General features: G+C 51.6%; 34 protein-coding genes and 1 tRNA gene. 25 read left to right on the plus strand and 10 right to left on the minus strand.

Features of this window, described 5'->3' with window-relative positions:
• Positions 1-894: 894 nt before the first annotated feature.
• The 7 genes from BN348_RS13495 (at position 895) to BN348_RS03475 (ending at position 12,120) form a co-directional block, all read left to right on the plus strand.
• On the plus strand, positions 895-1,371 hold the full coding sequence (locus BN348_RS13495; RefSeq protein WP_082020763.1) for a hypothetical protein: 477 nt from the start codon (positions 895-897) through the stop codon (positions 1,369-1,371).
• 173 nt (positions 1,372-1,544) lie between these two features.
• Complete coding sequence (locus tag BN348_RS03445) at positions 1,545-5,441, plus strand: vWA domain-containing protein (RefSeq protein WP_040196230.1); 3,897 nt, start codon at positions 1,545-1,547, stop codon at positions 5,439-5,441.
• 129 nt (positions 5,442-5,570) lie between these two features.
• Entirely contained in the window at positions 5,571-6,113 is a 543-nt protein-coding gene (locus BN348_RS03450; RefSeq protein WP_052446675.1) for a signal peptidase I, read from the plus strand.
• A gap of 3 nt (positions 6,114-6,116) precedes the next feature.
• Positions 6,117-6,926, plus strand: a complete 810-nt coding sequence (locus BN348_RS03455; protein ID WP_040196233.1) for a TasA family protein — start codon at positions 6,117-6,119, stop codon at positions 6,924-6,926.
• 59 nt (positions 6,927-6,985) lie between these two features.
• Positions 6,986-7,585, plus strand: a complete 600-nt coding sequence (locus BN348_RS12935) for a TasA family protein (protein ID WP_052446676.1) — start codon at positions 6,986-6,988, stop codon at positions 7,583-7,585.
• A gap of 146 nt (positions 7,586-7,731) precedes the next feature.
• Entirely contained in the window at positions 7,732-8,520 is a 789-nt protein-coding gene (locus BN348_RS03465) for an LPXTG cell wall anchor domain-containing protein (protein ID WP_040196234.1), read from the plus strand.
• Positions 8,521-9,459: 939 nt separating this feature from the next.
• Positions 9,460-12,120 (plus strand): cation-translocating P-type ATPase, encoded by a 2,661-nt coding sequence (locus BN348_RS03475; RefSeq protein ID WP_040196237.1) that lies wholly within the window; start codon positions 9,460-9,462, stop codon positions 12,118-12,120.
• 313 nt (positions 12,121-12,433) lie between these two features.
• Here BN348_RS03475 and BN348_RS03480 read toward each other — a convergent pair whose 3' ends face one another.
• The 6 genes from BN348_RS03480 to BN348_RS03510 are packed head-to-tail and all read right to left on the minus strand — an operon-like array spanning position 12,434 to position 18,656.
• Positions 12,434-12,949 (minus strand): hypothetical protein, encoded by a 516-nt coding sequence (locus tag BN348_RS03480; protein ID WP_156136399.1) that lies wholly within the window; start codon positions 12,947-12,949, stop codon positions 12,434-12,436.
• A complete protein-coding gene (locus BN348_RS03485) occupies positions 12,946-13,389 on the minus strand; it encodes a hypothetical protein (RefSeq protein ID WP_040196242.1) in 444 nt (147 codons plus the stop codon). The genes BN348_RS03480 and BN348_RS03485 overlap by 4 nt, the downstream gene beginning before the upstream one ends.
• Before the next feature lie 23 nt (positions 13,390-13,412).
• Positions 13,413-14,681: an ABC transporter permease gene (locus BN348_RS03490; protein WP_040196244.1), complete on the minus strand. Its 1,269-nt coding sequence runs from the start codon at positions 14,679-14,681 to the stop codon at positions 13,413-13,415.
• Between the two features lie 36 nt (positions 14,682-14,717).
• Complete coding sequence (locus tag BN348_RS03495; RefSeq protein ID WP_040196281.1) at positions 14,718-15,383, minus strand: ABC transporter ATP-binding protein; 666 nt, start codon at positions 15,381-15,383, stop codon at positions 14,718-14,720.
• Between the two features lie 4 nt (positions 15,384-15,387).
• The gene (locus tag BN348_RS12940) at positions 15,388-17,997 is read right to left on the minus strand and encodes an ATP-binding protein (RefSeq protein ID WP_052446677.1); all 2,610 of its coding nucleotides are present in this window, start codon (positions 17,995-17,997) and stop codon (positions 15,388-15,390) included.
• Positions 17,979-18,656 carry a response regulator transcription factor gene (locus BN348_RS03510; protein WP_040196247.1) on the minus strand — a complete coding sequence of 226 codons (678 nt, stop codon included), beginning with the start codon at positions 18,654-18,656 and terminating at the stop codon, positions 17,979-17,981. The genes BN348_RS12940 and BN348_RS03510 overlap by 19 nt, the downstream gene beginning before the upstream one ends.
• A gap of 764 nt (positions 18,657-19,420) precedes the next feature.
• Here BN348_RS03510 and BN348_RS03515 point away from each other — a divergent pair.
• The 7 genes from BN348_RS03515 to BN348_RS03535 all read left to right on the plus strand — a co-directional run bounded on the left by BN348_RS03515 (position 19,421) and on the right by BN348_RS03535 (position 30,134).
• On the plus strand, positions 19,421-25,756 hold the full coding sequence (locus BN348_RS03515; RefSeq protein WP_156136400.1) for an RHS repeat-associated core domain-containing protein: 6,336 nt from the start codon (positions 19,421-19,423) through the stop codon (positions 25,754-25,756).
• 14 nt (positions 25,757-25,770) lie between these two features.
• Positions 25,771-26,172, plus strand: a complete 402-nt coding sequence (locus BN348_RS03520; protein ID WP_040196251.1) for a hypothetical protein — start codon at positions 25,771-25,773, stop codon at positions 26,170-26,172.
• A 190-nt stretch (positions 26,173-26,362) separates the two neighbouring features.
• Positions 26,363-26,971 (plus strand): RHS repeat-associated core domain-containing protein, encoded by a 609-nt coding sequence (locus tag BN348_RS13825; RefSeq protein ID WP_156136401.1) that lies wholly within the window; start codon positions 26,363-26,365, stop codon positions 26,969-26,971.
• Positions 26,972-26,998: 27 nt separating this feature from the next.
• Positions 26,999-27,631 (plus strand): hypothetical protein, encoded by a 633-nt coding sequence (locus tag BN348_RS03525; RefSeq protein WP_040196253.1) that lies wholly within the window; start codon positions 26,999-27,001, stop codon positions 27,629-27,631.
• A gap of 45 nt (positions 27,632-27,676) precedes the next feature.
• Positions 27,677-28,222, plus strand: coding sequence for an RHS repeat-associated core domain-containing protein (locus BN348_RS13500; protein WP_242844296.1), 546 nt, complete (start codon positions 27,677-27,679; stop codon positions 28,220-28,222).
• 480 nt (positions 28,223-28,702) lie between these two features.
• Positions 28,703-29,335 carry a WD40 repeat domain-containing protein gene (locus tag BN348_RS03530; protein ID WP_156136402.1) on the plus strand — a complete coding sequence of 211 codons (633 nt, stop codon included), beginning with the start codon at positions 28,703-28,705 and terminating at the stop codon, positions 29,333-29,335.
• A gap of 310 nt (positions 29,336-29,645) precedes the next feature.
• Positions 29,646-30,134, plus strand: a complete 489-nt coding sequence (locus BN348_RS03535) for a hypothetical protein (protein ID WP_040196256.1) — start codon at positions 29,646-29,648, stop codon at positions 30,132-30,134.
• 133 nt (positions 30,135-30,267) lie between these two features.
• Here the strand turns inward: BN348_RS03535 and BN348_RS03540 are convergent.
• The 4 genes from BN348_RS03540 to BN348_RS03555 all read right to left on the minus strand — a co-directional run bounded on the left by BN348_RS03540 (position 30,268) and on the right by BN348_RS03555 (position 33,063).
• Positions 30,268-30,354, minus strand: a tRNA-Leu gene (locus tag BN348_RS03540).
• Between the two features lie 277 nt (positions 30,355-30,631).
• Positions 30,632-31,480 (minus strand): peptide chain release factor N(5)-glutamine methyltransferase, encoded by an 849-nt coding sequence (gene prmC / locus BN348_RS03545; RefSeq protein ID WP_040196286.1) that lies wholly within the window; start codon positions 31,478-31,480, stop codon positions 30,632-30,634.
• A 23-nt stretch (positions 31,481-31,503) separates the two neighbouring features.
• Complete coding sequence (locus tag BN348_RS03550) at positions 31,504-32,439, minus strand: DUF1385 domain-containing protein (protein WP_040196258.1); 936 nt, start codon at positions 32,437-32,439, stop codon at positions 31,504-31,506.
• A gap of 111 nt (positions 32,440-32,550) precedes the next feature.
• The gene (locus tag BN348_RS03555) at positions 32,551-33,063 is read right to left on the minus strand and encodes a nitroreductase family protein (protein WP_040196260.1); all 513 of its coding nucleotides are present in this window, start codon (positions 33,061-33,063) and stop codon (positions 32,551-32,553) included.
• Between the two features lie 212 nt (positions 33,064-33,275).
• Between BN348_RS03555 and BN348_RS03560 the strand changes: the two genes are divergently transcribed.
• From BN348_RS03560 to gloA2, 11 genes are all read left to right on the plus strand, one after another.
• Complete coding sequence (locus BN348_RS03560; RefSeq protein WP_040196262.1) at positions 33,276-33,482, plus strand: DUF1858 domain-containing protein; 207 nt, start codon at positions 33,276-33,278, stop codon at positions 33,480-33,482.
• A 216-nt stretch (positions 33,483-33,698) separates the two neighbouring features.
• The gene (locus tag BN348_RS12945) at positions 33,699-35,495 is read left to right on the plus strand and encodes a Nif3-like dinuclear metal center hexameric protein (protein ID WP_052446679.1); all 1,797 of its coding nucleotides are present in this window, start codon (positions 33,699-33,701) and stop codon (positions 35,493-35,495) included.
• An 11-nt stretch (positions 35,496-35,506) separates the two neighbouring features.
• Positions 35,507-37,267 (plus strand): Rqc2 family fibronectin-binding protein, encoded by a 1,761-nt coding sequence (locus tag BN348_RS03570; protein ID WP_040196264.1) that lies wholly within the window; start codon positions 35,507-35,509, stop codon positions 37,265-37,267.
• A 469-nt stretch (positions 37,268-37,736) separates the two neighbouring features.
• Complete coding sequence (locus BN348_RS03575) at positions 37,737-38,393, plus strand: HAD family hydrolase (RefSeq protein WP_040196266.1); 657 nt, start codon at positions 37,737-37,739, stop codon at positions 38,391-38,393.
• Between the two features lie 328 nt (positions 38,394-38,721).
• On the plus strand, positions 38,722-39,300 hold the full coding sequence (locus BN348_RS03580) for a manganese efflux pump MntP (protein WP_242844297.1): 579 nt from the start codon (positions 38,722-38,724) through the stop codon (positions 39,298-39,300).
• A gap of 39 nt (positions 39,301-39,339) precedes the next feature.
• Entirely contained in the window at positions 39,340-41,943 is a 2,604-nt protein-coding gene (locus BN348_RS03585) for a calcium-translocating P-type ATPase, PMCA-type (RefSeq protein ID WP_040196269.1), read from the plus strand.
• Between the two features lie 643 nt (positions 41,944-42,586).
• A complete protein-coding gene (speD, locus tag BN348_RS03590) occupies positions 42,587-43,459 on the plus strand; it encodes an adenosylmethionine decarboxylase (RefSeq protein ID WP_040196271.1) in 873 nt (290 codons plus the stop codon).
• Positions 43,452-44,918, plus strand: coding sequence for an aminotransferase class I/II-fold pyridoxal phosphate-dependent enzyme (locus BN348_RS03595; protein ID WP_040196272.1), 1,467 nt, complete (start codon positions 43,452-43,454; stop codon positions 44,916-44,918). The genes speD and BN348_RS03595 overlap by 8 nt, the downstream gene beginning before the upstream one ends.
• Before the next feature lie 6 nt (positions 44,919-44,924).
• Positions 44,925-45,773, plus strand: a complete 849-nt coding sequence (gene speE / locus BN348_RS03600; protein ID WP_040196275.1) for a polyamine aminopropyltransferase — start codon at positions 44,925-44,927, stop codon at positions 45,771-45,773.
• Positions 45,766-46,635 (plus strand): agmatinase, encoded by an 870-nt coding sequence (gene speB, locus BN348_RS03605; RefSeq protein WP_040196276.1) that lies wholly within the window; start codon positions 45,766-45,768, stop codon positions 46,633-46,635. The genes speE and speB overlap by 8 nt, the downstream gene beginning before the upstream one ends.
• 30 nt (positions 46,636-46,665) lie before the next feature.
• Entirely contained in the window at positions 46,666-47,046 is a 381-nt protein-coding gene (gene gloA2, locus BN348_RS03610) for an SMU1112c/YaeR family gloxylase I-like metalloprotein (RefSeq protein ID WP_040196277.1), read from the plus strand.
• The last annotated feature ends 53 nt before the right edge of the window (positions 47,047-47,099 follow it).

Here is a 47,099-nt window from a genome sequence, read left to right on the forward strand (position 1 = left end):
CCGCCAAAGGGGGAATGCCGCTTCGGTAGAGTGAGAATGGACGTCATTCCCCCTTTGGAAACCCCCTCTGCCCGTCCGCACCATATTTAGAGCGAGGAAACACAGCGTTCGCTGGTTTCGGACGTCCGCTATATGAGCGATTATATCTATATATTCGCTCGCTCTGTATTCCGAATTCACTGGCAGAGCAATCGGAACTATGCTGTGTGATAAAGGTTTCGTTTTGTGCTCTAAATACACAAGGTGGTTGCCCAACGTGCTTGTCTTAGAAGGTTGAGTCCCTGTAGAATTATCTGTAAGATGCTTGATCGAAGAATCGCGATATATTCGTGACCGATGAAATCTGCAAGAATCGATGTCAGTTCACGAACCAGCTAAGGTATTAGGGTACCATATGCACAACTTGTAACCGGGGATGCATCCGCTGCTAGCTGTGCCCAACCACCCAGCCAAAAGCAATACGCCGCCCGCAGGCGGCCGAATCAGATAAAGGGATATCAGAGGGGATTTTCAAGGGGGCCATCTGGCCCTAAGCGGCACTGTGCATGGCCCCCTTGAACGGCCTTTCTTGGTTACTTCTTTGGCCGGCAAAGAAGTAACTGCCACGATGCCAAGGTAACTTGGCAAATAAAAAGAAGCCGCTTAGGAGCAGCGGAGCAACAATCGCTATGCCAAGGCAATTTGGCAGACAATATGCAGCTGCTGTATCAAAGCGGTTTGAAGACCGCCAGTCCCTTCATACACAAAAAAGAGTATAAACCGCCCCTTTAAATAAGCTAAGTCATCCCGTCAATCCCATTTGACGGGATGACTTAGCTTATTTTGTGACCGTGCTGTGACCGGATATTTTTATAATCAATATGCAGGAAATATGCAAATAGAAGGGGGATCAGTATGAATGGCACATCTCTGATCACCGCAAGGTCCAACATGGTTGTGGTAACCGTGTCCTCCTATGAAAACAAACGGCTGCGGGGAGAAATTTACAGCGAGCATTATCAGAAAACCGCGCAGGTGAACGACAGCCTGGAGCTGTTGTTTGCAATGGAGCAGCTGATGGATTCGCTGTCTTTTCCTAAAATTCATATGGAGCCAAGGACATTCAATCCCAAAAAAGGGCCCTGCAGCGGGCCGAAAAAGGAAGCGGCAATTATGATGCAGACCAAAGATGAGAAGGGCGAGGGGCAGCGCAAAGCGACCTTTGTCATCCATGTCCAGTTCCGGCGCAACGCCTCCTGGCAGGGTGAAATCCGCTGGGTGGATGAGGGGAAAACCCAGATATTCCGCAGCACGCTTGAAATGATCAAGCTGATTGACGATGCTCTTGAAAGCACGGACGATGCGGACAGAATCACGTGGGAGCTGGAATAGGAAATACACAAAACGCGCATGGTTTCATGCGCGCGGTAAATACAGGTGAATATTCTTCTGATAAGATCTCATTTTGTGACCGAGGCGTGACAGGATGGGATTATAATGGTTTCAGATGAGAGAGTATTTACTTTTCATATAGATATTAAGATTGGAAAATGGGGGCGTTCTGAATGAAAAAATTGATAAAGCGCCGGTTCAAGGCGGTCGTGTCCTTTATGATGGCATGCACAGTTTTGTGTTCGGCGGCTACGGAGGTCCTGGGCGTTCAGGCGCAGCTGCCGGCGCCGGTTCCCGCTGCATCGGCGGATATCTGGAAGCCGGACGATATTGTCTACCCGGAGGGCATCACGCTGCACAAAGAGGTGACGGGCTCCACCGGAAGCCGCAAGGAGGGCAATCTTGCCTTTGATTTAAAGCTGGGCATGAAGGCGGAACAGAATCCCATCGTTGCCCCCAGCGACATCGTGCTGGTACTGGACCGTTCGGGCAGTATGGATACCGATTTGAAGACCGATCTGACTGCGGACGAAACGCCCGATACAAGTAAAACCTATTATGTCACCAATAGAAGCGGAACTTCCTATGAAGTAACGTATAGCGGCGGGTATTGGCAGTATAGAGTGAATCGGACCACCTATTATGTTGCGCATGAGACAGATCCTTTGAAGATCAATACGGGAAGCGGAACGCAGAGCTATCCGTACCGCTATCAGTTCTATACCAAGGAATCCAGAATGGATGCGCTCAAGACCGCTGCAAAAGATTTTATTGACAGGGTGGCAAATGAGGCGGAGCGTTACGGTGTGAATCATAGGATTGATCTTATTTCTTATTCATCAGATATGGTGGATAATTACAATAGGGTGCAAAGCAGCGTGCTGAAAAAGCATACCAACAGTTTATTTGAATCTGCCGCGCAGAAAAAGCAGGTCTTGAAAAATGAGATTGATTCGTTGAAAGCATCTGGAGGAACCTATACCAACGCGGGACTTGCACAGGCAATCGATGATTTCAACAATTCGGCCAACCAGACGAATGAAGAGAACCGCAAGCGGGTTGTCGTGCTGTTCACCGACGGCGCGCCGACAGGAAACAACTCCGGCACCAGCGACGGTTCGGACTGGAACACCAATGTTGCCAGCAGTGCGACAGATGCATCGAAAGTTTTGAAGGCGGAAAAAGGCAGTGACCAGACCTATCAAAAACAGACCCAGTTCAAGGTCTTTAATGGAACGCCGAACAGCGATGCATTCAACAACAATGTGTCGGCCAAGGGCTGCGGCGCATCCATCTATGTGGTCGGCGTACTGGATGATGAGCTTATAAAAACATATACCGACAAGAATGGTGTTGACAGAGTTAACAATTTTATGGAGGGCATCGCTTCCTCACCCTATGAGAACTTTTATGAAAACTGCCAAAACGTTGAGCAGCTCAACAATATGTTCCATGGCATCATAGCGAGCAGTGTCACCATTAATTTGAACAATTCAACGGTACGCGAATACATCGATCCGAAATTTGAACTGACCGCCGCAAGCATGGAAGCACTGAAGAAGCAGGGCGCGGTCGTCAGTCAGGATAAAAAAGGCCAGTATGTGGAGTGGACGCTGAAGATTGTCGAACCCGGCAAGCAGTATTGGTTTGAGGGCGTGCAGATCAAGCCGAAGGATGAAACCTCAGGAAACTACCTGCCCACCAACATCGACGGGGACACCTCCTTTCAGACGCAGGATAAGCGCAACCAGTGGCCGTTCCCGCTTCCCCATGTCAACGTTCCGGCGGACCCGGCAAGCAACCCGCTGAAAACAGATAAAATTTCAGTCGTGCACGGCGACGATCCTCAGAACCCGGACCGTATGTACGACGTCATCATGAAGGCGTGGGGCGACAAGCCGCTCGCAAAGGATTTCGACTTTACGCTGGTGCTTGACAAATCCGGAAGCATGGGCAGAAACCGGGCCCGCGTTGAAGTCGCGACGAGCCGCGATGAGCTGCAGTACCTCAACAAGGCGGCGAATAACTACGACATCTGCCAGTATGCCTGGAAGGACGGCAGCAGATATTATCCGGTGCGATATAATAACGGACAATGGCAGTATGCACAGTACAATTCCTTTACGAATGCAACCGGAGCCGTATCCGTCAGCGCGTCGAGATGGTACTCTTTCGATGTCTCAAAGATTACAAAGAGCAAGCCGCTCTACGGTTATAAATGGGCGCTTTTACAGAAATCGATCGGCATGTTCCTGGATCAGCTGGCCGACCAGGTGGCCCTTTCCCAAAACGGCAATGTCAGTACGCATGCCATGCTGTCCGCACAGGTCAACATCATGGATTTTGCCGGAGATAATGCGGGTTCGGTCAATTACGTCACGAATGGCTATGAAAATGTCAATACAAGTACGCTGGATTCGATCAAGAACAAGCTGTTCAGCGAACGGACCAACAACGGAAACACGCCGACTGACGAGGGGATGAAGGCAGCTTATAACGCGTTAAGGCAGGGAAATGTCGCTGGAAACGGACATCAGAAGGTGGTCATCCTCTTTACAGACGGCGTGCCGGGACCGAACGCGACGTCCTATTCACAGGTTACCGCCCGCAATGCGCTGAATTATGCAGAGCAGATCCGCGCGATTCCCGACACGTCGATGTATGCTGTGGGACTGTTTGGCGATCTCCAAGACGACGCCAAAGTGACAGCGAACGTTTTGAATGAGACAAAGCCGAATGGCTGGCAGGGCGAGTGGCTCACCTCCCGAGACACCGTGGACCTTGAAGAAGATTTTTTAATCCCGATGGTTGGGGGAGAGCAGAACAAGGACCAGTATCTGCGTGTTACATCGTCGCATACGATGGAATCCATCCTCATCGACCTTGCCCATAAGTTTTCGCAGTATACCCTGCGCGACTATATCGATCCCCGGTTTTATCCGGTCGACAGGAACGGAAACAGGCTTGCGGTCGGCGCGGTCATCGAAACCGGCGTGGTTGCGAAGGGTTCCACCCTGCCGGCGGGAACGAAGGTGATCGCCACCCTGAAGCTTGACAGCAACGGCTATTATTTTGAATGGACAGGTCAGGAGCTTCCGTCTCCGACAAGCAACCCGAATGATTTCTGGACGCAGACCATCACGCTCAAAGCAAAGGAGACCTTTATCGGCGGCAATGATATCCCGACCAACATCGGCGGTATCTCCGGCGTATATACGGACCCGAAGAATCCGATGGCCGACGTCCCATTCCCGGAACCGACGGTAAACGTGCCGGTCCGGTTCGAGGTGGGCCGCACCGAAACCACAATCTTCCTTGGAGAATCCGTTCCGGCAAACCTGCCGAAGCAGTTCATGTTCGATTCGAGCAAGGTTTCCTTCCAGGGCGACGTGTTTATCAATCCAACCGATACCGGCGAATTCCGGTACGAATGGATCAGGGGCGCCGATACCAACATCGGATCCGCAGAGCAGTTCCCGGATGGGGAACAGCCGCAGTCGGATATCATCTATACGCTCGCGGTGACCTTTGTGCCGAAGCATGACGACAGCATCACCTCCGCGGGGCTGGAGGTGGAGGATGTCCGCCAGGTCGGCCTGTATACCGTCCATGTCGTCAGCGGTTCGGTCAAGATCAACAAGCAGATCAACCTGAACGACGTCAACCTCAGCAACGGAGATCCGATCTTCGTGTTCTGCCTGCAGAAACTCAATGAAAATGGTGACGTGGTGGAGACCAAGTACGATTATGTCCGCTTCGACGATGAAGCGGTGAATCAGCGGCGGACCGATACCCTTTCGGTCGAGTGGCGGAATCTTTCTAAGGGCACATATCGTGTAGTTGAACAGAAGGCCTTGCGTTATGATTTTGACCGGTTTGGACCGGTGACCTCCAACGGCACAGCCGACGCGACCAGGGAATCTGTAACATTCCAGATCGGTTTATCCAATTCGGAAAGGACGGTTCTGCCGAATGGAGAGGGAACGTTTATCAATAAAAAGACGCTCGACGATTATTTCACGGACACAGATATCGTGAATAATCAGTTCGAAATCGTCACGTTGTCCTAGTCTCGCCGGTCTCGATAAAATATTTTAGAAATTTCGAATTTACGCGGTTTTGTGACCGGGATGTGACTCCGATGTTTTATACTATAGTCATACCGAGAGACAAAAGTCGGAAACAAAGGAGGCATGCGGTTGCTTAAGAAGATATGTAATACACTGGTGGTTATCATCCTGATTTTCCTGGTAATCGTTGCGGGAGCATTGCTCGGGCCAAAGCTTTTCGGATATGAAAGCTACGCGGTACTCAGTGGAAGCATGGAGCCGACCTTTCATGTTGGAAGCACGGTTTTGGTAAAAGATGTTCCGATCGACCAGGTTCAAGAAGGTGACCCAATCACATTTCGTGTAGGATCGGATGGCACCATTGTCACGCATCGGGTTGTGGAGATCGACAAAGAAAACAAGGCCTTCACCACAAAGGGCGATGCCAATGACGCAAACGATCTCGATGCGGTTCCGTTCAGCCAGTATATCGGCAAGGCGGAAAACAGCATTCCTTTGGTCGGCTTTGTTTCGATCTATGTCCAAACACTGCCCGGCATTCTGGCGATTGCCGCCATCGTACTCATTTTATTAATCCTGTCTTTCCTGCCGGATTTTCTGGGCAAGGGAAAACAAGAGCATAAAGAAGATAACGAAGAGATAAAACATGCACAAGAAGAATTGGAGGAGTAACTCATGACTAGAAAAAGAAAGATTATCACCGGCGTAGTTTCCCTTGCACTCGTAGCAGCGGTTGGCGTGGGCGCAACACTGGCATTCATGATGGACCACGCGGAGAAGGTCAACCAGTTTAAAATCGGTACCGTGGATATCGACATCCCGGAGCCTGACTTCCCGGTCGACAAGGTTGTTCCGATCACACCGGATGAAATCGTCGCGAAGAACCCGCATGTCACCAACGTCAGCACCAGCAACGACGCGTATGTCAGAATGCAGGTAGCCATTCCAACCATTGAAATCACCAACGAAAAGGGCGAAAAAGAGACCATCGAGATGTTCCAGTTCGGAACCGTAGCGGATGAGTATCTCGTTAAGAATGCGGACGGCAGCCAGACCGGCAGCATCAAGGATACCGCTTACACCATCGAGCGCGTGACCATTCCGGATCCGGACGGCAAAGAAGGCGACACCATCACCTTTGAGAAAAAGGTCCTGAAACCGGACGTTTTCAACGCCGGCGCATACAATACGGCCCAGTGGCTGAAATCCGACAGCTTCACAACAGACGATAACGGAAACCATGTTTACACCTTCTACTATGTCGGCCCGACAGAAGGCAAGCTTGCAATCAGCGCGGCAACCGAACGTCTTTTTGACGCGGTCCAGCTTGACATCCGTGTCAAGGAAGCGAATGTGCAGCAGGGTGCAAACGTGATCGTCACCTCCGACGCAATCCAGACCCAGGGCTACGACATTCCGGCATTTGGAGAAGGCACCTCTTACATCTGCGTCGCGCAGGCAGCGTTCGCAGCAGTCGAGAAATAATCACCGAACAAACATTCTGCTTGAGATAAAATCTATTGTGAAGAAAAGGAGCCGTTAATATGAGCAAAAAGATGTCATTGAAGAAAATTACGCTGATTGTTTCAGCTGTGGCGCTTGTCGCAATTATCGCGGTCGGCGGAACCCTCGCATGGTTCACCGATTCCAAGGATGTTGTCAACACCGTTACATACGGCGACGTTAAAATTGACCTGCAGGAACCCAATTATGATCCTGAGGATGCGAAGAACATCACCCCGGGTGAAGAGATCACCAAGGACCCGACCATCACCAATACCGGTGTCAACGACGCATATTTCCGTGCGAAGCTCGTCATCGGCGGCGATTTGATCGGAACCGAGACGACTGATGCAGAGGGCAACAAGCACATCATCACGGAAGAGGACATCATTGCCTGCCTGAACATCGGCAGCGACTGGACCCGCGTGGGCGATTACTTCTACTTCAATGAAGTGCGCGCCAACGGGGAAGAAGCGGTGCTGTTCACCAAGGTAACCCTCCCGAACTACTGGGATGGAAAAATTGCCGGTAAGACCCTGACCATCGAAGTGAAAGCGGAAGCAATCCAGAGTGACAACTTCACACCGAAGGCTGACGGCAGCTGGGACATCAATGAAAACCTGATCAAGCCGGCAGAATAAGTTTTCACACAAGAACAGTTTCTCAGGCATTTGAAAAAATGCCTGAGAAACCTTTCAAAAAGTAATGTAAAGGAAATGATGCAATGAATATAAAAACAAAATATATAGCTGGAATTGCGTCATTCTTTATGGCATGTTTGCTTGTAATGAGCTGTGTTCTTCCTGTCTCTGCACAGAACAGCTCGAATGTGAGCTATGAGGGCAGGGCGAAGAGCTTTGTGTTTCTTCCGTCGGACGATCTGTTCCAGAATTTCAAAACGGTGGTCCCGGGAGACAGGAAAGTACAGGAGATCAATCTTCAAAACGGCGGCAGGGAAACAATCAGGATGTATCTGTGTGCCCAAAAGGTTGGACGTGACCAGTTCACCACCGACCAGCAGTTTGAAATCTCAAATGAGCTGATCGATGTGATGGGCCTTAAGCTGGTCCTGACAACCGTGGACGGCAAGGAAAAGCTGATCTATTCCGGTCCGGCTTCGGGTGTTCCGTCCGGCGCGGCGGATGAGACGGGGACGATGGAAAAGAACATCAACCTTGGGACCTATCGGCCGGGCGCGAAAGCAAAGATCACCGCGTACCTCTATATTCCTACCTGGCTGGATAACCGGTATCAGCGGGCTGTCTCGAAGATCGACTGGATTTTCTCCTGTATCATTCCCGATGAGGTGGAAATCCCGGATGAGGAGACGCCGCTTGGCCCTCCGCCCAAACCGGAAGAACCACCGCTGGACCCTCCGTTCAATCTGGAGGAGCCGCCGACTGACGATGTGTTGGTCAATCCTCCCATTATAGAAATTCTGGATGACGAGGTACCGCTGGCATCTCCGAATACGGGCGATCAGATGGGGCCATATCTGATGCTAGCCATCATTCTGGTGATTCTGGCAGCGGCTGCGATTGTATGGATGATTGTAAAACGCAGAAAAAACAAATAAATCGATAAAAACGGAGAACAATGACCGCAGGCGGTCGTGTTGTTTTCCGTTTTCTTATTTGTAGCTTTAGCGCAACAAAATCACCGGCTCTATCGGAGAGAATAAAAAGCTTTAGCTTTCAGGATAGAGGGAAAAGAATGACAACGATCATTTCGTTCAAAGCGGGGAGCTATAGAGATATAACTGCTTTGGCAGCTGCAGTGCGTGTGATGCAAATGACGGTTATTCAGTGTTTCTTAAAAGGCCGGCCGGTATGCTGCGCTTCCAGGGCTGGTGTATACCTCCGGTTCAATTGGTGGTTTTGATTGATGTAGCTTTGAAGAAACTACCGGTTTTGCCGGTAGGAATAAAAATCTTTGGGTGCGGGCATGTCTTCTTCTGCCGAAAAGACACGGGTTTGGCGACCGCATTGTACAGAGAAAAAAGAAACGTTGGCAATGACTGGCAGGAACAGTTTACCATCTATGAGAGGAACGCAGCAGCGGGATATAAACGGTTTTAGCCTCTGTATATCAATAGGGCGGGCATTGCGAAAGGGTGTGGGATGTTGCCGCCGTATATCGGCAACCCGCGGGGAAAAGGGGATGCCGATATGGATTTTCAGTTGCATGGGAAGAGGATCAATATATAAACAGATTGTAAAATGGAGCGGGGAGATATTGACATCGGGAATTGTATCTCATACAATGAGGAACAAATATCATTTTGAAGAAAGGAACCACACCGCCATTATGGACGACGCCGACAGCAGCGAAGCTGACCGAAGCCACAATTTGATTGATTTAAAACCGAACAGGTATCCCATACTAGGCATAACATGCGCCCTTTTTTAAGGGTTTGGCAGGTTATGCCTTTTTGTATTTTCATCTTTGCTGAAACCCGCCAAACGGCGGTCAGAAAATATGATTGTTTAGAGGAGAAAGGAGTGATATATCCAGTATGGATAGTCACGGACAGACATCCTGGCATGCAAAGCCGGTCACCGAGGTATATGAAACGCTGCACACCTCAGAGGAGGGCCTGAGCGATGCCGAGGCGGCAGACAGACTGGAAAGAGACGGACGCAACGAGCTGCGCGCGAAACCGCCGAAAAAGTTTCTTGAGATGCTGAAAGCGCAGATTTTGGACCCCATGGTGCTGATTCTCATCGGCGCCGCGGCGTTTTCTGCCATCCTGAGGGAATGGACCGAAGCGGTCGTCATCTTTGCGATTGTCGTACTCAATGCCGTTATCGGCATTGTACAGGAGAAAAAGGCGCAGTCCTCGCTGGAAGCGCTGCGCAGCATAAGCGCCCCGTCCGCCCGGGTGCTGCGGCAGGGTGAGGAGAGCATCGTACCGGCCGTCGAACTGGTGGCGGGCGACGTGGTGTTCCTGAGCGACGGCGACATAGTTCCCGCCGATATGCGGCTGATCGATTCCGCGAATCTGAAGGTGCAGGAGGCCTCCCTGACCGGCGAGTCGGTGCCCTCGGAAAAGGACGCCGACGAGCTGCTGCCCGAAGGCTGTCCGCTCGGCGACCGTGGCAACATGGTTTACACCTCCTCGATTGTAACCTATGGACGCGGTACCGGCGTGGTGACCGCCACCGGCATGAACACCGAGATGGGCAGCATCGCCGGCATGCTTGACAATCAGGATGAGCTGGATACTCCGCTCAAGCGCAAGCTGAACGCGGTGGGAAAAACGCTGACGATTGTGGGGCTGATTGTCTGCGTCCTGATTTTTGCGATCGGCGCGTTGTACCAGCGTCCGCTGATCCCGCAGTTCCTTGTGGCGATCTCGCTTGCCATCTCCATCATACCGGAGGGCCTGCCGGCCACCGCCACCATCGTCATGGCGCTGGGCGTACAGCGCATGGCGAGACGCAACGCGCTGATCCGCAAGCTGCCCGCGGTGGAGACCCTGGGCAGCGCAACGGTCATCTGCAGCGACAAAACGGGTACCCTCACACTGAATAAGATGACGGTTACCCATATTGCGGTCAACGGCGACTTTGAAGCCGGACGGACGACGCCGGTGGAAGCCGCCGCGGACCAGCATCCGGATGTCTACAAGGAGCTGGTCTATGCCGCGGCGCTCTGCAATGACGCCAGCCTGGACCCGGACCATCCGGGCGAAATCATCGGAGACCCCACCGAAGGTGCGCTGATTCACATGGCGCAGGCGTTCGGCATCGACCACGAGTCGCTGGAGGATACGTATCCGCGCGTGTTTGAACAGCCGTTTGATTCCGACCGGAAGCGCATGACCACGGTCCATCCCATCAACGGCAGATCCGTTGCCTACACGAAAGGCGCTGTGGATGAAATGCTCGGACTGTGCACGCATATCCTGACGGCGCAGGGGGTGCGGCCCATGACCGGAACCGATAAAGCGCATGTTTCAAAGCTCTGCCTTGCCATGTCGAAAGACGCGCTGCGCGTGCTCGGCTTTGCGATGCGCACATTGGAAACCATCCCCGACGAGGATGATGAGGATATCGAATTTGATATGACCTTTATCGGCGCGGCCGGTATGATCGATCCGCCGCGCAAAGAGGTGGCGGAGTCGGTGCGCACCTGCCGGGAAGCGGGCATCCGCACCATGATGATCACCGGCGACCATAAGGTGACGGCGCTTGCCATCGCCAGAGAGCTGGAAATCTATCGGGAGGGCGATACGGTCCTGTCCGGCGATGAGCTGGATGACCTGACCGATGACGAGCTGGATGCATCGGTGAAAACCACGACCGTCTTTGCGCGCGTTTCTCCGGCGGATAAGCTGCGCATCATACAGAGCTTGAAGCGTATCGGGGAGACGGCAGCCATGACCGGCGACGGTGTGAACGATTCCCCGGCGCTGAAGGCTGCGGACATCGGCGTGGCCATGGGCGTCACCGGAACCGATGTTGCCAAGGACGCTTCGGATATGATCCTGCTGGACGACAGCTTTACCACCATCGCCTATGCGATCAAGGAGGGCCGCAGGGTTTACCGCAACATCCAGAAGGTGATTCAGTTCCTTCTGGCGGGCAATATCGCGGAGATCCTGACCTTGTTTGTGGCGACCGTGTTCAACTGGGACGCGCCGCTCTTAGCCATCCACATTCTATGGGTAAACCTTGCCACGGCGACGCTGCCGGCTCTTGCCCTGGGCGTTGATCCGGCCAGCAGGAACATCATGAAGCACCGGCCGGTGAAGTCCGGAACCCTGTTTGAAAAGGATCTGATACGCCGGGTCGTGACACAGGGAATCTTTGTGGCGGCCATGACGATTGCAGCCTATTGGGCAGGCGTCAGCATGGGAAATCATACTGTAGGGCAGACCATGGCCTTCTGTGTGCTTGCCTTCTCACAGATGCTGCGTGCCTTTAACCAGCGTTCCAACACCGAGCCGATCTGGGTGCGGGCTGAAGGCGTCAATCCATGGCTGTTCGTTTCCTTTGCGGTATCCCTGCTGCTGATGGCATGCATTCTGCTGATACCGGCCCTGCAGAACGCCTTTCGATTGACCCTGCTTTCCGGAACACAGTGGATGGTTGTAATCGGTCTTTCCCTGCTCTCTGTGATCCAGGTGGAATTGGTGAAGCTGATAAAGCGGGTCAGGAAGAAAAATGCTTAACAGTACATCCGATCTGCTGGAGCTTTCAGTGGAGATGCTCAAGAAACACACGCAGGTAAAATCATGAAGGAATAAAAAACACAATGGCAGAATACCTGAACAGCCTTTCTTGGTAAAATGAATCAAAAAGAGCTTTCCATTGGAAAGCTCTTTTTGATTTCTTATATGCTTTGTGTCGTTTAAAGGACCTGGGATAAGAACAGGTTTTTATGAATACGGTATAGAAAAAGATGTCACACTGCACTTAAAATGAACTGAATCATCGAATTCCGCGATTGGAAAGCCTTTAACTGCATTCTGGCCGACAATGTTATCAAAAAACGCTATTGACAAAAAGGGCCGTTGATGCGCCGGTTTTCGCATCTTTACCGTTGGTCTGCAGGATATCCTTCACACCGGACATACCGGTTGGCAAAAGGACGGAGAAATGGATGTCCCCGGCAGTGAAGCATCCTGCTGGTTTTGATAACTTGACGGTCCTCATAATTTTTCGGTCTGGCTGAACGGTTTGCTCGGCGTTTTCGGTTGTATCAGGATATTGGCTCTGGCTTGTGCTGCCACCGTTCCGTTTTCCAGAGCAGATGATTTGGCAGGTGGCTGAGACCGACTGTGTTTTGGTCAGCGCATGGGGGATGGGCTGATTCCGCCTGTGCTCCAAAAAGGATGTACGGTGGAATCCTTTCTGGCTAAAACACGCAGAGCAAAGATCATGGCAATATACTGTCAAAACGGTCAATGATGGGTTCTGCTTTACCTGATGGCGAGAGGATTGGTTATGTACCAGATTACAGCATGGAACGTTTTTAATCAGTCGTTTGGATTTGCTCAACTTCCAAATCCGATGGAATAAAAAGCGTTCACCGCGTTTTGGTCCACATTGCCGTCTAAAAATACCATAAAATACGGGCCGTTGATCGCGCCGATTTGAACGGTCTTACCTTTTACTGTGACCTGGTTCGCTTCGTAGGCGTCAAAATACGCGTTGGAGGAAGACGGGTCGTATTGCAGAAATACGACGTTTCCATATGCGATTCCTCTTTCAGCGCCGATATCCTTGACATCCAGTGTTTCCGGTTTGCCGCTGATGCCGCCTGCCTTTTCTACGGCTGCGATCAGATCGTCGAGATTGTAGGCCGCATCCGTCTGCTGGTTGGCGTTTGGACTTCTTCCGGCCTGACTGTTTCCGGATGTGCCGCTCGACGGGTCAGCGCAGGCTGTCAACGAGACCAGCAGGACCATTGTCATCAGAAACATCACATATTTTTTCATTGTAATTTCTCCATTCTGTGCATTTAATTTCGTTCGGATAAGATTTTGTTCGGTTCAAACCGGGTGATGTACAGGATTCCCGCCGCACTGGATATGCCTGCCAGCAGGAGGGCGACCAGGCTGATTTCTCCGGCTGCCGAGGCTGTCATGCGAATTTGAATCACCGAATGATTCTCTTCATCTTCCTGTCCGGAAGCCGCCGGTTCACTGTGCGTCGTCTGCTGTATCAGGATATCGGCCACCGGCTGCGCTGCCGCTGTTCCGGCTCCCAGACCGATGATCAGGCAGGCGGCTGTAACCGCCACCGCCTCGGTGAGCATGCTGAGAATGACCTTTCCTTTTTTCATTCCCATGGCCCGCAGAACGCCGACTTCATATTTTCGTTCCCGCATGGACATCACCGATACGAGAATCAGAACGGCTGCGCCCAGTATCAGCACCACCATCAGAAAGACATTGCTGATGCCTGACAGCTTTTCCACAGGGGCTACCACCTGCTGATATTCCTCTTCATTGGCTGTAACGGTGCAGGAGGCGGGCAGCCCCTTTCCGCGCAGCTCGTTTTGAAATGCTTCCAGCAGATCGGGACTCCTGAGAAAATAGACGGCATCAAACAGCTGTCCTGTGCTGTTTACCATAAAATCAATCGCGGCGGCTGTTTCCACCGTGGTGATGATTTCATTGTTCCGGTTGTAAAGCGGCACCCCCATCTGTCCGCCGGTGCCGTTGACGGAGTTGTCCGAATAAATTCCAGAGACTTTCAGCGTGGCCGTTCCAGATTTCTCCGCATCCGCCGGCAGGAGCTTTATCTCCGCGCCAATGTGCAGGGAGTTGAGCTTGGCGAATGCTTCGCTTACCAGGCATTCGTTCTTTTTTTCCGGCGCCTTTCCCTGCGTGATGCTGCGAAGGCCCTTTCGGAAATCCTCACCCAGATCGGCGCGGGAGGCTGAAATCAGGATCATATTGGCGTTCCCGTCCGGCGTTTCCTCATCCAGCGCCCGCAGGCCGTCCAGCCTGCCGTATGCCGTCATGGAAAACTCTGTTTTCTGCAGCAGGTCGGATTCCCCGTATTTCAAGTAATCCGAGATCTTTGGCGCCTTTGCACTGGTCGGTTCGATGGTCACCTGGTTGCCAAACTGGGTGTAGGCGTTGTCAATGATTGATTTTGTGGCGTCACTGATCAAAAAGGAAACAGATGCCGCGAAAATGATGAGAAACGTGATCAGTGCCAGGATGATATTCCGGCCCTTGTTCCGGAAAATATTCCGGATAGCGTTTTCAAAGAGATACATATTGGGTTCCTCCGAATAGATTTGATGGGGCCGGCCTCATTTCAGAAACACGAGGTTGCCTGCGTTGAGTCCCCACAGCTCGTCGGCATATTTGGATACCGCTTTGGAGTGGGTGACGACGATGACGCATTTCCCTTCCTCATGGGCAAGGGACTGCAAAATTCCCATGATGTTTTTTTCCGTGTCCCCATCCAGATTTCCGGTCGGCTCGTCGGCGATGATGATGTCCGGATTGTGCGAGATAGCGCGGGCAATCCCCACCCGCTGCTGTTCCCCGCCGGAGAGCTTCAGCACCTTTCTTTTTGCCGTTTCCCGGTCGATGCCGACCCTTTCCAGAAGCTTCAGGGCATACTCCTTTTTATCCTTTTCCCGGCTTCCGCTGATGTTCATGGAAAGCACGATGTTCTCCAGCGCCGTGGCGTTGGTCAGCAAATTGTACCCCTGAAAGATTACGCCGATGCTTTTGGCGCGGTAGTTGTCCCGGTCCAGCGTCTTCATGTCCTGCCCTTCGTAGCGCATGGCTCCCTCCGTACACAGATCCAGCCCGGATATCAGGGAAAGCAGGGTGCTTTTGCCTGCACCGGATTTTCCCATCACCACATATAGCTTTCCCGATTCAAATTCCATATTGATTTCTTTTAATACTCTTTTAGCGGTTCCCGCATATTGATAGGAAACCTGCTCTAATTGTAATACCTTCATCATGTCAGTTCCTTTCAGATAAAATTTTGACCGGCTCGTACCGCGTGATGAAGATTACGCCGGCTGCACTGGAGAGAAGGGCCAGAAGCAGGGCGATCCATGCAATCTGTCCGATTGCCGGTCCGCTCAGCTGAATATTCAGCTCTGTAATGGCATTTTCGCTTGTTTGAATGGCATTGCTGATTTCCATATTGTTGTTTGGCGCCTCTTGAGATTGAGATGTCTGTACCTGGCTTTGCAGCAGGGTATCCGCAATGGGCTGAGAGGCGGCCGCGCCGATTCCCAGGCCGATCACCAGACAGGCGGCCGTGATGACCAGCATCTCGGTTATCATGCCGAGAGCGACCTTCGCTTTCTTCATTCCCATGGCCCGCAGCACGCCGACCTCATATTTGCGTTCTCGGATTGCCATGGTAGAGAGCAGGATGAGGATTAAAGAACCGAGCACCAGCACCACCACAAGGAAAATAGTCACGATACGGGAGATTCCCTCCACTGGGCCCACCACTTTGTTGTATCTCTCCGCGTCTGCCGAGACGGTGTAATAGTTTGGAAGGCCCTTTTCATACAGTTCCTGCTGAAATTTCTCAGCCAGTTCGGGATTTTTCAGGACAAAGATTGCCTGAATATCCAGCATACCGCTGCTCTTTTCTTTTTCGTACAGCGGGAGACCGGTAAATGTATCCAGGCTGGTCAGAATCTCGTTTCCGCGGTTGGTGGAGGATGTGACCATTCCACCGTTGTCCGCGGGCGTATTGTCCTCGTAAATGCCGCTGACCGTCAGGCTCTGGGAGACCGGTTCTTCTCCTGTATAGGAATAGTTTGTAAAGGTGATTTTTGATCCGACCTTCAGGTTGTTGAGCTTGGCGAATTTTTGACTGATCAGACATTCGCCTTTCTTCTCAAATGGTTTTCCTTCCGCTACTTTTCGAAGGCCGTTTTGGAATTCCGAATTGATTTCAGGATTGGAAAATCCGATGAGGCTGGCAATCGGGCGGGTGAAGAAGTTGTCCGCGCCGCCGTCCTGCTGCCCCTCGCCGCCTTCTTCCTGCACCAGCCCGGCTCCGTCGCTTTTTCCCTGATCAAGGGTTTTAAGCTCCTGCATTATCACAAAAGCGTTCGCGGCAAATTCTTTGCTTTTAAGGAGTTCCGATTTCCCATATGCCTGGTAATCCTCCAGAGAAGGCACTTTCAGACTGCCAAGGGAAATGTTCTGATCCTCAATCTTTTTGTTGCTGCGTATCAGAGAAACCTCCGCTCCAAATTTGGCTTTATAGGCATCGATAACACTGCCGGTTGCTGTGTTGATGACGATGGACACCACCGTGGATAAAATCATGAGGAGGATGATACAGAACAGCAGAATGTTCCGCCCTTTGTTTCGCCAGATATTTTTCAATGCGTTTGTCAGTACATACATGTGGTTTGGTACCTCCGCTTCCTTGAGACTCGAACGGTTGTCCGGTTTACAGGCATCAGTATAACACACCGTATGTTTCCTGAATGTTTCCGCCGGGCCGGCGGGGGAAACTTTTTTCTGCGGAAACGACAGGTAAAAGGTGGAGCCCTCGCCCGGAATGCTGTCCACCGTCACGAAGCCGCCGCACAGATCGCAGACATGGGCTACAAGGCTCAGCCCAATGCCGTACCCGTCCCGGTTCAGGCCGTTAACCCGATAGCGGTGCTGAAAGATTTTTTTCTGATCTTTCCCGGATATTCCGGGTCCATGATCCTTTACGGTCACCACGACGCTGCCATGTATGCATTTCACCCGGACCTCCACCGGTTTGCCTTCACCATATTTGACCGCATTGTCAACCAGATTGCTGACAGCCCGGATGATCCAGCGCTCTTTTCCGGCAATGATGGTTTCGTCCCTGTCGTCAAAATCAAAGGACAGGACGTCCGACACCTTCCGGTACGCGTCGCAGACAGCTGCGCAGACCGCCGTCACATCTACGTCGCCTGCGGCGTCCGCACCGCTGTCGCTCAGCGTAAGAATGTCATCGATGCCGGCGGTCAGATTGTCCAGCTCTGCAAGATAGGAGCGGTTTTCATCCAGTTCCATGCGGGTGCGCATGCGGGCGATGGTGTTTTTCTGTTCATGGGAGAGATAAGAATTCAGGCGCTTGTAGTCCTCAAATGGGACGTCCAGGCGTTTGCGGAGGGTTTCGTACGCCGGTTCCAGATCATCCGACAGATTCCACGGCTTGTCCTCCTGTACGAGGGTGTGCAGCTTTCCCGCGATCTGCCGGGTGCTTTTCGCCTGTATGCGTTTTAAAAGAAACCAGAACGCCACCGAAGTGATCAGTAAAAACAGACAGAAGAAGATGGTCAGAGGGACCAGCCTTCCTATCATCTGTGCATAATAGGCCTGGCTCAGTTGATCCAAACCGACGACCTGTCCGGGTCCAATAATCCCGTAGCCCTGATGCTGCAGCTGGTTTTGTGTGGCCTGGTCCAGTGTGTAATACGCTTCGCTGCCGGATGAAGAATATGGATCCGATTCCTGGAGTTGATGCTGAAAAAGGACAATGCATCCCAAAAACGCAATGGTCACCAGCAGGGCGTAGAGCAGAAAGACAATGCCGATTTTCAGTTTTCTTTTTCGCATAGCCAGTATCCCTTTCCGCGGATGTTTTGCAGAATCTCCCGGCCGCTCGCATCCGCCAGCTTCCTTTTTAAACGGCTGAAATGTACTCGCAGAATGGATGAAGACGGGTCGAAGGTTTCATCGTAAATATGCTCTGCGACTTCTTCAGCCGTGGTGACGTGCGGATGCTTCTGCGCAAGATATTCCAGAATATCAAACTCTTTGGGCGCCAATTCAACCAGGACTCCGCCTACAGTGGCTGTCCGTGACGCCGGATTGACGGACAGCTCCCCAATGGTGATGACCGGGCTTGTCCTTCCATGAAAGCGGCGGACCACCGCCTGAATTCTTGCCCGCAGCTCCAAAAGCTGGAACGGTTTTGTGATGTAGTCGTCCGCGCCCAGGTCGAGTCCCATGGCGCGTTCCTCAATTTCGTCCCGCGCCGTGATGATAATCACCGGCGTTTCCACACCGGAATCCCGGAGAAACTGCAGAATATCGGTTCCATCCTTGTCCGGAAGGTTGAGGTCGAGCAAAACCACATCGTATTCGTTTGCATAGGCTTTTTCTTCTCCCTCCAGTCCCAGATTTGAAACGTCCGCATAAAAACCGTATTTTTCGAGTCCCAGTTTCATCGATAAAGCCAGACCCTGATCGTCTTCTATGATTAAAAGCCGCATTCATAAATTCCCCCTCATGAGTATTCATGATTATTATATCAAATAAAATGTTGCTTTAGTGCTTCTATCCTTCGAAAGTTTACATGGAGTGCGGACAGTTTCTATTTTAAAAAGATCAGCGAAGGGGATATTTGCTGATCTTACATCACAGCCCCAGTGAATTGGGTGTCTGCACAAGCCTTGAGAATCCGGCGCTCAGCAGACCTTGGAATATGGATCAATCATCTTAACTTTACATGCCGGGAAAGTGAATCGAAAAGAAAAAAAGTTATGCCGAACTGTAATCTTACTCAGTAAAGTTAATGAACAGTAGGATAGAGGGGAAGTGCAGAATAAAGTCCTCGCACCGAACAAAACTGCAATGCTGTTTGTCTGCATTTCATGAAATCGGCCATCAGCCTTCCACTTCGTTCTGCAGGAAATAACAACGCTCCAATCCCTGATACACATGAATTTGGGCATGGAAAATGACGATATGAGATTGGGGCATTCATGTTGGAATATCAATGTTCCCGCCGTTTAGAAGAGCGGATAATCCATTCTTACCAAACAAATAACAACAATTTGTTTGGCGTATTAAATAGTTATATAAAATTAATGCATAAAATAACTGAATATTGCATAAAATATGAAATTTGTGTTGACGAAATGCGATTTATGTCGTATAATACAATTATAAATCCTATAAATTATCAGATATCCGTTTTTTGTTTTGATTGGGTCATCTTGTTGCAACAATCGTGCAGAATACAGTCAGGTTTTCAGTGGAAACCTGGTTCATTTCATATAGTGCCCTCTATCGTTCTATGGGATCCCCTGTTATTTTGGGGATATGTAGATACACGTCAACATCCACACAGAGACCATCATCAATGGGAGGAACTATTATGAACAAAAAGAAAAAAGCACGCAGAACACTTGCAATGACCCTGATTTTTACGATCATGCTGCAGCTGATCCCACCGGGAATCAGTAGTTTTGCAGCGACGGAATCCACTGGGCAGACGGCCAGGGAGGAAGAAGCTGGGCGGATTATCGCGGAATTGACGGACAAAAGAACGGAGAATGAAAAGCATTTTCTTTTGGAAGACGGCACCATACAGGCGGTCAGTTATGGAGTGCCGGTTCATTATGAAGACGGCGGACGGTGGAAAGAGATCGACAATACTCTGGTCGATGCAGAGACGGAGAACGGGACGGGACAGGTATACGAAAATACAGCCAACAGCTTTCAAGTGCAGTTTGCAAAAGAAGCGGATGAAGAACAGCTGGTGACCATCCAGGACGAAGGGTATCGCATCAGCTGGTCTTTTGTAGAGCCGGTGTTCAGATCAAGAACGGCAGACCCACAGTTGGAACCACTGATCATGCGGGAAATAACGGCTGATGTCACCAATTTTGAAATGCAGTCAATGCCACAAGATGCGCAAGAGCAGACAAACGCGGAATACCTGGATCAGTCGAAGGTGAATGCGCAGATTGTGTATCCGGAAATCAGAGATGGCGTCGACCTGCAGTATCAGGTGCAGCCAAAGGGTGTAAAGGAAAACATCGTTGTAAAAACCAGACAAGAGCAGTATGATTATTATCTGAAGCTGGTTGCAGAAGGGGTCATGCCGCAGAAACAAACGGACGGTTCGATCGCCTTTGTATCAGAAGATGCGCAGGAAACAGTTTTTACGATCCCTGCTCCGTATATGTACGATGCCGGCGGGGCATACAGCACCGCGGTGACACAGGATGTATCGCCATATGGAGATGGTTACCTGTTGCATGTTGCAGCAGATAAAAATTGGATGAACGATGAAAAACGTCAGTTTCCAATTGTAATTGACCCGGAAGTGGAGATGCAGTACAAGTATAATTCGGGTGCGATGCAGGAAACGGTGGACAGCTCACAGCCGGATACGAATTTCCATTATGAGAGGTACAGTTATGTCGGTGAGACAGCCAACGGCATACAAAAAACCTATGTTCGGCTGCCGCTGCCCGAATTGCAGAATGGGGATCAGATTGTAAGTGCGGTGTATACGGCATTTATGGAGGATTCTGATGTGTATTCAGCCTTTTGTTTCCCTATGCAGGTAAAAAAAGTGAGCAGCAGCTGGGATGAATCTGTCACATGGAATACCCGCCCGAATATCCATTCAAGTGAAGAGATTGTGGACGTTGCGATCTATGATTATGTTGCTATGTCAGGAAAAAGTTCAGCATCTGTAGATATTACGCAGCTGGTCAAAAAATGGTATAACGGAGAAGAAAATTACGGATTTGTTTTAGAGCCGGGAGAGCGTACCGACACCTACAACAACCAGACTGTTCCTATGCGTTCCATCTATTATGCAAGCTGGCATGAAACGCTTCCCATGCTTACAGTTCGTTATGTCAACAATAATGGTTTGGAGGATTACTGGTCCTACCGTACGGTGGAGGTTGGCGCGGCAGGAATCGGATACGTCAATGATTTCACCGGAAACCTTGTGTTCACACATGGTGATGCGGCTACAACTGGTGACTTAATGCCGGTTTCAGTGAGCCATGTTTACAACAGCAGTCAGAATGACAGCAATACGTCTTTTAAACCTTATGCGGGTAAGGGTTGGATGCTGAGCCTGCACCAGAGCTTTGTTCCAATTACCAATCAGGGACTGTTGGACAAAGGATATCGATATCTCTATACAGATGAGGACGGAACGGTCCACTATTTTAATGATACCCATGATTATGACGGTCTTGGACTGACTGTTTCGAAAAATCTGTCCGATACGGAGCACTATTATGTCCTGACAGATACCGGAGACGGCAGGATGTTCTTTGACCAGTCGGGTAAACTGACACGTCTGCAGGACGGCAAAGGGCATGCGGCGGATTTGACCTATACGAACGATGTGCTGACCAGTATCACCGATGCGTTGGGACAATCCATTACGCTAACTTCCAATACAGACGGGTATTTGACCAAAGTGACCGATCCTGCTGGACGAGCCATCAGTTATACATACGATCAGGACGGATATCTGACCGGTATCACCTATCCAGATGAAACCTGTTCTGTTTATTCCTACAGTGAGGATCATCTGCTTAATAAAATCACCGATCCAACAGGGTATAGTATTCAGTATGAATATACGGAAACTGCCCCCAAAAAAGTACATTATATCAAAGAATATGCGGCGCAGGCGCTTGGGCAGACGATGGAACTGATTTATGGAAACGACAATACAACGAAATTCCGTACCGCCGGTCCGGATGATATCTTCGGCAACCAGGACGATGAAATCATTACCTGCAACTATGACGACATGGGCAGAGGGTACAGCTGCTATGATCAGGATGGTTATGGTGTGGCCAACACATACCTGGATGATATCGGCAGCCGCAGGAATAAGATTTCCAACCGCGTCAATCTGATCAAACCGGCAGTCAACCTGTTGTACAATCACAGTGCGGAACAGGATGGATATTGGACAGCGGCTGCAGAAAACACCGGAACAGCCGGAATGACAGATGATGATGCTTATATTGGGTATAAAGCATTCCAATTCTCTACCACTGCAAAGACCCAGAAAGCACACTATACAAAGACACTGAACCTGAGGCCGGGCAGCTACACCTTCTCCGGATATGTCAGCACAGCGGGTCTGGATGGAACCAGGGGAGCGGTGCTTAAAGCGGAGATCAGCGGCACGCCCCAGATCCTGAAGGAGTCCGACCCTGTCAGGGATACAAACGGGCAGTGGAAGCGGGTGCAAACCACATTTGAAGTTACGGACGCGTCTCAAAATGTGACCTTGTCATTCGGTATCGAACATACGCAGGGAACCGCACGCTTCGATGCTTTGCAGTTGGAAGAAGGTACGGTGCCAAATGAATACAACCTGCTTGAAAACGCTGGTTTTGAGGATGACGAGATTGGTACAGCAGCGCCTCCTACCGCCTGGAACAAAAACTATGGCGAGTCAGATTACTATTTTGGTGAGGTGGTCAGCGGAGGTCAGAAACAGGGCGAACAGTATTTTAAGCTGAAAGGAACACAGTATGACGTTTCCGGATTTAGCACCTATGAAAAAAGCCTATCCCAAAACGTCCCGGTGAATGCAAGCGCCGGTGATATGTATGTACTCAGCGGATGGATCAAGGTGAATCCGACAAAGCAAAGCCCGATCATTTGGGGGGATTACGCTCTATATGCCCCTTCGTTCTACTTCGACGCGACCGTGAAGGTGGGAAATTCCACGACTGTCCAGCCCATCAGCATTAACAAACACACAACTGACTGGCAGTATTTCAGCCATGTGCTGTCGTTTGAAGATGTCTCAGGACAGATTGACCAGATTGGCATGCAGGTCACCTATACCAACAACATCAACGCGGTTTGTCTGGACGGGCTGCAGCTGAGCCGCAGTTATGTTGAAACCTATCAATATGATGAAAACGGCAATATCGTTTCACAGACAACAGCGGACGGCCAGCAGGGAAGCTATACCTACGATGCCAACAACAACCTGACCGGAAGCAGCGACAGCCTGGGCAACAGCGAAGACTATACCTACGATGAAAACGACAACCTGATACAATCCAATAATGGTGATGGCACCTACAGCCACTACAACTACGATGAACACGGCAGACCGACCTTCAGTGCGCTGGGAGACGCCAATGATCTGGTGGCGGCAACGATGAGGATTCGGGAAGAAACAACCTATTCTTCATCCGGATTGGTGACCAGCCAGACCAACTCGATGGGAAAAACCAATATCTACACGGTCGATGACACGAAGGGCCTGACTACATCCCAAACTGACGCCTTGGGAAACCGGATTTCCTATCGTTATAACGCTGACAACGACAGGCTGGAGACAATCACCGCAGACCGGGATACCGACAGTGTTTCCATCGGTTACAGCTATAACAGCGGCGGAAGGCTGTCCCAAATCCTGCACAACGGCTTTGCCTACAATCTGGGCTATGACGGTTTTGGCAACCAAACCTTTATCAAAGCGGGCAGCCAGAACCTCACGTCGTATGAATATGGCCCTTACAATGGAAAGCTGCAGAAAACCACCTATGGCAACGGGGATTATGTCGAGAATATCTACGACCAGTATGGCAGAAGCATTGGCACGAAATTTAACGGTACAGAAAAATACAGTGTCCAGTACGCCCCGGACGGCTCGGTTGAAAAACATCTGGATCATGCCAACAATGTGACTTATACATATGAATACGATGCGCGGGGCAATCTCGTCAGACAGGTTGGCAGCGATGGCAGCAGGATCGAGTACATCTATGACAATAAAGGCGTGCTGTCTGAGACGCAGTATACCGTGAACGGGCAGACACGGACAACATCGGTCACCTATGACGACAACAACCGCATCACTTCACAGAAGTTTAATGACACAGAGGAATACCGCGTGACCTATGACGGTCTTGGAAGACTCTTGGGAACCCGGAAGTATCATCTTGGACCTGCGGAAACGCTGGTAACCGACATGCAGGTTCAGTACGCAGCGGATCGCGGTGCAGAAGGATACACCACGCAGGCAGCCAGCTATCTGCTGGATGGGGCAACGTTTGAGCAGGTCAATCAGTTTGACGATAACGGCAGAATCACCAGCTCCGGTGAGAATGGCGGAACCTCTTTGAACTATACCTATGATGAACTCGGGCAGCTTGTCAAAGAGGTCAACAGCCAGACCGGCAAGACAACGGTGATCAGCTACGACGATGGCGGCAACATCCTGAGCAAAAAGGTGTATCCCAATGGGCAGGCAGCGGAAAATGAGCCGGAAAAGACCTATGCCTACACCTATGGCGATGTGAACTGGCCGGATAAGCTGACGGCGTTTGACGGCAAAGCGATCACCTACGATGCGATCGGTAATATGACCGGCTATGACGGCAGAACCTACAGCTGGGTGGATGGCCGGAAGCTGGCGTCGATTCGGGGCGGCGGACTGGATCTGTCCTATCAGTACGATGCGGATGGACTGCGCACAAAGAAGACGTCCGGCGCAAGTGAAACGGAATATTTCTATGAAGGCAGCCAGCTGGTGCATGAACAGCGGGGGAACGACAGCATCTGGTATTATTACAACGCGGACGGCACCCCGTTCGGCATTGAATGGAATGGAACGATGTATTACTATTCCTCGAATGCACAGGGGGACGTCTGTAAAATCTACGATGCAGCGGGAAATGTGCAGGCACATTACCAGTATGACAGCTGGGGCAACATCACGGCAGTTCTGGATGGAAACGGCGGCGCAGTCACCAGTCAGAACCACATCGCGCACGTGAACCCGCTTCGTTATCGGGGATACTATTATGACAGCGACACGGGGTATTATTATCTGCAGAGCAGGTACTATGATCCTGAGATGAGCAGGTTTATCAGTGCGGATGCGATAGTAGGTGCCAATGAGGATATGCTGGCATATAATTTGTTTGCTTATTGCTCAAATGATCCAGTCAATTTTGTTGATTATGGAGGAGCATTAGCATTAACCTCTATTTATAAATATGCACAGCGATTTTTCAAATTGGTGATTCCTCCATATCGAGCAATATCATCGGCTCAAAGGAATTCTAATCGGTCATATAACAGTAAATTGAGTTTTTCAGGATATATCTATGATCAAAGTGTTGGAAGTGCATCCAGAGCAAGAATGGGATTTTGGACGGGCAGTTATAATGGATGCGGCTGGATAGCAACATACAATGTGAATTTAATGCTGGGATCACCGGTGCATCCGAGCAATATCATCTATTATTATGAACGCTGGGGCTCAATTCTGCAAGGTGCTTTTGGAGTATTGCCTGATGCTGTTGCAGATTATTTTAGATCGCGTGGCAGAAGGGTATCACAGTTAAACCTTACCAATAGTGGAATTGATAAGTCGATCAAGGGGGCCAGAGGCAGTGTTCTGATGTATGCACATAGTAAAGGTATGCATTATATTGCGATCAGATGGACTGGCAAACAATTTCATGCATATAATTTTACAGGGTCAAGGAGTTATAGATCTTTTTCGTCTATTGAAGGGTTCTTACGGTCAAACTCTTATAGAGCGATTTCCCTTATCTCGATTCGTTAGGAGTGTGAGGATTAATGAAATTAAAATGTAGTATCTTTGCATGTATATTGATCACTTTTATCTTCTTAATGAATTGGTTTACGACCCCAGAACTGGAAGGTGTTTGGGAAAGTGAAAATCCGAACATAACCATTGATTTTTCGCCCTCATCATATTATACTTCCGGGTTTTATGAAACACCGAATGGAGTAACAAAAATTGTTTGGTTCCTCGATCAAGGAATTGGATTGGAAATAAGTGATTACGAAACCATAGGACGCCTTGTAATGGGTACGTATGATCCTTATTTTGTAGGTACATACCATTATAGAGGAAAGGATACACTCGTATACAACGTTACCTATTCAAAATATGGAGATGTAAAGAAAATCATCTTCCACAGAAAAACAGATGACAGTAATAGCATAGTTGAGTAGAGTGAATGTGGAGATTTCTCTGTTTATAATATAAGACAGTGAAATCTCCACAGCAATTCTGAATGGGGCTGGCAGCGCAGTCACCAGCTAGAACCACATCACACACGTGAACCCGCTTCGTTATCGAGGATACTATTACGACAGCGACACGGGGTATTATTATCTGCAGAGCAGATAATATGATCCTGAAATGGGCAGGTTTATCAGTGCGGATGATTCTGGCGTAGTAACGGATCAAGATCATTTGCTAACTGCAAATTTATTTGCATATTGTTATAATAGTCCAATAAACTTAATCGATATGAATGGAGAGAAACCAGTTTACCACATCAATTCTCAAGTTTCTGTTTCTAATTTTGTGGTCGGACCGCGTCGCTTTAATTGTTATGGATACGCCATCAATCGATTAAAGGTTATAAATCCAGGAGATCTTTCCGCTTGGCCTGTCAATCGAGGATCCCCTGTACATAGTGTTGCAGATCGGGTTATTCGTGACATGAAGTGGACTGGAAGAACCGCTTCTAGAGTCAATAGTCCTTATACATATGTTGCTCGGGGGAAAATTTTAATTGCTTTAAGAATCACACCTTATGGTGCTTTATACGATTATCATTTTATGAGGAAAACTTATGGATCTGTATGGAGTTTTAAAGCTGGAAATTCTGGTCCTGTTATGGAATTGCGCAGTGGAAAAACGCCGAATAACGTAGATTGGGACGAGTATGCTAAAAGAAACAATAGATATGTAGTTAATACCCGCAGAAGATATACAGGAAGTATTATTTATATTAATGATTAGTGCGTAAATGGAAATGAGAGGAACAAAATGAAATTAATAAAAATAATGCCGCTGTTTATTCTTATCATTTTGGCTTTATGCAGTTGCCATAGCAAAGAATTTACAAATATTATTAGTCAGTTAAATAACGAAATTGTAATTACAGAACTTCCACTAGATTCTTCGAGTGGACTTGAATATCCTGCACGACCAAATGAGTTGCTTGGAATGAGATCCTATTTTTATACCATAGAAGATATAAATAGCAACAAAAAAATTACTTGTTTACGAAGTTATAAAAACAGATACTACGCTGTATATCATATAAAAAATGATAACAGCAGAAATCTGTTCTATTTCATCCTTTTTGATGCAAAATGCCAAGTTGTCGATACGATGGCTGTGAGTAAACTGCCTGACAAGCAGACCTTCCTGGAAACGGTTAGAAAAAATGCTTCTTGGAAAGATGTGAAAAAATGCGATCCGGATGCAGAGCTTCTTCCCGATAATTATCAAGTCAGCTTTCATCGATTTGAAGACGGGACAATGGCAAGCGTCTACTATCAGGATACGGTGGATTCGGCAGATGGAAAAATTGTTGAAGATGTGATTGTATACGAAGACCCCATGCATTTTTTAGATTATCTGTTACCCAAGGACTTGGCGGTTATTACGGAATAAGCACAAGCAGGTCAATAAGGGAGCGGACTGTCATCTGCTCCCTTATTGACAGCAATAGGGTTTACCGGACAGAACCACATTGCACATGTAAACCCGCTTCGTTATCGGGGATACTGTTACGACAGCGACACGGGGTATTATTATCTGCAGAGCAGGTACTATGATCCTGAAATTGGCAGGTTTATCAGTGCAGATGCGATAGTAGGAGCCAATGAGAATATGCTGGCATATAACCTGTTTGCTTACTGTTCCAATGATTCAGTGAACTTATATGATCCAACAGGTAAAATGGGCATAGAGAGAGGAATAAATCGAGTAATTAAAGAATTTTGGTTAACTCATGTATGGCTGAACAGTCGTATAACTGATAGAATTGCAAGAGCCGGAAAAGCTGGAGATTTGGTAAATATATTATTAGGGGCGGTTCCAAGCATTTCAGTGAAAGTAATTGCTTCAATGCTATTACTTGCAAGATGGAAAGTCAATAGTGTCAATAGAGGAAAGGGAATATATTTTAATTTTAATAATTTTCTAACCCCTGCATCAGGAGCAGGTTACGTCTATTGCATTAGTACGTTCCGATCTCAATGATTAATGGAAAATGGTGTAGTTATGGAAATTATTAAAACCGTGATGGATATTATCATACCGATATATGTAGTGATTTATTTAATTTGTATTATATTTACTGAAAAAATTAGTAAAAAAGTAAATCTCTACTTGCAGATTATATTTGTAATTCTAGTTATATTGATGGGAGTCGTGTATACAATAGGTGGTTATCAGTAAAGTTTAAAAAAAATAATTGATTAGAGCTGATAAGGGGCGGTAATAAGTTTAGTTATCGTCCCTTATCAAAAATAACACAGGGGTATACTTGAAAATCTACAATATTGCAGAAAATATGGAGGTGCGCATTACCAGTATGACAGTTGGAGCAATATTACGACGATTCTGGATGGAACTGGCTGAGCAGTCACCAGCCAGAACCACATTGTGCATGTGACTCCGCTTCGTTGTCATGGAAGTCATTAGTTAAAGCTATAAACAGTTCTTTATGAGGGAAAAAGTGTGAAAGAGAAAAACAGGTTTACTGATTTGAAAAATCCTTCTTATACTGCTTTTTCCAACAGCGAAAAGATGATCGCATTTAACAACACTTCAGGTCATATTGCAGTTTATTCTTTAGAAACGGGAGTATTATTATGCAAAAATAATTGCATAAATGAAGAAGGAACACCGTTGTACTTTGTTTGTAATGATACAAAAATTGTTGCAGCGGGATGGAATGGGACTGTTTATCTTTTGGACGTTTCCAATAATACAGTGGAGATAATTGGAAATCTAAATATGCATGTAGAAAGCCTATTGTCCCTTCATAATGATAACTTGTATGTTGCTGGAACAATTTCTTCGGAATTTGATAAGGGATTTACTGATGCCGTAATCCTCCAACTTTCAGCAACAGATCAATCCTCTATGAGGAAATTATGGAGAGGTTCCAGATATTCTATGTGTTTAAATTCTATGACAGCTGTTAACGATACGATTTATTTTTTGTGTCTGATCAGGTTGCAAATCAAGATGATGTGTTTGCGTTACAAATACAGACTGGAAAAGTTTCTTCCTGCTTGGACCTTTCTGTTTTTCTGGCTGCTGAGGATACATGTGATAAATATGGATATTTTATATGCTTATGTGTAAGTTCTGATGAGAAATATTTATTACTGGGTTTTTCTAAAGCGATCATAGGATTTGATTTGTTAGAGAAAAGACAGATTGGAACCGTTCCAGTACAATACCTCAGCAGTTTACATTTTATATCATCTGATTCCCAAATAATAATTGGGTCATGGAAGAGAATAGAAATATTTGACTTCGCTATGCTGTTTCCAAATGGCTAAATGTTTTAAGTTGTTTCTCCCCAGCTTTAAAGCTGGGGAGAAACAACTTAATCAGATAATCTCAATTCGTTTGAGATGGGATTGTAGCGATAAATCTTTGATAAACTTGGATGTTTGTCAAAGAGGTCAACAGACAGACCGGCAAGACAACGGTGGCCAGCTACGACGATGGCGGCAACATCCTGAGCAAAAAGGTGTATCCAAATGGGCAGATGGCGGAAAATGAGCCGGAAAAGACCTATGCCTACACCTATGGCGATGTGAACTGGCCGGATAAGCTGACGGCGTTTGACGGCAAAGCGATCACCTACGATGCGATCGGCAACATGACCGGCTATGACGGCAGAACCTACAGCTGGGTGGATGGCCGAAAGCTGGCGTCGGTCCAGGGCGGCGGACTGGATCTGTCCTATCAGTACAATGCGGATGGACTGCGCACAAAGAAGACATGCGGCACAAGTGAAACGGAATATTTCTATGAAGACAGCCAGCTGGTGTATGAACAGCGCGGGAACGACAGCAGCGGGAGAGAACAGCCCAAAACAGAGCAGGTAACAAACAGGAGAGACAGACATGTAAAAAGAAAAAACAATGGATAACATTACCGTATCTGTTTTTTTGAAATTTATCTATGAGTTTACACAGCAAAAAAGATATCAATCTAAACATGGGAATAAAACAAGACACACCTCACGACGTGAGGTGTGTCTTGTTTGTGCAGATTCAGCCTGCTGGTGCCGGTGGCCGGACTCGAACCGGCACGGTGTCGCCACCGGTGGATTTTGAGTCCACTACGTCTGCCAATTCCATCACACCGGCACATCTATTGCACTCATTCCGGCCCGCTTCCATTCCCGAAAGTTTGGAGAGAACTGGAGGAGAGAACAAACGAATGTACCAAAGCTATTCAGTTGTAAAAAGCGGCTCTGCCACTGGGTTTGCGCCGGTTCCGGGGCTTACAAGAAAACAAAATCACGGAAGATTTTGAATCCACTACGTCTGCCAATTCCATCACACCGGCATTTTCATTACCAAATTATTATACCTGCTTTTGATACCATTGTCAAGATTTTTTTATCAGCTGTTCAGAATGGCATCACTTTTTTACACCAGACACAACGCGGTCATTCCGGCTGAAATCCTGTATGATCCGGATCTGCTGAAACCCTGCGTCCTTAAGAATCCCTGTGACCGCATCGGCTTGGGTATATCCAATTTCAAAGATGAGATGTCCATTGTCTTTCAGCAGATCCCGATACAGCCGGGTGATCTCCCTGTAAAAAAGAAGACCGTTTTCCGGTGCAAACAGCGCCATATCAGGTTCATGCTGTACTTCGGGCTGCAGATGCGGTTTTTCGGCAGGATCGATGTAGGGCGGATTGGAAACGATCAAATCCAGGTTGGGAAGAAGAGACGGAGCGTCTGCAGACAACACATCGGCCAGCAGCGGTGTCACGCAGTCAGCCCGATGCAGATCGATATTTTTTTTCAGATAGGCAAAGGCGGCGTCGGAGTATTCGAGCGCATAGATCGAAGCGTCCGGCAGCTCTTTCGCAAGCGTGACGGCGATGCAGCCGCTGCCGCTGCACAAATCTGCAATCACCGGCCTGCTTTTGCAGCGAAGGCTGGCAAGGCAGGCTTCGATGACGGTCTCGGTGTCAGGACGCGGTATCAGCACGCCTTCCCCCACGAGAAAAGTTCGGCCGAAGAATTCCCATTCTCCCAAGATATATTGGAGGGGACGGCCCGACATCCGTTCCCGCAGGATTCCCTGCAGCCGGTCATAGTCTTCCGGCGGGAAGCATGTGTCCGGCCTGGTCAGCAGATCGGTTTTGGAGATGCCGAACAGCGCGTCCAATAAAACAAAGCTCTCAAACGCAGGGACGGATATCCCCGCGTTTGAAAGCTTGTCCGTTATTTCTTTGTGAATTTGTTTGATTGTCATAGGTTTTTCTCTTTCCAGCAGATTTACCAACGGTCATCCTGTCCCTCTTTGGGCAGGACCGCCACAAGCGATGCAATGCCCACTTCGATCTGGGAATCGTCCGGTTCCCGGGTGGTCAGCCGCTGCAGCCACAGGCCGGGCGCGGAAATGACGCGCGAGAACAGGTTGTCATGCCTGCCCGCAAATTTGATGATCTCATAGGAAACCGACGCGATCACCGGCAGGAACAGAAGCGAGAGGCCCAGACGCAGGAACATATTGTGCCAGGGGAACAGCGCGTGAACCAGAATGCTGATGATCAGCACGATCAGCAGGAAGCTGGTGCCGCAGCGCGGATGGAAGCGGGTAAACCCGCGGACGTTCTCTACAGTCAGCTCTTCTCCGGCTTCATAGCACGCAATGGACTTGTGTTCCGCGCCGTGATATTGAAAGACCCGTTTGATATCCTTCATCATTGAGACGAGTCCGAGGTACAGAATAAAGATGATAATCTTCATGACGCCTTCAACCAGCGTCTTGAATCCGCCAAGGTCCACGAAACTGCTGATGAATTTGACGGTGTACATCGGCAGGAACAGGAACAGCGCAACGGCGATCACTACGCCGATGACTGCGGAGAGACCGGTTAGGACCTTCATCCATTTGTCGCCGAACTTTTTATCGAGCCATTCCTCAAATTTGGATGGTTCCAGCTCCTCGTCGTCGGTTGCCTTCTCTGCCGAGAGGGTCAGGCATTTGTAGCCAAGACGGAACGTGTCCACGAGGTTGAAGACGCCGCGGATAAAGGGGGTTTTGCAGTACCATTTGTTGGTTTTTTCACTTTTTGAGTTCCAGGTTTCGGTGTCGATCGTTTGGTTGGGAAGACGCACGGACAACGCGGTTTTATCAATGCCGCGCATCATCACGCCTTCAATGACGGCCTGTCCGCCGATACTGGTTCTATGTAGTTTGTCTGCCATAAATACTTTTTGCACTCCCAATTCTCCGTGCGGCGATATAAAAACGGGTTCTCATTATTGCCGCACGGAAAATAACAAGACCGAATCACGACAGCCGGCAGTTCTCTCTCTTTACTGCTCGGCTGCCGGTTTAAAACCGTTGTAATGCACCCGCGCCGGATCGTACCGTTCGGGCGTCTGTTTTGTCTCATCCGGATAGCCGAGCGCGATCAGGCTGTAGGGTTTGATCTGTTCGGGCATCTGGAATTTTTCCACAAAGCCCTCCATGCGTTCGACACGCGGATATACCGCGCACCAGCAGCTGCCAAGGCCGTTCTGGGTCGCGCAGAGCAGGATGTTCTGCGTTGCGGCCGCACAGTCGTCCGGCCAGAAGTCCTCGGAAATTTCGCTGTCTCCGCAGACGACTATGGCCAGCGGAGCGCCCGCGAGCATCGACATGGTCGGAAACTCCTCTGCAAGCTCGGTTAGAATTTGTCTATCATCAATGACGAGGAAATGCCAGGGTTTGAGATTTCTTGCGGTTGGAGCAAAAAAGGCCGCCTTCAGTAACGTTTCCACCATTTGACCTTCGACTTCCTGCGAAGTGTATTTGCGGATGCTTCTTCGGGTTGCAAACAAATCCATAATAAACTCCAACTCCTTTTCAAACATTGGGATATACCTACATGAAATATACTACATCAAACAGCCCGGCAATGTCAAGTTTCCAGCCAATATTTTATAAAAAAGAAAAAAATGATTGCATTCGGCAGGTGTGCGGGATATAATAGATAAGGTATAGGGACAGGCTTTCCTTTGCGGAAATGCCTGCCAAGATCAGCAAAGGAGGATTTATGATGGCGTCAGCGATTACAAAGGATTCTTTGATTGGAGATATTCTGGATCAGGACCGCGGCACCGCAGAGTTTTTTCTGGATATGGGAATGCACTGCCTGGGCTGCCCGGCATCCAGGGGAGAAAGCGTCGAACAGGCCTGTGCGGTTCACGGTGTGGACTGTGACAAGCTGGTTGAGAAGATCAACGCGTATCTCGCTTCCAAATAGGGAAGCGGTTATCTGAAAACGATGGGTACGGGTATAGGCGGGCGCTATATCCGTGCCTTTTTATTTTACAAAGACGATGCCTTTTGATCTGAAAAATTTTTAAAACAGATCGTCGGTACAGGCGGAGGATTCTAGTGCTTCTGGCTTATACCGCACCTGAAACCATGATGGACAAATCAACATACGACTTTATGAAAAATGAGGAAGGTGAGTTTATTGCAGAAACCAGCACTCAGTGCGAGGCTTCAGCTGGCGGCATCGTTTGTGCGGCAGGGAAGCGTGGTAGCCGACATCGGCACCGATCACGGCTATCTGGCCGCCTATCTGGTCGCGGATGGAAGATGCCCGTCCGGATATGCCAGCGACATCCATGAACAGCCGCTCGAGAAGGCGCGCGAAACCATCCGCGCCTGCGGGCTTGAGGACCGCATCCAGACGGTGCTGTCCGACGGGCTTTTGAGCCTGCCGAAGGGCTGCGCGCAGGATATTGTGATCGCCGGCATGGGCGGGGATATGATCGCGAAGATCATTGAGGAAGCGCCCTGGCTGCGCGACGAACACATCCGGCTGGTCCTGCAGCCGATGACCAAGATGGACGAGCTGCGCCGTTACCTGTATCAAAATGGATTCGGGCTGCTGCGGGAAGAGGCCGTGGAGGACGGGGAGTTCGTCTACACGGTCATGCAGGCGGTCCATACCGGGCAGGGCAAGGATGTCAGCATGCTGTTCGCGCTGTCCGGCCTGCTGCCGGCCTACGATACGCCCGCGGCGAAACGGTATCTGCTGCGGCAGGCGGATATCCAGCAGAGGAAGGCGGACGGGCTGCGCCTGTCCAGAAGAGCAGACCCGAACCAGGCGGCCTACCATGAAACATTGGCCCGCCGTCTCAGGAACCTTGCGAAAGGGGAGGAACAGATGAACCAGCACACCGTGGGGGATATTTACCGAACCATTGACACAAAGATCGCGCCGTTTTCACTGGCGGAAAGCTGGGATAATCCCGGACTGCTGATCGGCGGCGAAGAACTGCCGGTCAAAAAGGTTCTGCTTGCCATGGACGCGACCGACGCGGTTGCCGAGGAAGCGGTTTCCAAACGGGCCGAGCTGATTGTGACCCATCATCCGGTCATCTTCTCGCCGATCAAGCGGGTGGAGGCGGACAGTGTGGTCTACAAGCTGATTCGAAACGGCATTTCAGTCATCAGTGCGCATACCAATCTGGATATCGCCGCCGGCGGCGTGAACGATGCGCTTGCCGAAACCCTCGGACTCGAGCAGATTGAGGGCTTTGCGCAGTCGGGTGCCGACACGTACTATAAGCTCGTGGCCTTTGTGCCCAGCGATCATGCGGCGGCCGTTTACCGTGCCCTGCGTGGCGCCGGAGCGGGCACGCTCGGCGGCTACGAGGGTTGTGCGTTCAGCGCGGAGGGAACCGGATGCTTTGAGCCGCGGGACGGCTCCAACCCGTTTATCGGCACGGCGGGCAAAACACAGCGGGTTCCGGAAACCCGTTTGGAGATGATTGTGCCGCCCGAAAAGCGCGCGGCGGTGATCGCGGCGCTGCACGCGTCGCATCCGTATGAGGTGCCGGCCTACGACCTGTTTGAGAACCATGCCGTGCGGGGCTTCCGTTATATGGGCAGGATCGGCAATCTGCCAGAAGAGATGCAGCCGGATGATTTCGCGGCCTATGTGGGCTTAAAGCTCGGCGGCGTCGGTGTGCGGTGTTCTCCGTTCGGCCTGCCTGTCAGGCGGGTAGCGGTCCTGGGCGGCTCTGGCGCCGATTTCCTCTCACAGGCGAAGCGCGCGGGAGCCGACGCGCTGGTCACAGCCGACCCGAAGCATCACCTGTTTTTAGAGGCGGCGCATATCGGCGTGATGCTGGTGGACGCGGGGCATTTCTGTACCGAAAATGTGGTGATGGGACGTCTCTGCAGGTCGCTCAGAGAGGCGTTCCCCCAGATAGAATTTGAAATTGCCGAACAGAATACCAATCCGGTTCGGTATCGATAGGAGGGAAAACTGTGGCATTAGACGGCGCATATTTGAGCTTTTTACGGGATGAGATCGAGCGCGGCGCACTCGGCGCACGGGTCGAGCGGGTGCACCAGCCCTCGCGCGAGGAGATTGTCATCGCGCTGCGCATGCGGGGCGGTAACGCCAAGCTGTTCTTAAGCGCGCGCGGAAACAGCCCGCGCATCAATTTCACGAATGTCCAGCTGGAGAATCCCAAATCCCCGCCGATGTTCTGTATGTTCCTGCGCAAGCACCTGAACAGCGCGAAGCTGGTAGGTGTGCGGCAGCAGGGGCTGGACCGCATCCTGTTTCTGGATTTCGAGACGATCAACGAGCTGGGCGATACGGTCATGATCACGATTGTGCTGGAGATCATGGGACGCCACAGCAACATCATCATCGTGGATCAGAATGGAAAAATCCTCGAATGCATCAAGCGAGTGACCGAGGAGGTGTCCAGCGTGCGGCTGGTGCTGCCGGGCATGGCCTACTGCCTGCCGCCGTCCCAGGACAGGCTGGTGCTGACCGAGACGACCTCCGGCGAGGTGGCTTCGCGTGTGCGCAAGGGCCGGGATGTGCCGCTGAGCAAGGCGCTGATGGAGTCTCTGCAGGGCGTTTCACCGATTCTGTGCCGCGAGATCGCGCACTATGCGACCCGCGGCCTGGATCTGACGGCCGGGGCGCTGGACGATGAGATGTACAGCCGCCTGACATTCTTTCTGGATCAGGTCATCGATATGCTGAAAAGTAAGCAGGGCAGGCCGACGATGGTCATCGGCCCCGACGGCAAGCCGAAGGATTTCTGCTTTTTAAATATCACGCAGTATGGGCACAGCTGCCTCACCCGCGCATACGACAGCTACAGCGGGCTGCTGGACAGCTTCTACAGTGAGCGCGACCGCATCGAGCGGATGCGCCAGCGGTCCCATGACCTGCTCAGGCTGCTGGCCAACCAGTCCGACCGCGCGGCCAGAAAGCTTGCGCTCCAGAAGGAGGAGCTTTCCGACTGCAAAAACCGCGACCAGTTCAAGCTCTGCGGGGACCTGATCAACGCGAACATCTACCGGCTCGAGCGGGGGATGAGCGAGGTGAAGCTGCCGAACTTCTTCGAGGAGGACTGCCCGGAGCTTGCCGTCAAGCTTGATCCGCGGCGTACGCCTTCGCAGAACGCGCAGCACTATTACCGTGAATACCGCAAGGCGGCGACCGCGGAGAAGATGCTCAGTGACCTGATTGTACAGGGCGAGGAGGAGCTGCGCTATCTCGATTCGGTCTTCGACCTGCTGACCAGGGCGTCGAGCGAGGCGGAGCTGTCCCAGATCCGCGAGGAGCTGATGAGCACCGGCTACATCAAACGCGGCGGGGGAAAGCGCAGCAAGCCCGCAAAGCTGTCCTACAAGCGGTACGAATCGGACGACGGGTTCATCATCCTGGTCGGGCGCAACAACCTGCAGAACGATCAGCTTACCCTGAAGGATGCGCATAACTATGACATCTGGTTCCACACGCAGAACATCCCGGGTTCCCATACGGTCATCGTCACCGAGGGACGGGAGGTTCCGGACCGCACGCTTGAGCAGGCGGCGGTCATCGCTGCCTTCAACAGCAAAGCGGGCGCGTCGGCCAAGGTCAGCGTGGATTATACCATCATCAAGAATGTCAAGAAGCCGCCGGCCGCAAAGCCCGGCCGGGTGATCTATGACAAGTATAAAACCGCCGTTGTCACGCCGGATGAAGCGCTGGCTAAACGCCTGCAGGTGCAGTCGTAATACCGGTTTGCTGAAGATCGCTGCATGACGATTGCTGCGCAAAAGCCCCGTTCAAAAAAACGCTCGCAGACCACCTGCGGTGGGGCAATCGCCTACGGCGTTCTACGGCCGGGGAGTCATTTACGCAGCGGCTCCGGGAATTGGGATACCATTGAAGACTGTCGCAGAGAACGTTAACGTCCGCTACTAACCATTCGGCCGCCTAGCCTTCCAAACGCCGCCCGCAGGCGGCCGAAGCAGATAAAGAGATATCGTAGGGGGATTTTCAAGGGGGGCCATCTGGCCTGCGGCGGCACAGTGCATGGCCCTCCTTGAACGGCCTTTCTTGGTTACTTCTTTGGCCGGCAAAGAAGTAACTGCCACACAGCCAAGGTGATTTGGCAAACAAAGTGAAACCGCCGCGCTACAGCGGCACAGCCCCCATTTTTGATACCTTGTCAAACAAAAACATGAAACAAAGGGGAAGAATATGAAGAACAAACGGTTCATCCTGTTCGATCTGGACGGTACGCTGACCGACCCGGCGCTGGGCATCACAAATGCGTTCCGGTACGCATTGAAGGCCTTCGGCATCGAAGTGCCGGATGTTCGGGAGCTTTACCGGGTCATCGGTCCGCCGCTCATCGATTCCTTCATCGATTTTTACAGCTTTTCCGAGGCGGACGCGCGCAGGGCAGTCGAGGTTTACCGCGAATATTTCAGTGAAACGGGCATCTTTGAAAATAAGGTGTACGACGGCATCCCGCAGCTGCTGGACACGCTGCAAAAGGACGGCCGGACGCTGCTGGTCGCGACCTCGAAGCCGACCGTCTTTGCCGAAAGGATTTTGGAGCACTTCGGTCTGGCCCGTTATTTCTCCTTTGTCAGCGGCAGCGGATTGGACGGCGCGCATTCCCGCAAGGATGAGGTCATCGAAATCGCGTTGGAGAGAATGCGGGTGAATGACCGTTCCGAAGCGGTGATGGTCGGCGACCGGGCCTTTGATATTGAGGGAGCAAAGCTTTCCGGTATCGACGCCGTCGGCGTACTGTACGGCTACGGAAGCCGCGGGGAATTGGAAAAAGCGGGCGCGAAGCATATTGCTGAGGACATCGGCAGCCTGCGCAGGATGCTTCTGGGCGGCTGATATCGCAGAAACAGTTCATTGGGGCGGCGGATATTAAAGCGAAGCGACAGGTATTCCGGCATGTTCAGGAATACTTCCCGCTTCTGTGGATGGGCGTTGTTGGTTCATCAAAAGAATGATGCTGTCCGTCGTTGCGCAGGGGCCCCGTATGATCCGGTAACCGTTTTATCTTTTATTATGCATCCTGTCCTTCTGGCGGGATGCTGCATGTCAGGGCGGCAGCTGTGAAGCCCCGTATGCTTTCCTGTTAAGGGGAAGGCGTACGGGGTATAATTGCGCCTGCTTTTCAATAAATATAGAGTAGAACAAGGCGTAATACTTGGAAGAGGTGAAGAGATTGGGGATCATCGGGCTGTTTTTCCTGTCTTTGGGGCTTGCGATGGATGCGTTCGCGGTTTCGGTTTCAAACGGCATCTGCTACAGCAAGGCATCCAGAAAGCATGCGGTCGTCACGGCGCTGACCTTCGGGCTGTTTCAGGGCGTGATGCCGATGATAGGCTATCTTGCCGGACACACCTTCCGGCAATACATCGAACGGATTGATCATATTGTCGCATTGGCCCTGCTGGCGGTCATCGGCGGCAACATGATTCTGGACGCCGTCCGGGAGCTGCGCCATCCGAAGGGATGTGAGAAGAACCAGCAGTTCTCAATCAAACTGCTGATGATGCAAGCGGTAGCGACGAGCATCGACGCGCTGGCGGTCGGCGTCTCGCTGGCGGCCATCCGTGTGAATCTCTGGAGCGCCTGCGCCATGATCGCGTCGGTGACCTTTGCGTGTTCGCTGACCGGCGTGCTGATTGGCAAACGGTGCGGCAGCCATTGGCAGGAGAAGGCCGAGATCATCGGCGGCGTGATATTGATCATCCTCGGTGTGAAAATTTTTCTGGAACACGTGCTTGGATAGCCTGCCAGGCGGCAACAATACCAGTGGAGGTGGTTTGCTTTGCAGCCATACGCACTGAAAAAAGAGGAGCTGCTGCTCGAATTGTCCGCCGACGCACAGAACGGCCTGTCGGACCAGCAGGTAAGGGAGCGGCTCGAACAATATGGACCGAACAAACTCAAGGAGAAAAAGAAGAAAAGCCTTCCGCAGCGTTTTTTCGACCAGTTCAAGGATGCCATGATCCTGATACTGCTGGCCGCGGCCGCCGTTTCGTTTACGGTCGCCATCGTGGAGCGTTCGCCGGGGGAATTCTTCGAACCGGCGCTGATCGTGCTGATCGTTCTGCTGAACGCCGTGATGGGGCTTTTGCAGGAGAGCAAGGCCGAAAAGGCGCTCGAAGCGCTGCAGAACCTGTCCGCGCCGCATGCGCGGGTTATCCGTTCCGGCAAGGAGGAGAAGCTCGACGCGGCCGCACTGGTGCCGGGCGATCTGATCCTGCTGGAGGCCGGGGATTATGTGCCGGCCGATGCGCGTATTCTGGAATCGGCAAGTCTCAAATCCGAGGAAGCTGCACTGACCGGGGAATCGGTCCCGTCCGAGAAGGATGCCGGCGCATCCGTTCAGGAGAACGCACCGATTGGGGACAGGCTCAACATGCTCTATACGGGATGCAGCGTCACCTATGGTACGGCCAAAGCGGTGGTGACAGCCACCGGGATGGACACCGAGATGGGCCGGATTGCGGGACTTTTGGAGGGGGAGACCTCGACGCAGACGCCGCTGCAGGAGAAGCTCGCGAAGCTTGGCAGGAACCTCGGCTTCCTCGCGCTGGGCGCCTGCGCGGTTATCTTTGCCATCGGCCTGTTTGGCGGCGTGCCGCTCATGGAAATTTTTATGACCGCGGTGTCGCTGGCGGTGTCGGCGATTCCGGAAGGGCTTCCGGCCATTGTGACCATCGTGCTGTCGCTGGGCGTGCAGCGGATGGTCAGGAAGAATGCGATCATCCGGCGTCTGCCGGCGGTCGAGACGCTCGGCAGCGCGTCGGTCATCTGTTCGGACAAGACCGGAACGCTGACCCAGAACCGCATGACGCTGGTGAAGGCCTATACAGACGGACAAACCGAGGAGATCGGGGAGCGGAACAGCGCGCCGGTCAAAAAGCTCCTGCAGTATGCGGCGCTTTGCTCCGACGCGTCGGTGCGGTTTGAGACGGATGGGGAGAAGCACATCGGCGATCCGACCGAAACGGCCATCCTTGTGGCGGCGCACAAGAACGGCATGGAGAAGGACCAGCTGAACGAAGCGCATCCGAGAAGGGCGCAGATCCCGTTCGACTCGGACCGCAAGCTGATGAGCACGGTCAATGAAATCGACGGGAAGAACATCGTGATCGTCAAGGGCGCCTTTGATGTGCTTTCCTCCCGATGCGTTTCCGGCGACATCGATGCGGCCAGAACAGCCGCCGATTCGCTGAGCGCCCAGGCTCTGCGGGTTCTCGCCGTGGCCTGTAAAGAAATCGGGGAGGTTCCCGCGTCGCCGAAGCCCCAGGAGCTGGAGCAGGGACTCGTCTTTATGGGGCTTGTCGGCATGATCGACCCGCCGCGGCCCGAAGCGAAGGAAGCGGTCGAAATCTGCCGGTCGGCAGGCATCAAGCCGGTCATGATCACCGGCGACCATGTCATCACGGCATCCGCCATCGCAAAGGAGCTGGGCATCCTGCTGGATGGGGACGACGCGCTGACCGGCGCGCAGCTGGGGGAACTGAGCGAACGGGAGCTGCTTGACCGGGTCGAAACGATCTCCGTCTATGCAAGGGTTTCGCCGGAAGACAAGATCCGCATCGTGCATGCCTGGCAGAAGAAGGGGCGCATCGTCTCGATGACCGGCGACGGCGTGAACGATGCGCCGGCGCTCAAGGCGGCAGACATCGGCTGTGCGATGGGCATCACCGGCACCGACGTCGCGAAGGGCGCGGCCGATATGACGCTGACCGACGACAACTTCGCGACGATTGTGGATGCGGTCAAAGAGGGACGCGGCATCTACGACAACATCAAGAAGGCGGTCGGCTTCCTGCTGGGCACCAACATCGGCGAGGTGCTGGCGGTCTTCTTCGCCATGCTGTTCTGGCATCAGTCGCCGCTGATCTCGATTCAGCTGCTGTGGATCAATCTGGTGACCGACAGCCTGCCCGCCATCGCGCTCGGCATGGAGCCGCTGCAGGACAGCGTGATGCAGAAGCCGCCGAAGCCGAAGGACGAGGGCATCTTCGCGCACGGCTTCGGTGTGCAGATCATCCTGCAGGGCGTGATGTTCGGCGTTCTGACACTGATCGGGTTTTATCTCGGCTGGAAGGCGGCCGGGGACATCCGCGGCGGCAGGACCATGGCGTTTACCGTGCTGGCGTTTTCACAGCTCCTGCACGCCTTTAACATGCGTTCGGAGCGGTCGCTGTTCAAGACCGGCTGGTTCAGCAACAAGTATCTGAACGGCGCGGTGCTCATCTCGCTGATTCTGGTGGCGGCGGTGGTATTCATCCCGCCGGTGGCGGCTGTTTTCGGCATGATGGAGCTGTCGTTCCAGCTCTATCTGACGGCGTTCGGCATGGCGCTGCTGCCCATTGTGGCGCTGGAGATCTCCAAGGCGTTCCGATGGATCCGGTAATTTTGTCAAAATATCTTGTAAAGTGACAGTTGTGACGCTGTGGCACAGCGATTCCCTTTGATTGCCAAGTGACACTTGGCTATGTGGCAGTTACTTCTTTGCCGGCCAAAGAAGTAACCAAGAAAGGCCGTTCAAGGGGGGCCATGCACAGTGCCACTTAGGGCCAGATGGCCCCCCTTGAAAATCCCCCTCCGATATCCCTCTATCTGCTTCGGCCGCCTGCGGGCGGCGTCTTGCTTTTGGCTGGGTGGTTGGGCATAGCTGGCAGCGGACGCTTTCCCGGTTTAAGGTTGTTTTTGTGGTACCCCGATACCTCGGCTGGTTCGTAAGTTCCCTTTGATTATCTGGGAATGTGCGCTTCTTCGTCTGCATGCAGGGCAGCTGCTTTATTCAATAGGGCATTCCGCTGATGCTTTTTGACAGAGTTGCTTTTTCAGCGTTTTACAATAAACAAGAGGGAATCCTGTGTACGGGATTCCCTCTTGTTTATGCTGAAGATATAGGCTGAAGATATAGAAAGAAGGCTTGTTTCTATATCTTCAGCATGGTAATCCTATAAAAAGAATCGGGCAGATATGAAAATGGCAGAAAGAATTGCTCGAATCTATAGACTTTTTTATGAAAATCGTATATGATGGAAGTTATGAAATTCATCACGAAAGGTTGTGAGATCGGGTTGGAAAATAAGCTGAAATTATATGGCTTTAACAACCTCACAAAAACACTTAGCTTCAATATCTATGATGTTTGCTATGCAAAAAGTGAGCGAGAGCAGAAAGACTACATCGCCTATATCGATGAACAGTACAATTCGGAAAGGCTGACCAACATACTCTGTGAAGTCACCAAGATGATCGGCGCGCATGTGCTGAACATCTCCAAGCAGGACTACGACCCGCAGGGGGCCAGCGTCACGCTGCTGATTTCAGAAAAGACGCTGCCGCTGTACGAGATCGATTCTTCCTGCAATATGGGAATCGGGGAGAACGCCGTCCTGCAGACCCGGGAAACCGTGGTGGCGCATCTCGATAAGAGCCATGTGACGGTACATACCTATCCGGAATACCATCCGGACAATGCGATTGCGACCTTCCGTGTGGACATCGATGTCTCAACCTGCGGACGGGTTTCCCCGCTGAAAGCGCTCGATTACCTGATCGGCAGCTTCGATTCGGACATCATGACCATCGACTACCGGGTCAGGGGCTTCACCAGAGATGTCAGCGGCCGCAAATGCTTCCTGGATCACAGGATTACCTCGATTCAGGACTATATCCAGGATGAGACTCTCAGAAAGTACGATGCGATCGATGTAAACGTCTACCAGTCAAACATCTTTCATACACAGATGCTGATCAAGGAGATCGAGCTGCAGAACTATCTGTTCAACACCGACGCCTATGAGCTTCCGCCGAAGGAACGGCTGCGCATCACAGACAATCTGCGCAAGGAAATGATTGAGATTTTCAGCGGCATGAACGTCTACGACAATGACGGAGGGATGCCGCTTGAATAAGGAACAGACGCTTTCCCAGCATGCGGCCCCTATCTACAGGGCGCTCAAAGAATATCGCTCGGCGCGCATCGTCTCGTTCGACGTGCCGGGCCACAAGCAGGGGCGGGGCAACCTGCGGCTGACGAATGTTCTCGGCGAAAAGGCGATGAGCATCGACGTCAATTCGATGAAGCCGCTGGACAACCTCTGCCATCCGGTCGGGGTGATCCGCGAGGCCGAACAGCTGGCGGCCGGTGCGTTCGGGGCCGACCAGGCGTTTTTCATGGTCAACGGAACCTCCAGCGCCGTGCAGGCGATGGTCATGAGCTGCACAAAGCGCGGCGATGAGATCATCCTGCCGCGCAATGTGCACCGCAGCGCGATCAACGCGTTGATTGTCGGCGGCGCCGTGCCGGTCTACGTCAACCCCGGCGTGAACAAGCGGCTCGGCATCCCGCTCGGGATGGCGGTGGAGGATGTGGCCAGGGCAATCCGCAGACATCCGAACGCGAAGGCGGTGCTGGTCAACAACCCGACCTATTACGGCGTCTGTTCGGATTTAAAGGAGATTGTGCGGCTGGCGCACGAGGCCGGCATGAAGGTGCTGGTGGACGAGGCGCACGGCACGCATTTTTACTTTGGCGAAGGGATGCCGGTGAGCGCCATGGCCGCGGGCGCGGACATGGCGGCGGTCAGCATGCACAAGACCGGCGGCAGCCTGACCCAGAGCTCCTTTCTGCTTTGCAGGGACAGCGTGCATCCGGACTATGTGCGGCAGGTCATCAACCTGACCCAGACGACCAGCGGTTCCTATCTGCTGATGTCCTCGCTGGACATCTCGCGCAGGAACCTTGCGCTGGACGGAAGGGAGATCTTCGCGAAGGTTGTGGATTTCGCAGCCTATGCCCGCGAGGAGATCAACAGGCTGGGCGGCTACTATGCGTTTGCCGGGGAATGTATCGACTCCGGCGCGTTCTATGCCTTCGACCCGACCAAGCTGTCGGTGCACACGCGGGAGATCGGGCTGGCGGGCATCGAGGTCTATGATATCCTGCGGGACGACTACGACATCCAGATTGAATTCGGCGACATCGGCAACATTCTGGCGATCATTTCGGTCGGGGACCGCGCGCTGGAGATCGAACGGCTGATCGCCGCGCTCAGCGAGATCAAGCGGCTGTACGCGAAGGATCCCGCCGGCATGTTTGACCACGAGTACATCAAGCCGATACTGTCGCTGTCGCCGCAGAAGGCGTTCTACAGCGAAAAGCGCGCGCTGCCGATGATGGAGACCGAAGGAGAAATCTGCGGCGAGTTTGTGATGTGCTATCCGCCGGGCATCCCGATTCTGGCGCCGGGCGAGCGCATCACGAGGGAAATCCTCGATTATATCGCCTACGCCAAGGAAAAGGGATGTTTTTTGACCGGTACGCGGGACCTGACACTGGAGACCATGCAGGTTGTAGACGGGAAGGAGTAATCGATTTTGGAATTGTGGTATACCGAACAGCACACGCCCGACGTGCGCTTTTCGATCAATATAGAACAGCAGCTCTGCTGCAAAAAGAGCGAGTTCCAGCGCATCGATGTGTTCTATTCAAAGGAATTCGGCCGTTTTCTGGCGCTGGACGGGCTGATGATGGTGACCGAGAAGGATGAGTTCATCTACCATGAGATGATCACCCATGTCCCGATGGCGGTGAATCCGGATATCAAGCAGGTGCTGGTCATCGGCGCGGGGGACGGAGGAACGGTGCGCGAGCTGACGCGCTATGCTTCGATTGAGAGAATCGATATGGTGGAGATCGACAAAATGGTCGTGGAGGTCTGCAGGGAATTCATCCCGCAGACCGCCTGCAGGCTGGACGACGAACGCGTACACATCTATTACGAGGACGGCCTTCGCTTTGTGCGGGACAAGGTCGACGCCTATGATCTGATCATCGTCGACTCGACCGACCCGTTCGGCCCCGGCGAGGGACTGTTCACCAAGGAATTCTATGGAAACTGCTATAAAGCGCTCAAGGAGGACGGCATCCTGGTCAACCAGCAGGAGACGCCGTACTACACCGCCTATGCCAACTCGATGCGGCGGGCGCACCAGCGCATCAGGGCGTTCTTCCCAATCTGCAGGGCCTATCAGTTCCATCTGCCGACCTATCCGTCCGGGCACTGGCTGTTCGGCTTTGCGTCGAAGAGATACGATCCGGTCACGGACCTCTATGCTGAAAGATGGAATGCGCTGGGGCTTGAGACGCGCTACTACAACACCGAGCTTCACAAGGGCGCGTTTGCGCTTCCAAATTACGTAAAGGAACTGTTGGAAGATGAATAAAAATGTCGTAACTTTTTTAAACTGTGACGCCTGTTATTCGGATGCGAGGATTGTGCTGTTCGGCGCGCCGTTTGACGGGACGACCTCGTTCCGCCCCGGCACACGGTTTGCAAGCGAAGTCATGCGGATGGATTCGATCGGGCTGGAGAGCTACAGCCCGTATCAGGACCGGGATTTGCAGGACATCGCGGTCTTTGACGCGGGGGAGCTGGAACTGCCCTTCGGCAACACAGAGCGCGCGCTTGCGGACATCGAAGCGTTCACGGACAAGGTGTATGCGGATGGCAAAACGCCCTGTATGATCGGCGGAGAGCATCTCGTCACATTGGGAGCCGTACGGGCCGCCGTCAAACGATATCCCGATCTGCGGATCGTCCACTTTGACGCGCACGCCGATCTGCGGGACGACTATCTGGGAGAGAGGCTGTCGCACGCCTGTGTGCTACGCCGCGTCTGGGAGCTTCTCGGTGACGGGCGCATCCACCAGTTCGGCATCCGGTCGGGCGACAGGAGCGAGTTTATCTGGGGGAAGGAGCATGTCCACACAAGGCTGTTCGATTTCCAGGGCCTATCCGAAACGGTGGAGAAGCTCAAAGGAAAACCGGTCTACTTCACGCTGGATTTGGATGTGCTGGACCCATCCATCTTTCCGGGAACCGGAACGCCGGAAGCGGGCGGCGTGACCTTCCGCGAACTCATGGATGCCATTTTAAAGCTTCAGGGGCTGAACATCGTGGGCTTCGACATCAACGAGCTGTCCCCGCATTATGACCAGAGCGGCGTTTCCACCGCGGTCGCCTGCAAGGTGCTGCGGGAACTGCTGCTGCTGGCGGACAACAATTTGAAGCGGCAGGCATCATGAAGATCACTTGTTTCAAAGGGAGGATGCAGGATGAAGCTGGACAGAATCCATCATGTCGCCATCATCGTATCGGACTATGAGAAGTCACGGGAATTCTATGTGGATAAGCTGGGATTTGAGATCATCCGTGAGAATTATCGGCCGTCGAGGGAGGATTACAAGCTTGATCTCCGTCTGGGAGACTGTGAGCTTGAAATCTTCGGCGTAAAGAATCCGCCCAAACGTGTCACCAATCCGGAGGCCTGCGGATTGAGGCATCTGGCGTTTCATGTGGAGGATATCGAGGAAGCCGTCGCGTGGCTGAACGCGCTGGGCATTGAGACGGAACCCATTCGCTGGGATGAATACACACAGAAGCGGATGACCTTCTTCCGTGACCCGGATGGACTTCCATTGGAGCTGCACGAATAGATTCTTCGACAGATAAAAGGTCTAGCGGTAATATGGGATAGACCAGTATGAAA

Origin of the sequence: Candidatus Soleaferrea massiliensis AP7 (assembly GCF_000820765.1) — a bacterium.
Classification (GTDB): Bacteria; Bacillota; Clostridia; order Oscillospirales; family Ruminococcaceae; genus Soleaferrea; species Soleaferrea massiliensis.

Coding starts and splice junctions, on each gene's coding strand:
- BN348_RS13495 (WP_082020763.1), top strand. CDS start 895: ATGAATGGCACATCTCTGATCACCGCAAGGTCCAACATGGTTGTGGTA.
- BN348_RS03445 (WP_040196230.1), top strand. CDS start 1,545: ATGAAAAAATTGATAAAGCGCCGGTTCAAGGCGGTCGTGTCCTTTATG.
- BN348_RS03455 (WP_040196233.1), top strand. CDS start 6,117: ATGACTAGAAAAAGAAAGATTATCACCGGCGTAGTTTCCCTTGCACTC.
- BN348_RS12935 (WP_052446676.1), top strand. CDS start 6,986: ATGAGCAAAAAGATGTCATTGAAGAAAATTACGCTGATTGTTTCAGCT.
- BN348_RS03465 (WP_040196234.1), top strand. CDS start 7,732: ATGAGCTGTGTTCTTCCTGTCTCTGCACAGAACAGCTCGAATGTGAGC.
- BN348_RS03475 (WP_040196237.1), top strand. CDS start 9,460: ATGGATAGTCACGGACAGACATCCTGGCATGCAAAGCCGGTCACCGAG.
- BN348_RS03485 (WP_040196242.1), bottom strand. CDS start 13,389: ATGAAAAAATATGTGATGTTTCTGATGACAATGGTCCTGCTGGTCTCG.
- BN348_RS03490 (WP_040196244.1), bottom strand. CDS start 14,681: ATGTATCTCTTTGAAAACGCTATCCGGAATATTTTCCGGAACAAGGGC.
- BN348_RS03495 (WP_040196281.1), bottom strand. CDS start 15,383: ATGAAGGTATTACAATTAGAGCAGGTTTCCTATCAATATGCGGGAACC.
- BN348_RS12940 (WP_052446677.1), bottom strand. CDS start 17,997: ATGCGAAAAAGAAAACTGAAAATCGGCATTGTCTTTCTGCTCTACGCC.
- BN348_RS03510 (WP_040196247.1), bottom strand. CDS start 18,656: ATGCGGCTTTTAATCATAGAAGACGATCAGGGTCTGGCTTTATCGATG.
- BN348_RS03520 (WP_040196251.1), top strand. CDS start 25,771: ATGAAATTAAAATGTAGTATCTTTGCATGTATATTGATCACTTTTATC.
- BN348_RS13825 (WP_156136401.1), top strand. CDS start 26,363: ATGGGCAGGTTTATCAGTGCGGATGATTCTGGCGTAGTAACGGATCAA.
- BN348_RS03525 (WP_040196253.1), top strand. CDS start 26,999: ATGAAATTAATAAAAATAATGCCGCTGTTTATTCTTATCATTTTGGCT.
- BN348_RS03535 (WP_040196256.1), top strand. CDS start 29,646: ATGTTTGTCAAAGAGGTCAACAGACAGACCGGCAAGACAACGGTGGCC.
- prmC (WP_040196286.1), bottom strand. CDS start 31,480: ATGACAATCAAACAAATTCACAAAGAAATAACGGACAAGCTTTCAAAC.
- BN348_RS03550 (WP_040196258.1), bottom strand. CDS start 32,439: ATGGCAGACAAACTACATAGAACCAGTATCGGCGGACAGGCCGTCATT.
- BN348_RS03555 (WP_040196260.1), bottom strand. CDS start 33,063: ATGGATTTGTTTGCAACCCGAAGAAGCATCCGCAAATACACTTCGCAG.
- BN348_RS03560 (WP_040196262.1), top strand. CDS start 33,276: ATGGCGTCAGCGATTACAAAGGATTCTTTGATTGGAGATATTCTGGAT.
- BN348_RS03575 (WP_040196266.1), top strand. CDS start 37,737: ATGAAGAACAAACGGTTCATCCTGTTCGATCTGGACGGTACGCTGACC.
- speD (WP_040196271.1), top strand. CDS start 42,587: ATGAAATTCATCACGAAAGGTTGTGAGATCGGGTTGGAAAATAAGCTG.
- speB (WP_040196276.1), top strand. CDS start 45,766: ATGAATAAAAATGTCGTAACTTTTTTAAACTGTGACGCCTGTTATTCG.
- gloA2 (WP_040196277.1), top strand. CDS start 46,666: ATGAAGCTGGACAGAATCCATCATGTCGCCATCATCGTATCGGACTAT.